A 57,671-nucleotide genomic window follows, 5' to 3' on the forward strand; every position below is an offset into this window, starting at 1 on the left:
GAACACTGGCACGCGCCGCCCCCTGCCCGCCCTGCCCCCGACCCAGCTTGTCGGCGGCGCGTGCCAGTGTTCGCAAGGGGTGCAGGATACGTCCGATCAGCGCACCGCTGAGCAGCATCAGCGCGATCGCCGGGATCAGCGCGAGCAGCACCCGCCCGAGCGCGAGATCGAGTGTCCGAACCCCTTCACGCATCCGGAAGCTGAGCAGCGATCCGTCATCCAATCGCAGATCACCCGAAACGACAGACGTCCGCCCCGGTGAGGTCAGCCGCAAATGGATATCGGTCGCCGCCAGCGACGGCTCCCAGTCGACGATCTGGCGCTGCATGCTGTCCATGGCAGGGGCGATCTTCGGCCGTGGCGGCGCAGAGGACGACCAGCTGACGATATAGCGATCGGTGGTCAGCTCCTCGGCCACCTCCGGTCGTTCGCCGGCGGGGCGTTCGTTGAGCACGCGACGGGCGACGATAAGATGTTCGGCCAGACGCCGGGCTTCGTCGTCGCGCACCGACACATGGCTGGCGCGTTCGTAGAGATAGGTGGAAATCGCGAACTCGATCGTAACCGCCAGCAGCAGGATCGCGACGATCCGGCCGAGCAGGCCGACCGAGGGGCGGATCACCGCCGTTCCACCGGCACGTTCAGCATATAGCCGACGCCGCGCACCGTGACGATCGGCGCAGCCCCGCCCGCCCCCGACAGCTTGCGGCGGAGGCGGCTGACCAGCACGTCGATGCTGCGGTCGGAGCTGTCCCCGATCCGCGCGCGCGACAACTCGATCAGTCGCTCCCGCGCGATGACACGCTGCGCATTGTCCAGAAAGGCGACGAGCAGGTCGAACTCCGCCCCCGTCAATTCCACCTGTGCACCCGAAGGCGACATCAGTTCGCGACGCGGCAGATTGGCGGTCCAGCCGTCAAAGCCCAGAATTCCCGCCTCGCGCTCGCCCGGCGTGTTTTCCAGTCCGCCGCGACGCAAAACGGCGCGGATGCGTGCGACCAACTCGCGGGTGCCGAAAGGCTTGGCGAGGTAATCGTCCGCACCCAGTTCCAGCCCGACCACCCGGTCGACCTCGCTTCCCTTGGCGCTGATGAAGATGATGGGAACCGTGCTTTTCTGGCGGACCTGGCGGCAGAGATCGATACCGCTCGTGCCCGGAAGCATGATGTCGAGCAGGATCAGATCGATCTGCCCCACCTCCAGCGCCTGCCACATCTCGGGCGCGGCATTGGCCAGCTTCACGGCGAAACCATTTTCCTGAAGCGCACGCGCTGTCAGGGTGCGGAGGGCGGGATCGTCCTCGACGATCAGGATGGTGGGCGGCGTCACCCCCTTTGGCTAGGCAGGTCCCGTCCGTCCGTCAACGTCTTCGCCCGGTTGATCCGCGTCCAGCCGCGTCAGCCCGGCGGCGTAAAGTCGGCCGCGTTCCGCATAGCCAAAGGCGGAGGTCCGCAGCCGCGCGATCTGCTCGGGCTCCAATGTCCGGACGGCGCGCGCGGGTGCCCCGACGATCAGGCTGCCGGGCGGAAACACCTTGCCCTCCGTAACCAGCGCGCCAGCGCCGACCAGCGACCCGGCCCCGATTACCGCGTCGTTCAGGACGGTTGCGCCCATGCCGATCAGGCATCCGTCCTCCACCGTGCAGCCATGCAGGATCGCGCGGTGCCCGACCGTGCAGTCCGCCCCGATGGTCAGCGGGCTTCCGGGATCGGAATGAAGGGCCGCGCCGTCCTGGATGTTGGTCCGCGCACCGATGTGCACGGGGCCGTTGTCGGCGCGGACCACCGCGCCGAACCAGAGGCTGACCTGTTCGCCCAGCACGACCTCGCCGATGACGTCCGCCGAGGGGGCGATCCAGGCGGTGTCATGAAGGACCGGCCGGCGTTCCTCCAGTGCGTAAAGCGGCATCAGGCCTTCTCCTTCGACTTGGCCTTCGCACGATAGCGGTGGAGCAGCGGCTCGGTATAGCCATTGGGTTGTGCCAGCCCCTCGAAGATCAGCGCACGGGCCGCCTGCATCGCCAGGCCGTCCTTCGTCATCGGCTGGTAGAGCGGATCGCCCGCATTCTGCGCATCCACCTTGGCCGCCATGCGCGCCAGTGCCTCCTCGACCTGATCGGCCGAGACGATGCCGTGATGCAGCCAGTTGGCGATATGCTGCGACGAGATGCGCAACGTTGCCCGATCCTCCATCAGGCCGATATCGTGAAGGTCGGGAACCTTGGAACAGCCCACCCCCTGATCGATCCACCGCACGACATAGCCGAGCAGCCCCTGCGCATTGTTGTCGAGTTCCGCCGCGATCTCCTCAGACGACCAGTCGGGCGCTTCGGCAATGGGCGGGGTGAGAAGCCGTTCCAGCGAGGCGACTGGTTCGGCGGCGCGCTGGGCTTGACGGGCGGCGGTGTCGATGCGGTGATAATGGGTGGCGTGCAGCGTGGCCGCAGTCGGTGACGGCACCCAGGCGGTGGAGGCGCCCGACAGCGGATGCGCCCCCTTTTGTGCAAGCATGTCGGCCATCCGGTCGGGGGCCGCCCACATGCCCTTGCCGATCTGTGCCCGACCGGCAAAGCCGCAGGCCAGCCCGATCTGGACGTTGCGATCCTCATAGGCCGCGATCCAGTCGCATTCCTTCATCGCCGCCTTGCGCACCACCGGACCGCCCAGCATCGCGCTATGGACCTCGTCCCCGGTACGGTCGAGGAAACCCGTATTGATGAAGACGATCCGGTCCTTCACCGCATGGATACAGGCGGCCAGATTGGCCGATGTCCGGCGCTCCTCGTCCATAACGCCGATCTTGATGCGATGCCGGTCGAGGCCCAGCATATCCTCGACAGCGTCGAACAGGCGGTCGGCGAAGGCGGCTTCCTCCGGCCCGTGCATCTTGGGTTTGACGATATAGATCGAGCCGCCGCCCCGCATCGCGATCAGACTAGTGACGATCGCATCGAGGAAACCCTCGGGCGCTTCGCGACCGTCCGCCAGCCTGACCGCGGGCGTGGTCATCAGATGGCCGACATTGCGCACGAAGAGCAGACTGCGTCCCGGCAATGCGAAGACGGTGCCGTCGGGGGCGCGATATTCGCGATCCGACGCCAGCGTTCGCGTGATGGAGCGGCCACCCTTCTCGATCCGCGCCGTCAGCGTGCCATCGATCAGGCCGAGCCAATTCGCGTAGCCCGCCACCTTGTCTTCCGCATCCACCGCCGCGACCGAATCCTCCAGATCGCAAATGGTGGTCAGTGCCGACTCCAGCACGACGTCCGCGATCCCGGCCTTGTCGGTACGACCGATCGGGTGGTTCGCATCAACCATGATCTCGATATGCAGGCCGTGATGGCTGAACAGCCAGCCCTTCTCGCTCCGCCCCCGGAACAGCGATGGGTCCTCCAGTCGCTCGATGGCGGTGGCAAGGTCGGGCACCTCATCCCAGCCCCCGGCAATCGGCAGGGCCTCGTCCAGAAATTCACGCGCCCAGCGGATCACCGCCGCCCCGCGCTCGGGGTCATAGCCCGTACCACCCGAAACAGGCGCGATGGCGTCGGTGCCGTATAGCGCGTCGTACAGGCTGCCCCAACGGGCATTGGCGGCATTGAGCAGGAAGCGCGCATTGAGCATCGGCACCACCAGCTGCGGCCCGGCCCGCGACGCGACTTCCTCGTCCACATGCTTTGGTGCGATGGTGAAGGGCGCGGGCTCGGGAACCAGATAGTCGATCTCGGTCAGGAACGCCCGCTGCGCCGCTCCGTCGCGTACTCCGCCCTGTCGATACCAGTCGTCGATCTCGGCTTGCAGAGCGTCACGACGACGCAACAGAGCGTCATTCTCCGGGCCGAAGCGGGTGATGATATCGGCTATACCGGCCCAGAAGCGATCCGGATCGACGCCGCTGCCGGGGAGCGCATGGTCCTCCAAAAAGCGGAAGAGAGCGGGGGCAATGGACAGGCCGTGGCGGTCGATCATGCGGCTTTCCTGAAGCATAAAACTCTCCTTTTGCCCGATGACCGGAATGATAGAGCATCGCCATTCGCGTCGGTAGTCGGCATAATCGAATAGCTGTCGATCGCCGGAGGAACGAATGGACCCCGATATCGCATTGTTCGTCGATGTCGTTCGTGAGGGCAGTCTGGCGGGCGCGGCGCGTCTTTGGCGCCTGTCGCCCGCCATGGTGTCGAAACGAATTGCCCGGCTGGAGGGTCGATTGGGGATACGGCTGCTCCACCGTACGACCCGCCGTCTGGCCCCGACCGCGGCCGGGGCCGCTTTCCATACGGACGTCGCGCCGCTGGTCGCCGGGCTTCGCGCGGCCGAGGCGCGGGTGGCGCAGAAGGGTGGCGGCCCCGCCGGTCCGCTTCGGATAAGTGCACCGACTTCGTTCGGGCGGATGTGGATCGCGCCGTATTTGACCCCGTTTCTCGATCGCTATCCGGCGATCCGGCTTCGGCTCGATCTGACCGACGATTTCGTCGACATGATCGACAGCGGCATCGATCTGGCGATCCGGATCACGGCGACGCCACCTTCCGGACTGGAAGCGCATCGATTGGCCGACAACCGCCGAATTCTTTGCGCAAGCCCCGCCTATCTCGCCCGAGCCGGAACTCCGCGAAGCATCACCGACCTCGCCGACCATGCACTGCTTGCCGCGCAGGGCCAGTTTCCCTGGCGCCTCACGGGGGCCATGGTGAACGGGGAAAGCCGTGTCGAAACCTCCTCCAGCGAGGTTGTTCGTGAACTGGTCCTCGGCGGCGCTGGGATCGCGCTTCGCTCGCTATGGGACGTGGGCGACGCGTTGGCGGACGGACGGCTGGTCCGTGTCCTTCCCGCGTATGAAGGATCGGCGGCGGTCGGCATCTGGGCGCTCCATGCGGCGGCGGGGGTGCCAGTGGCGGTAGGCGCCTTGCTCGAACATCTGCGCGAGGTCTGGCGCGACGCGGCATGGATGACATGACGTGCCCGTCATTTTTCCGTGCATCGTCTCCAAGGAGCCTCTAGGCACGGGGTAACAGGGCTTAGGGAGATACGGGTCGATGGCTGGTGGTCTGGTCGCATTGCTGGACGACGTGGCGGCGATCGCCAAGCTGGCGGCGGCATCGCTGGACGATGTCGCGGGCGCTTCGGCGCGGGCGGGTGCGAAGGCGGCGGGCGTGGTCATCGACGACACGGCCGTTACTCCGCGTTATGTCGTCGGGCTGGCGCCGCAGCGCGAACTGCCGATCATCGGCAAGATCGCGCTGGGCTCGCTGCGCAACAAGCTGATCTTTCTCCTGCCGGCCGCCCTCCTGCTCAGTGCCTTTGCGCCCTGGGCGATCACCCCGATCCTAATGGCAGGCGGCGCGTTCCTGTGTTTCGAGGCGAGCGAGAAAATCCTCGAAACGCTGACCGGCCATCATGCCGAGGCGGAGGATACCGCGCCGGTCGACGCCAGACAGTTGGAGGAACGGCAGGTATCCGGCGCGATCCGGACCGACCTGATCCTGTCGGCGGAAATCATGGCCATCGCTTTGTCGGAACTTCCCGACCTGTCGATCGCCACCCAGGCCATCGCCCTGGCGCTGGTCGGCATCGCGATCACCGTGGGCGTGTACGGCGTGGTCGCGGCCATCGTGAAGATGGACGATATCGGCCTGCACCTGGCCGGTCGCGAGAATGCGACCGCCCAGGCGATCGGGCGTGGCCTGGTCAAGGCGATGCCGGTGGTCCTTCGCGTGCTGGCGATCGTCGGCACCGCCGCGATGGTCTGGGTCGGGGGCGGGATCATCGTCCATGGCATGGAAGAGTTCGGGCTGACCACCCTGCCCCATCTGATCCACGGAACCGCGCATCATGCGGGCGAGGCGCTGCCCGTCGGCGGTTCGGCGGCGGAGTGGCTGGTCGGGGCGATCGGCTCCGCCATTGTCGGCCTCGTCATCGGCGCCATCATCGTGGGCGTGCTGCACCTGATCCCCGGCAAGAAAGCGCATTGATCCGGGTCAGGCGGCCCTGACGCCATCGACCTCCATCACGTCCGGACTCAGCAGGTGGCCGGTCACGGCGACCGATTTGCCGACATGATCGATGGGAACCCGCATCAGGCGCAATTCCAGATGCCTGCCGTCATCGCCTTCCAGCACGAAGGCACCGCCCCGGCGGACCAGACGACCGCTCCGGACCAGCGGCGGGGCGGTATCGGTGCTATCGTTCGTCGTCATGTCCATATAATACTGACGGGCGTGCGCAGGTTCCGGATCAGGCAGCCCGCGCCACCCGGTCCCGTCCGCTTCGCTTCGCTTCGTAGAGCGCCTCATCGGCACGACGGATCGTGGCCCCGACGTCTTCGCACGGACGCCATTCCGTCACGCCCGCACTGAAGGTGACGGTGATCGCTTGGCTGCCGACCAGCAGCGGGGTGCTGGCAATTTCCTGCCGTAAGCGTTCGACGATGCCCGTCGCGCTGTCGAGCGTCGCGCCGTGAAAGAGGATCGCGATTTCCTCGCCACCATAGCGGGCGACGATGTCGTTTAATCTCATGCCCTTCAGCAGGCGGTCCGCCATGCGCACGAGCACTTCGTCGCCAGCGCCGTGGCCATAGCCGTCATTGATCCGCTTGAAATGATCGATATCGAGCAGCGCGAAGGTAAAGCCGTTGTCCGTAGTGATCGCCTGGTCGCGCGCATCCTGAAGCGCCGCCATCAGGGTCCGGCGATTGGCAAGTCCGGTCAGGGGATCGGTGCTGGCCAGGCGGTCGAGTTGCTCGTTCGCGGCGCGTAATGCGCTCGTCCGCTCTTCGACCATGGCCTCCAGTATTCGCGCGCGACGGCGTACGACCGCGGTAACGGCCCAGAAGGTCGCCCCCAGCAACAACAGGAACAGAAGCGCCAGCCCGGCCCGGCCTGCCCAGCTTTCATACCATTGCGGGTCGACCGTGATCTCGACGCGACGCTCGACCATCCGTGCACCCAGGCCCGGGATATAGGCCCGGAGCTCCAGGCTATAAGTGCCGGAGGGAAGATTCGTATAGGTCGCGCTGGCAGGCGTGCCTGCAGGCACCGTCATCCATGTCCGGTCGAAACCGGTCAGCCGATAGCTGTAGCGGATCGTCTCCGGCGCGTCATAATCGGCGAGGGCAAAGCCGATCCGCAGGGTACGCTTGTCCGTACCCCAGCGCAGCGACAGCGACTTGACGGCCGAGTCCACGGCCAGCGCGTGACCGTCGATATCCGCCGAACTGACGATCAATGGCCCAGAACGAGCATGGCTCAGCCGCCCCAGCAGAACGTCGGGTTGCAAGACGATCAGCCCGTCGGGCGCACCGAACAGCAGCGACCCGTCCGCCATACGCGCCGCCGCGCGTTGATTGAAGGCGCTCGCGCTCAGTCCATCGCGCTGGCTCATGACCCGCACATGGCGGCTCACCGGGTCGATGACCGAGATGCCGCCGGCACTCGCGACCCAGGGACGTTGCTGGGCATCGAGGACGAGTGAGGCGACATTGTCGCCTGCCAGCCCCTGTGTTTCCGCGATCGCACGAAAGCGCCAGCCGCCTGCCACCGGCTGACCCAATGCTACGCCGCCATAGGTTCCCACCCATATCTTGCGCCCGGACGGGATGATCGAACCGGCATAATCCTGCGGCAAGCTTCCTGGCCCGGGTGACCGGCTGGAAAAATTGGTGAACTTCCCCGCCGCCACGTTGAGACGACCGACGCCGCCGGGCGTGGCGACCATTACGCTGCCATCGGGCAGCGTGACGATATTGATGACTTCATTGTTGGGCAGGCTGTGCGGATCGGCGGCATCATGTTCGAACACCCGCACCTGTCCGTCGCTGCGCCGTCGAATGAACAGCCCCTTATAGGTGCCGATCAACAGGGAATCGGGTGTCTCGGCCAAAGAGATGACCGGAAGGTCGCCGAGCCCGTCTACCGTCAGCGCACGCTGGGACAGGCTGCGCGGATCGATCGCGACGACGCCGCGCGCGCCGACCAGGATGGTGCCATCCGACGACTCCAGCAGCGCCTTGATATCCTGCCCGCCATGCTGGCCGTTCAGGGTCAGCCGACGCACCCGACCTGCCGTCCGGTCGAGTGCATCGACGGTCCCGTTACTCAGGCCCAGCCAGACCTGATCATGTCGGTCGACCATGATTCCACGAACATTGTCGTCCGACAGCGACATGCGCGGATCGGGCATCGCCGATCCGATACGCAACGTTCCGCCGCCCAGCCCCTGCGTCCGCGCTGCGCCCATTTCGGTCGCAGCCCAGACGCCACCCGACCCGTCCAGCGCCAGTGCGCGCACCGTATCACCCGCAAGGGACATCGGGTTGGCGCTCAGGTGTCGGATGGCGGTCACGGAAAAGCCGTTGCTGGGATCGATCAGCACGATTCCCATGCCGTCGGTACCGACCCAGAGCCGCCCGCGTTCGTCTTCGACGATCGCCCTGATCGTCCGGTGCCCGACCAGGGGGGCGGCCCCCCGCAAAGAGGGCGTTTGCGAAAAGCGTGCGTCGATGCCGCGATCGGTCGATGAATAGACGCCGTCTGAACCCGTCCCGACCCATAGCCGTCCGTGCCGATCGCGCAGAATCGACCAGACGTCACGGTTGTTCGCAGCATCGACAAGCGAAGTCCGCTGAAAACGTCCGGCCCCGGCCGGCCGAACCCACAACCCGCCTTCACAACCCGCCCAGAGCGTGCCGTCCGGATCGCGGTAAACCGCAAACGCGCCCTCGCGACGCCCATCGGCAGAGCGGATCGCCGATCCCGTCATGGAGTCGAGCTGGTCGGCCTTGGCGATGTAACGATGAACGCCGCCGTCCGACGCGATATAGGCTCCTCCCGAACCATCCGGCGTAAAACCGAAAATGCGGCTGCCGGTCGTTCCATTTCGAGCCTTCAACCGGATGAACCGGCCACTCGCCGGTTCATAACGCGCCAGTCCGCCGACATTGGTTCCGATCAGCAGCCCGCCATCGGGCAATGCCAAGAGCGAGCGGACATAATTGTCCGGCAGCGAAAAAGGATCGCTCGACAAGGCCTTGAAACTGCGGACACGCTGTCCGTCATAGCGGATCAGGCCGCCGCGCGTGCCGATCCACATGGTCCCGTCGCTGGCGCGGACGACGGCCGTCGCGGTGATGTGTGGCAGGCGCACCGCATCGCCGAGCTGTGTGAAGCTGGCCCATTGCCAAGCCGCCCATGGATCGCCGCGCGCCTCTGCCCGAACCATGACGGGCAGACACAGGAGCAACAAAAGGGCAGCGGCACCGAAGGATCGGAAGCGCATCAAATCATTATCCCGCGCCCCTTTTAGGCAAGGTTCGATAAGAGGATGTTAATTTCGATCAGTGCGGCTGCCGTGATCCCGACGAACCTGGGGCTTGACGTATCCGGACTGTTCCTGTTTCGTTTTCAAGCCCGTAGCGTGCGGGCGCAAGGATCATTCCGGGCTTTTGCGTGTCAACGCCAACACCTTCTTCCGCCGAGCATCCGCAGCCTGAAGGCCGCAAGATCATCCATGTGGATATGGACGCCTTCTATGCGTGGGCTCGACGATGCTGCGACGAACAAGCGTAAAACCGGGATTTTCGCGGGGTACTGCTGCCGCTTCGATGGCGCGGCACGATGTCAGGCAATCGCTTGGCAATCACCAGATCCAGTCTCCGGTGCGCGGAGGACTCCGAACGTCATTGGCTCATCCTGATGCCAGCCCATGCCTTCTCAGCTTCTCTCGATAGGCCGGATTGCACATGCGCTCGCTCGAGAGTCGGATGCCTTTGCGGAAGTAGAGGAAGAGGCGGAGCAGGCCGATCGCCAAGGCGGCCGCGATGATCGCGAACACGGCTTCTTCGGATCGGGTCACTTCCTTGACGAGCAGGAACGTGGCAAGCACGGTTCCGCCGATGCCGTAGAAGAAAAGCGTCGACCATCCTAGAGTGAGGAAGAGCCAGAACCTCCTGAATCCGCCCATCAGCTGCCATTCGGTGACCCGGTCGGCATGACTGTTGACGGTTTTGCAGCGTGGGCAATCGATGAGCGGCTCGCCTATCCCCGCGTAGGTGCGCACGTAGCCGCCCGTCAGGCTCTCGCCGCAGCCTCGGCATTTCAGATTGACGTAGACGCCCACTTCCTCTTTCCTTCCTTCACATCCGATCCTCGCGGCAGGAACCTCAGTAGTGCGATCAAATGCGCGCCGCTTCCAGTGGTAGCGCGCGCGCTCGACACCTCGGGTACTCCGAACATCCCAGGAAGGGGTCGTAGGGTCCCGAGTCCCTCAGGATCAGCGTGCCGGTCCCGCAGATCGGGCAACGGCAGCCGGCCTTCATGGGCGCCTCGATGCGATCGTTCCCGGCCGAAGGACTGCCGCTCCGAACGGCGACGTTCCGCTTGAATCGGCACGATGGTGACCCACTGCACGCCTGGAACGTGCCGTTCCTCCCATCGATCAGCTTCAGATGGCCTGACCGGCACGAGGGGCATGGTTCCAGGAGACCCCCGGTCGTTTTGATCCTGAGGTGTCCGCCGTTCGCGAGCTCCATCAAAAAACGCGAGGGTTCACCGATCGTCGTGTACATCCGGACCTGCCGCTTGGCGCGGGTCAGGGCGACGTAGAACAGCCGCCTCTCCTCGGACATCGGGAACGGGTCCGGTTCAGGCATGGCTAGATCCAACACGCTGTCGTCTGTCTGCTTGGCCGGAAACCCCATCAGGCCCTCGGTGAGGTTGACCAGCATGACGTAGTCCGCCTCCAGGCCTTTGGAGGCGTGGACCGTCCGGAATTGGAGATCGAATGCGCTGGCGTAGGAGCGCTGCCATCGTCCGATGTCGGCGGGTCGGTCCCGATTGTAGCGTCCGAGGACCATGACGCGAGGCCGGTGGCCGTTCGATCCATGCAGGGCGCCGGAAGCGACCTGCTTCCGCAGGGCGTCGAGATGATCGCGCAGCAGGGAGGTGGACGCCTCGCTCGTCTCCGATGCATACGCCACCAGCGCCGGACCATCATACTTATTGGTGGTGACGACCGTCTTCGAGATCTGTTGGGGGTTGGCCTGGACGAAGGCGCTGGCCGCTTCGGACAGTGCTGCCGGACAGCGGAAGGTGGTGCTCAGCATGACCCTGGTGGAGTGCTCGAACGACGCCTTGAAGTGGCTCATCACGGAGAGATCGGCGCCGGCGAACCGGTTGATGCCCTGCCAGTCGTCACCGACCACGCACAGACGCGCGTCGTGGCCGCGGCTCTTCAGCAGCGCCTTCAGGAGCCTGACGCGACCACGCGAGCTGTCCTGGAACTCGTCCGCTAGGATCAGGGTGTAAGGGCTTTCGTAGCCGGCCTCGAGATGCTCGGCCGCGGCTACGATCATGTCGTCGAAGTCGATGCACTCGATCGCCCGAAGCCTCTCCTCCCATTCCGCCGATATCCGCTCGTAGAGGTCGACGAACCGCGTGAGGCGCGCCGTGTAGGCGTCGTCGGACCCGACCGGGATCGCCGCGCGGATCTGAGCGATCGTCAATCCGCTGCCCTTCACGTGCTGCTGGAAGGTCCGCAGGGTCGATGCGAGCTGACTGATGGTGGGCGGTGGCGGCCCCTTTCCCGTACGATCCGGATCGTGATGCAGGGACAGGCCACGGGATTCGAGCTCGTGTCGGAGGCGGTCGAACGATCCGGGGCTGCGGATCTCATGCGACGTCGTCTCGAACAGATCGGTGCCCCGCTCCTCGTGGAGCCCCTGCTTCCAGCGGCGTTCTCCGAGATAGTCGCCCTCGAAGTGCGGCGGCGGCATGCCTTTACGGTTGAGTGCGAAGTGCTCGTGGTAGAGCCGGACGTCCGAGTAGTAGAAGTCGGGCTTGTACTGCCCGTACCGTGACGTGACGGTGTCGTATTCGTAGGGCCGTTCGTATTCGTACGACACGCCGTGGTGGAAGAGCCAGTTCGCGATGATCCGCTCCTCGTCGCTCTTCACCCGCTCGCCGTTGGTGGTGATGATGAACGGGTTCGCGCTGTCGCGAGGCGCGCTCCAGCGATCCAGGTCCCGTCCATAGACGGTGCGGAACACGTCCCAGTCCTCGCGGAACGTCGGATCCGATCGGCGCAGGTCCTCGACTATCTCGACGATCTTGGCGACTTCGTCCGTCTGGGACCCCACCCAGGGAGCGAGGGAGGGCCGTCTGCCGGTCGCTTCGCCGATCAGGCTTAGGCCGAACGCGCTGAAGGTGCGCGCCGTGATGCGATCGACGCCTTCGAACTGCGCCAGACGCGTCTGGATGCGTGCATCCAGTTCCTTGGCGGCATCCCTGTTGAACGCGAGGACCAGGATCTGCTCTGGCGCGACGAGCCCCTCGTGCAGTGCGTACCCGGCCTTCGCGACCATCGTCGACGTCTTGCCGGATCCTGCCGCAGCGACGATCTGCACGGCGTCGTCGAAGCAGATGCAGGCGTCCATCTGCTCGTCGGTGAGCGGGTTCTTCTCGACGCTGTCGAAGAACGGCTTCAGCGCCGCCTTCCGCTCGGCGAGATGCTGGAGGTTGTGGGCGGCGAACTCGGCGAGCAGTTCCTTCAGTTTGGCCGGCTTCTCGATCGAGGTCATGAAGTAGGTTCGGTCGGCGCCCGGCAGCGGGTACGTCTCGATGATGCGGTGTGCGACGCTTTGGGAAATCCACCGGGTCCGGTCGACCTCGTGCTCCCAGCCTGCCCGCCAAGCCGCTTCGTCGGCTGCCTTCTTGCGCCGATACTCGCCGGTGTCGAATGGGGCCGGCGATCGACTGCCTGAGGACGACGAGCGGCTTCCGGAACTCGAAGCGCCCCCGGCGAGAACCAAGGCGCCAAGGACGAGCCACTCGATCATGGAGCGGGCCAGGGAAAGTCGAAGCGGCCCACGTAGTGGACGCGCCTTAGGCCCTCCAGATCGTCCTCCCACTGGCGAACCGCCTCGGCGAGGTTCGGGTTCCTGCGGCGCTTCGCGTTCCGCGCGAACGAGGCGAGACCTTCGGCGATCTTCCTGAGGCGCGTGCCCGTATCGGGCGCGCCCCACTGTCGCATGTAGGCGATGCCGTTGAGCGGCGGCAGGCGCATGACGAAGACGTGCCCGAGAAGCCGGAGCCGCTGTGCCGCGGACAACGTGCTGGATAGACCGACATGGTAGCCAAGATAGGCCAGCATGCCGATCTCCTGCCAGGCACCAGCGGCCGCACGGCCATCACCATCACCGGCGGGAGCATCGGTTGAGGGCCACGGGAAGCAGTCGGGGCTGTTTGGATCGACAGCCTGGAGACGCTCCCATTCCCGCTCCACCTCTGCCATCCGGCGCCTCGCCTCCACGACGTCGGCCGCATCCGGGTTGGCTTCGGCGAACCGCTGGAGATAGCTGAAGGCCGCCTGCCAGCGACGTTGCAGCTCGGGGAACGGTGAAACGGTCTTCGGCGCTTCGGTGCTGGCCCCCGTCCTCATCCGGGCGTTGATAGCCAGTCGGGATGCCGCGTTCGAGGCGGCACCCTTCCGTCGCACGCTGGCGGTTTCGGGGGCGGCGGGACGGACGGCGATAGGTGCCATCCCGGTCCTGCGGGCCTTGACCTTCTTCGAAACCGTCGGCTGTCCGACCGGACCCGTCCTCTTCTTGGGCGTCTTCCGCTTTTTGGTCTGTTGGGTCCGCGTGGTGCCGGCGTCCGTTGGCGTCTTCGGCTTCTGCGCTGTGCTCGGCCCGGTTCGGGCCTGACGGCGAGCATCGATTGCTACCGTCGGATGAGCGGACTTGGCGGCATCGGGTTTCGCGGGAGTGTCAGGATTGGGCATGCCCAGCGCGCTTCGCACCGCCATCTCCATGGCGGGGTTGATGGGCGCAGCATCTGAAGCGCCGCAGGCGGGCGCCTTAGCGTACGGCTTCTTGGTCGTCGACGGATGGAAGAGGACCGGTCCGGCCTGCCCTGAGGTCCGTACGACCTGCTCCGCGTGCCTAATCGCAGCCTCGACCATCCGAAGGCGCGCTGGATCCTTCCTCGTCTTCGATGAACGACTGCCCTTCATCGGCAGGCACTCTGGCTCACCGTCGACCTCCCACTCTGGTCGAGACGAACCGCTCCGCTTCCGCGATGATGCCTTTGCAGTCGGAATCGAGCGCGTTGTGCATGGGCCCGAAGTCCATGCTCAGGAGACGGTCGTGGATGCGGTACAGCATGTACCGCCGCAGCTGGAGCATGTCCGGCATGTCGTACGAACACAGGAAGTTGTGCATCTTCGCCTGCGCGTCGGCATATGCGTCCCCTGACGGAGACTGAGCCACCTTCATGTCGATGAATTCGCCATCGTAGAGATCCAGGAGCTCCCGAGCCTCAGGATACAGGGCGAGGTCGTCGAACTTCCGGATGTCGTCGAGATCGTTGAACAGATGGTATTCGAGCAGTGTGCGATCGAACGAGTTCCAGTCCCACTGGGCCTGATGGATGTCGAAGGAGACGCAAATGATGCGTTCGGCGACATGGTCGCGCCCGGTCACCTTCAGATCGGCGACCAGCTTTTCTCGGGTGCCGTTCTCGTAGTTGCTGGCGAGCATCGACGCCCACTGGATCTCGCGGGACAGGATCAGGCCGAACTCGCGACCTTCGCGATCGTCGATCCTCTTTGCTTCCCGAAGGTCGAGGAGCGCCTCACGGCAGCGGACGCGCTTCATGAGGAGGTTGGCGCGGTTCATGTACGGTGAGGGATTGGGCCACGCGGCGATGGATCGGGTGTAGAGATCGATGGCCTCGTTCGATCGGAACGCGACGGCTGCCTCCATGCCGAGCTTGAACAGGCGTTCCCCTTCGGCTCGACCGGTCCCTGTCGGTGCGGGGGCAGGCGCGGGCTTCACGCCCAGATCGGCCAGCACCGCCTGCCAGCGGCCGGCCATCGCGACGCTGCCTTGGGCGATGCAGTTGTCGTGGAAGTGCTGAGCGTACTTGCGCCGTATGCCGTTCAAGGCGTCCTTGAAGCCGGAAGTGTACATGACGAAGACGTTGGCGAGCATCAGGTCGGTCAGGCTCGGCGAGACGTGCTGATCCATCTCCGCCTTGACGTCCTTCAGGAAGGACACGCCGGGGTTCGGTGACTTGACGTAGGAATCCTCCGAGCGACGACCCTCGTATTCGATCTGGTGCAGACGCAGGGGCGAAAGCCTGGCTGCGCTCGCTGCCGTGCCTGCCGCATCGATCAGTCGGTCGTACTGCTCAGCCAGAAACCACCAGTTGTCCTGTTCGGTCGGAAGGAGAGCCGGAAGAGCGCTGGCGACCTTGGCTGCGATGGCCTGGAACTCTCCCGGCGCCGAAGGCCTGTCGACGTGGCCGATGTGCGGCAGCGCGATCTTCGTCCTGCCACCTCCGAACAGACTTCCGAAAACCATGCTATCCCCCGACTTCACACATTGTCCTGACACGGTGGACTCTGCAGACCGATCCATCAACCACCCGCCTCCTTGAGACGCATCGATCGTGAGGCTGTGGTTTCCGCGCAACGATGTCCGCTTCTTCTCACATCTTCCGAAACGGAGATCTGGCCCATGTTTCCGGGCCCATTTGGATGGAAGGGCAGGTTCAGGATCGAGATCGAGATCGCCTGTCCTCGGAAAAACGTCCTCGTGAACGGGTCAGTCGTCACATAGCACTGGCCGGGAACCAAAAGCGAACGTTATGCTGAGCAGGAGGAGCCTGCATGAAGAAGATCGGTCGCAGCGACATCATCGGACAGCATGGCATGGCGCACATCCAAGGCGTCGTGAACGGCATGGGCTTCATGTTCTATCCGACCGGCGGCGTCGAGGCGGGCATCGATGGCTACATCGAACTCCGGGACACGGACACTGGAGAGGTCAGCAACCTGCTCCTTCAGGTCCAGGGAAAGGCCAGCCAGCGGGAGCGACTGCAGGGGGAGACGGACACCAGCTTCGAATTCCCGTGCTCGGAAGCGGACATCGCGTACTGGATGCAGGGTACCGCTCCCGTGCTGCTCATCTTCGTCTGGCTGAAGGAGGGGAAGGCCTACTGGAAGTCGCTCAAGGACTGGTTCTCGGACGCTGAACGGATGAAGGCGCGCAAGGTCGTCTTCGACAAGGTTGCCGACGAGTTCACGCCAGCGGCCAAGGCCGGGATCGTATCCGTGGCCGCTGCGGCCAGACCGGGAGCAGCTGGGCCGAGCGTCCGTATGGACGAGGAGCTGCTGATCAACCTGGTCGGTGTCGAATTCTCGAAGAGGATCTACTGGGCACCGACGAGACATGGTTCCGACAAGTCGTTCGGTGCGGCACTCCGGGATCTCGATCGGCGGGCCGGTGCGGAATGGATCGTCCGCGGTAAGTCGGTCCTATCCTTCCATGATCTGGACAAGTGGCCTTGGAACCAGCTCTGCGAAGCGGAGGCGATGGAGGAATTCGACGTCGACGAATGGTCAGACAGCGATGACGAGGAACGGCAGCGGGACTTCGTGGCGCTGCTGAACCGTGCGATCGGGGAGTTCGTGCGCCCGCACCTCTATCACGATCGCGATTCCGGTGCGTTCTTCTTCAGCAAGCCCCGTGATCGGGACAATCTGAACCACGCCTACCGAAGCCTGCTCAACATCACCAGCAGACGTGTCGTCGGGGGCTACGGGAAGAGCAAGGAAGATCCTCGACGACCGTCATACTGGCGGCACTCCGCCTTCCAGCATCATTTCGTCCGGCTTGGCGGTAGATGGTTCGTGGAGATCACGCCCACCTACCACTTCACGTACGACGGACGGCGGGCGGATCGTTTTGCGGGTGAACGGCTGAAGAAGATCAAGGAGAAGGAGAACAACGCCGCCGTCATGGGTCAGTTCGTGATGTGGCGCGAGTTTCTCATCGCCCAGGGACAGGGCGACCTCCTGAAGGGGGCGTATCCCTTCATCTCGTTCAAGGCGATTGACCAGCTCGGGCTCGAGGTGGGCGTGCCTGACGAATTGTGGAAGTCGCAGGAGGCCGACCCCTCCTCTCCACTGTTCGAATATGCCTTGGTGGGCGAAACGGTCGAGGACGTCGCGGAATGAAGCTGACCCATCTCAAGGAACCGCCGCTCGAGTTCGGCGGCACGATGCGTCATCCGGACATCAGGTTCGGTCTGATGGACTATGGCCCGCTCGATGCGGGTCTGGAAGGCGCCCCCAAGCGGATCAGGCTCGGCGTCGTCGGTAGCGGCGAAACCGTGGAAGGCGTCGCGAGATGGATCGAGACGTGCTCGACCGGGCTTCCGGCCAAGGAAAGCAGACAGCCCAACCTGTTTCCGCCATTCCCCGGAACCGGACTGGAGGAGACGTTCCGTTGCGAATTCGTCACCTCGACCGAACTGCAACGTGTAATACCGCCGCGGGAGATCGCCCGACTGGTGGCCATTCCCGGTCAGCGCGACATGACGCGCGCGGTGGTCGAGACGATCACCAACGAGATCGCCGTGCTGTCCGAGCGGAGCACGAAGCCCGACGTTGTTCTTGTTGCACTGCCGGTCGAGATCATCCAGCGGACCTACAATGCGAGGAACGCGGCCGGCGGCGAGGACGCCGACGAGCTCGAGGCGGGAGCCGATCTCGACTTCCGCGGCATGTTGAAGGCCGCATGCATGCGTCTTCACCTACCGATCCAGCTGCTCTGGCCGACCACGTTCGATCCGACCTTCAAGATCCCACGCAAGCTGAAGGAGTCTAGCGATCGCAGAACGCAGGACCAGGCGACGATCGCGTGGAACCTGATGACCGCGATCTATTACAAGGCCGGCGGTCTGCCTTGGCGCCTCGCTCGGGACGCACGTCAGCTCCGGACGTCGTTCGTGGGCCTGAGCTTCTATCGGTCTCTGGATGGCGAGCGCATACATACCAGCACGGCGCAGATGTTCGACGAACGGGGTGAAGGGCTGATTCTCCGGGGCGGGCGCATGGTCGAGAGCGAGGAGGACCGGAAGCCCCATCTGACTGCCGAGGACGCGTACGAGCTGCTGAGCAACTCGCTGCGCGTCTTCAAGGATCAGCACGGTCACTTCCCGGCGAGGGTCGTGCTGCACAAGACGTCCCGTTTCGACCGCAACGAGTTGAGCGGCTTCCACAAGGCCATCGACGAGCGCGACATCGACTATGCTGACTTCGTCTGGGTCCAGAAATCGATGACCCGCCTGTATCGGCTGGGGGTGTACCCGCCCCTTCGCGGATCCCTGGTGCGCTTCGACAAGGATCAGGCACTCCTCTATACTCGAGGAAGCGTCGAATTTTTCCGAACCTATCCCGGAATGTACGTACCTCGACCGCTGATGTTGCGGTGCCAGGCGCTAGGTCAGCCGCTTCAGCACATCGCGGAGGAGATGCTCGCCCTGACGAAGATGAATTGGAACAATACTCAGTTTGATAACGGCTTGCCGATCACGATCGCCGCGGCGAAGCATGTGGGTGAAGTGCTGAAGTACGTGGACGAGGGGCAGGTCATCGCCCCACGATACAGCTTCTATATGTAGGGAGACGGCCTTGAACGATGCAGTGGCGACGAAGCGCGGCCTTCGGGAGGAATTGGCCGCGGTGCTCGAAGACCCGTCGCGGGACAGCTTCCGCAATCTTCTCCGGGATCATACCGGTGAAGCTGCCAACCTGGACTTCAAGGCGGAGTGGCCGGCTGACGAGAAGCTGGCACGTCATGTCCTGGCGCTTGGCAACAGCGGTGGAGGCTGCATCGTCATCGGCGTGGCCGAGCGTGCGGACAAGTCGCTCGATCCCACCGGCCTGACCGAGTTCAAGGACAAGGTCGATGTCACGAAGAAGGTCAATCCGTTGATTCCGGACACGCTGATGCGGAATCTTCACATCGACGACTTCGCGTACGAGACATCGGACTATCAGGCCCTGCAGGGAAAACGCTTCCAGCTGGTCTCGGTACTGCCGAACCCCGAACATCTTCCGTACGTCGCGGAGCGCGCGAACGGCGACGCTCGAGCGGCCGCCATATACGTCCGCCGTGGCACCGAAAGCGTGGAGGCCAGCCACGAGGAACTCCAGCACATCATCAACGCGCGCATCGCCACCGGGCACTCGACGGCAGCGGCGATGAAGCTCGAGGATCATCTCGATCAGCTGCAGGTGCTGAACGATCGCATCCCGAAGACGCTGGTCGTTCGACGGATGGGCGTTGCAGATCTTGCGGCCCAGTTGCAAAACTTGTCGGCGCTGTCACTGTTCGGTGGCTCTAATCGTAGTCCCAACCCTGACTACCCGAAGGAGGACACCCAGGCTTTCATCCGAAGGATGTTCGAGGCGAAGAAGGCTAGGATCCAAAGGGATCTCGACGTCGAGTGACGTCAGGCTTGAAGGATCGTCGGGATGTCCTGTTAGTTCGGTGGGTTCGATCCCGTCGAATGGAAGGCGATTGCGGGAAAAGCCGGCGATCCAGGCGTCCAGAATTCGGCCGAGTCGGAATGCACTGCGTAGAAGGATCGATCCAAGGTCGCGCGAACGGGCTGCGAAAGCGTAACGGCCTCGACGGTCCATTCATGCTCGCTGAGCCGCTCCGTCCGGAAGCCGACCGGGAGCGCATCGCCGTCGGCGATGAGCCGTTCGAGATCACCCAGATCGAACGCCGCGGGTTCGATGTCCGGCATGTCGTCCAGTGCAGCTTCGTCGTCGTCAAGATCGACGGCCGGCGGTGGACGGTTCAGATCCGCGGCGATCATCGCTTCCACGTCGACGACGGCTCCTGACAGGGCGAGCTCGGCGATGCGCTTGCTGACCGAGGAGAGGATCGGCTGCAGGCCTCCCACCAGGGATTCGAAAAGGCTGATGCGCGACGAGAGGGACTGATAGACCTGGGTCTCGATCGTGTCCGCATAGTGCAGGTTGACGATCCTGATCTCGTCGAAGCGTTGTCCGAGCCGATCGACCCGGCCGATGCGCTGTTCGACGCGCATCGGATTCCACGGCATGTCGTAGTTGATCAGCGATCCGCAGAACTGAAAGTTGAGGCCTTCGGCTGCGGCATCAGTACAGAGCAGGATGTCTCCTTGGCCCTTGGCGAAGCGGCGCTTGATGTCCGCCCTTGAGACCCACCGCCAGCGTCCGTCGGCGCTGCGGATCTCGCCTCCTCGGCCGGAGAAGCAGATGACCTCACGGTTCGTGCGGTCGGCTACGAAGTCCCGTAGCGCGTCCATGGTGTCCGTGTAGCCCGTGAACACCATGGTCTGCTGGTAGCCCTCGGCTTCCAGTTTCGACAGTTCCTCGACGAGCGCCATCGCCTTGCTGTCCGGAGGAAGCTGCTTCACCGCGGTCAGCAGTTCCTCGATCGCCGCGGACTCGAGGAGCTGCCGCGCTTCCTGGTCGAGGACGGGAGTGTCGTCGACGTCGACCTCCTCACCTTCGTCCTCAAGACCGAGCATGTCGTCTTCGATGGCTTTCGATCGCTCAAGGCGTCCGCGCAGCGAGCAGGCCAGCGCCGCGAAGCTGGATGACAGCCGCTTGCGGTAGATCGTGAGGATGAAGCCGACCGCAGCACGCTTCTTCTCGTCCGCGTTCGCGTAGGCGTCGGTGATCAGCTTTTCGGTCGCCTCGTAGAGTTCTCGCTCCTCCGCCGACATGTCGACGAGGCGATCCCGGACATCGCGGGTAGCAATGCGCACGTCCAGCTTTCCTGCGGCCTTGTAGCGACGCAGCAGAGCGCGCGTGTGTCGCGAGAGAAGCGCGGCGATCGGTGTCCAGCCCTTCAGGATCCGGATTGCAGCGGTCCGCTCCGTCGGCGTCAGGCGCCGCCGTTTGATTGACGAGGCGCCCCGGAGGGCGGAGAGCACGGTCTTCACCGCCACGCGGGATAGGGGCGCATTTCGCCCGCCCGCGCCCATCCCCGCCGCGCGCGTCTCAGCGAGTTCGCCGTATGTGCGTTCAGTGGCTTGGAAAAGTGCAACGCACGCCTCGAACTCGTGCGTCGGAACGTTCGGCTGACGAAGCGCCTCGAAGTAGCGCTCGAAGTCGTCCGCGGTCCACTCGTCGGGCAGCCCCAGCAGCGACAGCAGGTCGTACAGCTCGAGTCCGTTGGTCTGCAGCGGCGTGGCGGTCAGCAGTACGAGACCCCGCGTACGGTGCTTCAGCTCGCGAAGAAGACGCATGAGCATGTTCGGCTCGGACTTCCGACCGGACCGTGAGACGCGAGCGTGGTGGGCTTCGTCCACCACGACCAGATCGTATTCCTCGGCACCGACCAGTTCCGGCCAACGCTCGCGCCGTCGGGCGAGATGGCTCGACATGATCACGAACGGCTCGCGCGACCAGTCCGATCGAGATACCGGCATGGCAACAATCTGCTTCGTTGCCGGATCATACCGGAGCATGTTCTGGCCGTCGTACATCGGCCAGTTCAGTGCGAACTTCTCACGCAGCTCGGCCTGCCACTGCGCGCAGACGTTGGCGGGTGCGAGGATGATGCCTCTGCGCATGCGGCCCGCGAGCCAGGACTGCCGTAGGATCAGGCCGGCCTGGATGGTCTTGCCCAATCCGACCTCGTCGGCGATCAGCAGCCTCGGAGCATGATCCCGATGATCGCCGTACATGCGCAGGAACGCCTTGCGCTGATGCGGCCATGCATCGACGGGGCTCGTGGCTTCACCGACCCAGATGCCACCCTCCGGATCGTTCGCAGCGACAGCGATGCGGTCCCACAGGGAGGTATGGCTGGCCGCTTGCTCCACCGCCGCTGGATTCTGCACGATCACGGCAGGTGTTGCGGGTTCGTTCGGCTGATCGTCCCGGTCGTCACGTCGCGCGTCGTCGATCCGGGCGGGTATCTGGTCGTCGGGCGGCAGGAACTTCAGCAGCGCGTCGCGGATCGCGGTCGGAACGTCGACAACCAGGATGCTTTCGGCTCGGTTGTTCCAATATCTCGCGAAGCAGGTGTCCTCGTCGTCGACGTACTCAGCAGCGGCGCCCCACGACGTGAACACGCTGATCGACTCGCCGTTGAGCTTCCAGCCCTGATAGGTCTCGTTGAGAGACCCGGTGAACGCCAGCCGGTTGCCGGTCTTGTCCTCGATGACGCCCGATTTCTCGTGAAAGATGACTGTGCCCGCGATTGGCTTGCGCGTCCCAGGCACGCATCGCACCGCGATGCGCACGTCGAGCAGTCCGTGCGCTACCAGCCAAGCGAGCAGTTCGAGCGCCTTGCGCTCGTCACCTTCCGGCGCGTCGGGCAACGCGTCGCCGACGCGATCGGCAACGAGTTCCGCCATCGCCAGACCGCTCTCAATTGCATGGACCTCGTCCTCGTTCAGGGTGCAGCCCACGATCAGGCGCATCCGTCCTTCGTTCATCGCCAGGTGCTCGATCCCGGCCGATGCGAGCGCCAGCCCGGCCGCCGTGAAGTAGCCGGTGATGCGATCGTATCGCGTCGCCGTGGAGAGCGCCGGGACGTAGAACTTCCGCACGAGGTCGCCGTCCTCGCGCGTGAACTTGCGTTTCCAGGTCCGGTCCGTGAGCAGCATCAGTGGGCCTTCGGTTCTGCGATCATCTGCTCGCGGGTGGAGCGGCCGGCGTTGGCGGAACGGGACTTGGCGGGGTCGGCGTTGGGGCCTGGTAGGCTGGCGCGCGGGGCGGCGGCGTCGAGCCCCGGCGATCGGTGTCCGGGAGCGACGGTGGCTGTGGTCGATGGTTTCTGTCGGTCATTGGTCTGCACCACGTTGGCTGTCGTGAAGGAGAACAAACATAGAAGACTGACGGGAAAGGTCCAAAGGGAAACGCCATTCAGTACGTCTACGCTTCGGGTTGATGGCGGGGTGTGATCGTTGAGCGCGGACCGCCGCTTGTTCGCGGCGTTGCGGGCGGCCTGGAAGCTGATCGTCAGTGCGAGAAGACCGACGAAGTTGAAGAACCAGGCCGCAAGCAGAGCCGGCTTGAGCACGGCATCCTTCAGCGGAGCGACGTCTCCGACGAACGCGATCGAAGCCGCGAAGAGCGCCGTATGGACGAGACCGACGAAAGCGTCGCGGCCGGCATCGTTCTGGGCGTGAGCCAGATCGATGCCGTCGCGTTCGTGATTGTAGTCGCTCTCCGACCGCATCGTGGATCAGGCGTCCAGCGGATCGTACAGGGACAGCTGCTTCGGCGCGCCGATCTCATCGCCGTAGACGATGCGGCGGAGCTTCTCCAGCGCATCGAAGTCGTCCGCAGCCGGCTTGATCGCATCGTCGGCTTCGATGCCGGAGAACGTCTTGGACGGCGGCAGGACCTCTAGCAGGACTTCGAGAGCCACCTTGAACTCGTCGTCGTCGAGCAGGCCGTTCGCTTCCAACATATCGCGAGCGGCTTCGACGCTGGTCTTCTGTGCCGTCTGAGCCGCGTGATGGAGCGCATCGATCATTCCACGCGAGCCGTTCGCTGGACCCAACGCACCCTTGGCGACGCGCGTGGCCGAGTCCCACAGCTTGAGATCCGACCCCTTCTTCTCCGCCAGTCGTCCAACGACTTGGGTCATGTCGAGACCGACGGCACGCGCCAGCCGCAGACCTTCGTCGTAGGCGAACTGCGGTGCGCGGAATGCGTCCCACGCCAATGCGACCCATGCGGTAGCGGGGTCCATGTCATTCGCTGCACGCCGGTCGGCGAGCTGAGCGAGACGCCATGCCTTCACTTCGCGACGTGCGGCGTTCAATGCGTCCTCGGGGCGCACGGCGTAGGGATCGAACTCCTCGAGCAGATCACCCTGAGATCCCCTCTTCGCCGGCGGTAGTGGCGCCGGGTTGCCGCGGGTAAGCGGCCAGTGGCGTGAAAACGCCTCCAGCGCAGGACCAAAGCTCGCTAGGTAGAGGTCGACGCCGGTGATGCCGGCGATCTGGAAATCCCCAATGCGTTCGCGAACCGCCTTCGCGACGAGCGGCTCGACGTCTTCCCAGTAATTTGCTTCATCGCCTTCATCAATACGGGGCCGGCAGACTAGAAAGATCGTGGAGTTTGCGGCAGCCTTATCCTTGATGTGTAGCGACCCTGAGGCTTCGGTGTTGACCGGCCAGGACGCCGTGATGACGAAGCCTGCGTGCATCAGCGACATCGCCAACGCATCCCACGCGCCTGTATCCTTATGCGTGAACATGACGGTCATGATGCCGTCGTCCTTCAGGACGCGACGACATTCGGCGAAAATGCCAGCCATCTTGTCCTGATAGTCGCGGTTGGCGAGCTTGGCAGCACCCTTCTGCCCTTGGAAATGAGTCTTATTGGCGACCGCCTCACTTTCTTTGTCGGCGAGACGGCGGGTGAACAACTCTGGCACGACCAGGCCGGCAGTGCGTTTGAGCCAGACGTAAAAGAAGTCGGACAGCTCGGCATACATTACGTTGGCGCCGTAGGGCGGATCCATCACGACTGCGTCGACCGATCGATCGGCGATGTGTGGCATTGATGCCCCAGAGCCGTTGGTCACCGCAATCGTTCCGGTGACTTTCTGTACGGCATCCAGCATATCACCACGCTTATTGGCTCCGACCATTCCAATAAGCTCTCGTAGGGACTTGCCGGTTGCCTCGATCGCCCAATCGAAGCCCATGCCTTCGATGAGGAGGGCCATCTCGGCATAGGACCACTTGAATGCAAAGTCGTGTCGATCAAAGGTGTTTGCCAACGTCTCACGATTGACGATCCAACGCGTCATCCGCGAATTATAATCGCGTAGCTTGTCCATACCGATGGCGACATATACATAGGCCATCGCGCGAACTTCTGTCAGCGAGCCGTTCGATCGATCAGCTTCCAACATTTCTTGAAAGACCTCGACGGCTACCCCATGCGCCAATAGCTGGCGCGGTGAGAACATATCCCTCCAAAGGGGCATACCGTACTGGCGGGGGCGATCGTCGTTAGTATTTTCGGGATACGCCTCGTTTGGCACGATATCCATCGCCTCCCACTCAGGAAGTTTGTCCGATAGTAAAGTAGCTACGAGCCCGCGATTGTCATCATTGGCGGTTGGCGCGCGATATCCGCGCACCCACTTCATCCGGTTCTTCCCGGTCTTGGTCTTGGTAATCACCTGTCTTTTGTAGACAACCGTGAACAGTTGCTCACCCATTCCGCCTGCTTGGGCTTGGCGTTTGATCTCGTCGCCATCAATCGGACGCCCACAATCAGGAAACGGACAAATTCCATCGCCACCAGCTATCGTGCTTGGAGCGTGATCCTTACTGCTATCGACGATCTTGAAAGTGCAATGGCGAGCCGTGTCTCCGACGCCTGATGCCAAGTGCGTGACGATCGCTACGCCGGTTCCGTCAGGCGCAAGGCGCCAGTTAGGTGACAACGGCACCTGACCGGCACAGTATGGGCAGGCGATCGTGCGTGCCCACAGGTAAGCGTCGGGGCGGCAGTCCTTTTCGGGTTCCGCTGGGAACACGGTGGTCAAACGTGCTCGCACCTCACTTGCCCAAGTTGGTCCGATTGCTTCGTATTCCTGCAGTAGTTGGGCACCAAACTTGGCAGGATATTCGATTGTAGCTTTCTCGATGAGGCTAGCGACGGGGTTCAGATCGTTCGCAGCTGCCGACAGCCCCAAGCGGTAGGCCTCGAAAGGTATCGCTCCACCGCCGGCAGTTGGATCAAGGACCACGAACTCCTTATCTCCCAGGAGGTCGCCGAGCTCTTCCTCAGTAGGGTTGTGCAGGAAAGCTCGCGGATACCCATAGGCGTTAGCGCCGAGCCGCTCGCCTTGACGATCGGCGCGAGCGATCCGAACCCGCGCAGCAATCGGATCGCCGTGAATGCCGAGCGCATGCTTGAATGCGTCGCGATCCGCGTCCTCGGGCAGGATCGAAGCTAAGACTGCCGCGCGCGAAGCCACCAGCGGCCTCCGCGCCCACCAAACATGCAGCCGATTGGGCGCCGGGAAAGGGGTCATCGGGGTGCGCTCGCGCACGCTCTCGATGCCGATCTCGGCGATGGGCAAATAACGCTCGATCAGGCGAGTTGTCATACGGTCGTCTTTCAATCAGCGAGCGGTTGAAGTGAGAAGGACTCGAAGCGCGGTCAGCACGCGGCGCGGGTTCTTGCGGTGTACGGCCATGCCCAGCCAGTAGGCGGCCTCCTCGCGCGGCATCTCCTCGATGCCTTCCGCTACCTGCACCATCGCGGAGCGCGATCGCATCGGCGCGAGCACGCGGAACATAAGCGCGAGGCGGAGGGCAGCCGCCTCGTCGATGGGAAGACGGAGGCCATCGATCGGCATCACGTCGAGCCGGATGCCCGCGTCCTTCAGGCGCTTGAAGATGCGGATCTGGTTGATCTCCAGATTACGACCCGCCAGTCCGGCCACGCGGATCGGCGTGACGATATGCGGACTTGCGGACGACGGCATCTGCCAGATGTCCACCTGCAGTTCGTTGCCGACGCGTCGCGCGCGCACCTCGTATGAAGGCTGGATCGCTGGCCGGTTCATGTAGTCGGCTTTCATTCTTGCATTCATCATGCTGCCACCTCCGCAGAGGCTTCCACGAACGCAGCGGCGGAGCCGAAGCGCGTGAGGCGCTCGGTGATCTTCTCCGCAGCGTCCGTCGTGAGATCCAGCCCGTCGGCGAAGGTCATTCGGATGACGACGTCGAACCGCTTCTCGCTGGCTGCGCGGAGCAGCGGCTCGACGTACTCCTTCAGGCTCTTCATCTCGCCGATCGTACCATCCGCCTTGATCGTGAGATCGCCGCCGGCAGCCGTGGACAGATCCCCGTCGATCTCGACGCGCTTGATAGCGTCGGGCACGGCATCGGCGACCGCCAGCAGCTTGAACGCATCTGCGTACTCGAAGGGAGAGATCGTCAGGGAGGCCAGGCGGCTGGCTTTGCTACTGCGTGCCTTCTGGAAGACGACCGTCAGCGCTTCCTTCAGGACGCCCTCGTGCGTGAAGACCGCACCCGCTCCGTAAGTGCTTCCAGGCTCCCTCACGGCCGATGCCGCGCCGGCGCCGCTCGGCGTTCCGATGACGGGCGTCGATCCGCCAACCTGCTGGAAGCCCTGATCCTGGGCGCCGTTCGTCGACGACCCGGCCGGACCGTCGCCACTGGTGGCAGTGCCACCGGACGGCGTGCTGACCACCACCCTCGGCCAGATGCCGTGCTCCTTGGCGTAGTCGGCGGTGAAGATGACCGACGACTCGTCGATGACGATGCTCGGCATCGGCTCGCCCTGACCGGCGACGAGATCCTCGCGCCTGTAGACGAAGAGGCCGTCCTCGATGCCCTTGCGGACCATCTTCTTGAACGGGTCGTCGCCGATGTGCATCGGCAGGCTGGCGTCCTTGCGGAACTCCTCGCGAAGCGCCGCCGTCGTGATCTGCCGCTTGAGCTTCAGTGGTGTCCGGTCACGGATGAACGCCGGCGCGTCGGGCGCGTCCTCCGGCGACTTCAGCTTTCCGCTGGCGGCGAGCTGCCGGACCACTTGGGTCTGCCCGATCCCAGGATTGGCTGCCGTCGCGGGATTGTCGATCGATGCGTACGCCAGACTGACCAGTCCCTCGCCAAGCGCCGCCTTCGACGGGTATAGGAGGTGGCGATAGCAACCTTGGATTGCGACGGCGACCGACGACTCCGCCCGGCTTTCCAAGCGAAGGATCTCTTGCTGCTGGTGTTCGGCGAGGTCGATCAGGCGTTCCGGACGCTTCAGCTCGGACAGCGCCAGGCGGCGGGCCATCGCCTCGCGCATCTGCGGGACCGTGCGTTCGTCCGCCAGCAGGAACACGAGGTTGTTCCGCAGCATCCGGAACTTGTCGCCTTCGCTGCCCTTGCGCGTGTACATGTTGGCGATGAACTCGGGAACCTCTTCGAGCTGCGACGAAACCTCTAGCGTCTCGTGCTTGACGACCACCAGCCGCGGCTTCCCTTCGCCTACGTCGTCCGGCACGTCGAACGCGCCGGCCGGGAATAGGATCGGGTCGAATGTCGGTCGGGATCCGCTGAAGATGTCCTTGATCCGGCTGTCGAGCTCGAGACGCACGCGCTCGGCATCGATGCCCTTCTCCTCTCTCGCGATGATCTGCGTCAGGTTCGCCTCCGCATTGAATCGCAGGGGCGCACCGGGGCGGTCGTCGAGATAGGCGCTGTCCGTCTGGAAGCGGACGAGGCTTGCCTCCAGCAGGTCGAGATCGGATGCCGGCGATGCGATCGAATAGCGCAGCTGCGCTGGCGTGATGCCACGCAGCTCGTTGTTGAAGGCCAGCGTGTGCACGAAGATCGTTCTGGCGGCATACGACGCGTAAGGCAGCAGGCCTGCGTTGACGTCGACATCTATCTGCTGCGCCAGCGCCGGCTTGCCAGAGGAGCCTGCGACGTCGTTGTTGATCGCAGGAACGAAGGCCGACTGTCCGAGCCTGGTCGTGAACTCCCGCTGGACGCTGTCCTGGCTGAGGTCGATGTGATGCGCGTGGATCGCGTAGGCGTCCGCGACGCGGCTCTGCCATATGCAGGAGATGGTCTTCGCGAGTATGCGTAGCATGCCGCGCACGCGCTGGAAGTCGGCCAGCGTCGACGTCTTGTCTGTGAGGGTGTCGATCAGATCCGGATGGAAAGGATAGGTGTCGATGAGCTTCGAGCCCCGAGCACCCTCCCGATTTTCGACGCGCTTGTCCGCCCAGATCGGGGCGAAGGCTGTTGCCACGTCAGCGGCACCCGACCGGACCTCTTCGAACAGGCGCCGCCTCAGCACCGCCACGGTCTCGTCGTCGCCCGTAGGGTTCAGGATGGTCGCCTTGCGGCCGGAGACGCTCTCCGCCTCCGAAATGAGTTTCGCCACGGCCTCGTTCTCCGCGGCGAAGGCGTCGGTCGCCTTGCCGTCGGAACGGACCGCCAGCGTGAAGACGATCGCGGCCCTCGGCGAGGACTCCACTGCGGAGAACAATGCCTTGATGAACCCGGCGAGCTGATCTCGGCCACCTGCGCCGGGGCTCTTGCGCAGGTACTCCCCGATCTCGTCCAGAACGATCAGCGACGGCTGGTCGCCGAGCAGTTCCGCCAAAGTCTCCGAGCCCGGCGCACGGCGTTCCACGTCGGACGCCCGGACCCGCTCATATCCCTCGCGACCGCGCAGCTGATAGGCGAGTTCGCCCCATGGCGTGTAGGCGAGAATGCCGTCTCCCATCGAGCGGCCATTGGTTGGGTCAGCCGCTTCGCCATCGAAGGCCGCGACTCGTGCACTGCCCGACATGATGACGTCGGTGAATTCGGACATGTTCGGAATGGCTGCCGCGTTGCGCGCCGCATGGATCAGCGCGATCAGACCGTGGGTCTTGCCGCCGCCGAAGCTCGTATCGAGGCGGAACACGGAGGAGACGGCGCCGGGTGTACCGGACAGCCGTCTCAGCACCTGATCGAGAAGCTCGCGGAGACCTGCCGTGGGATAGGTGTTCTCGAAGAACCGGACGGGATCGACGTAGTCGGGCTTACCTGTCCCGTTCACGACGGGTCCGAGCCTTGCGGCGAAGTCCGCATCCGCCATCGTACCGGACAGCACGTCCTGGCGAGGGACGCAGAGGTCGTAGATCGTTGGCGTGGTCACTTGTTGCTTTCCCCTATCCCGGACGTCCTCAGGCGGACGACCACATCGTGCATTCTTCCAACCCGCTCTTCGAGAAGCGTGGCCAATCTGTCGTTCAGGTCCGAAGGACGAGCGCTCGAACCCGACAACCAGTAGCGAACCATCCTGTCGCTGGTCCCGAGCGCCCTTGCCAGATCGCTCTGCCAGCGAAGGCCGAACAGCAGCTGTCCGACTTCGATCAGGACATCATCGGCTTCCTCAGGCATGTTTCCTAATTAGAGGAAATGGCATTCAGCCGCAATGGCTCATTGCTTCACCCGGCCACGCCGATTTGTGTGGAAAGCCTTATCTGCTCGCGTAGGTTCGATCGATTGTCCGAAGCGAGGTTTCGATGCGTCTCAATCCCCAGCACTTCACGGTCGCCAAGCTCATGCAGAGCAGGCTTTTCAGGATACCCGATTATCAGCGGGCATATTCCTGGCAGAAGCGGCAGCGAGCCGACCTGTTCGAGGACATCAGGGAGGTGCATCGGACTGGTCGCGATCACTTCATGGCTACCGTCGTCGGCCTCGCTCGGGATATACGGATGATAGACGCCGACGAGTTCGGCGTCGTCGAACTCGTCGATGGCCAGCAGCGCATCACGACGCTCGTCATCCTCATCAAGGCCATCGAGAAGGCGCTGAACGTCGACGATCAGACGGAGGGCAAAGTCCGGGAGGACCTGCGCAGGCTTCTGGTTAAGGGCGACGACCACAATCTCGTGCTTCTTCAGACCAACCACGACAGCAGCGACGTGTTCGCGAGCTACGTCAAGGATGGAGTCATCAGGCGGGATGCGGTCGTCACGGCTGCCGATGAGAATGTCGTCAACGCTGCGGTAGAGTGCGAGGCCTTCGTTGCCAGTTGGACCGGTCTCGGCACGCTCGTCGATCTCGTTGCCACCATCCGCCACAAGCTGTCGATGATCTACCACGAGCTCGACGATGAAGGCACCGTCTACCGTGTCTTCGAGGTTCTCAACAGTCGGGGCCTAGACGTCCGTTGGATCGACAAGACGAAGAGCCAGTTGATGGCGTCCATCTTCGAGTACGTAGAGAAGGGGTCGAGAGCGGATGGGCTGCACGAGATGCAGAACATCTGGAAGGACGTTTACCGCCGACTTGGCCTCGACGATGACCTCGGAGACGAGGCGCTTCGGTTCGCCGGCACGTGGTCGGACGAGGCTCGTCCCAACCGTGTCCTCAGCGAACAGGATGCGTCCGCGGCCTTGCTGAAGGCGGCCGGAACGAGGCTCGCTACGATTGTGAAGGCGGCGGCTTGGCTGAAGTTGGTGGTCGCGAAGGTCGTGGATCTGCACAACGACCAGCGTCGAGCTGCGGTGACGCGGATCGGGCAAGCCAGGTTTCTGGCGATCGCGATCATGCTCCGTGGCTTCGAGGAGAAGACCGAGGCGATGCTTCTCGGCGCGTGGGAACGGGTGACGTTCAGGATCTTCACGTTGGCCGGCAAGGACAGCCGGACCAAGGTCGGTGAGTATATCCGCTTGGGCTACGACGTGTTGAAGAACGACATGAGCGCCGACGATATACTGAAAGCGCTTGGCGAACTGGCGGAGGGGTTCGACATCGAAGACATCATCGACGAGAACACGTGGGACGACTGGTACGGCGGTTACAACGAGGAGGTCCGGTATCTGCTGTTCCGCTACGAGGAGCATCTGGCGTCCATCAGCGGCGTGAAGATCAACGAGTCTCAATGGGCGAAGGTCTGGGCGGCGGATCCGGCCAAGTCGATCGAGCACATCATGCCCCAGAGTTCCAACAAGGGGTATGTGCACGGGCTCGGAAATCTGGCGATGCTTCCGCCAGGCGTGAACTCGTCGCTGAAGGACAAGCCTCCCGAGGACAAGGCCTCACGCTACGTGGAATGCGGGATGAACGCGACGATGGCGGTCGGGCGGGCGATCGAGGAAGGTCTGAAGTGGAACAAGGATGCGGTACGAGATCGTGCTGCCAAGATCGAAGCATTCGTACGGACAGAGTGGGGAGGCTGATCAGCGGCACCTTCATCGATGACCCAATGAAATGAGCCCACCCCATGCGACGTTGAGCATGGGGTGGGCTGGGGATGACGGACTCGGTTCCAGCAGTTGGCTACGGCGACATCCCAATCTTTCAGTCAGGTGTTGTAGGCGATTCCCGGAATCTGCTTGCCCACTTCGTCGTCCGCCAGCGTCGCGACCACCGCTTCGAGCAGGTGATGCGTCAGGCGATCGGATCCGTAGCTGGTCGCCAGCTCCCCCCACGTCGGCCAACGATCCATTCGGATGCACAGCCATTCGTAGAAGCGGTCGCGCTGTTCGTCGGACTCCAGCCCCAGGGTCCACACCGTCTCGAAGATCGGCACCACGCCCTCTCCTCGCTTTGACAGGATGATCGAGGGCCGGCCCGCTTCATGGCGGCGCAGAAAGGCGACGTCCCAGCGCGCCGCCGCCTGTTCGACGCGCACCAGCCTGTCCTCCCGCATTTCGGGTCCGAGGCCCAGCTCGAAGAGCTGGGCGATGGTCGCGGCGGACGGCCGCTGCCTCCGCACGTCGTACGGTCGCGTGGCGAGCAGCATGTGGATCACCGCCATCCCCTCCGCCGTCACGGCCTTGGCACCGTGCCCGTTCTCCGCCAGTTCGATCAGGCCCTCCTTGGCGAGCCACAGGTGGAACAGACAGAGGTACAGCCTGCTGGACTCGAATAGATCGTGCGCCTGCTCGTAGAAGGTCGGCTTGCGCCGCACGGTTGCAACGAGAACGGCGTGCATGGTCTCCAACAGTTCGTGAGGCGGTTCGCGGTTGTAGTTCGACATTCCCAGCCGACCGTTCCAGAAGGCCGCGCGCAGTGAGGCCCAGCGTTCGCCGGTCTCCTCGTCGACGAAGACCGTCTCGCCATCGACGTGCTCGCCCCTCAGCCAGTTGCCCCAGGGCAGATCGGGATCGAAGACGCGCGCGGTCAACGCCTGTACTCCGTGTCGGAGGGAGCGATGATGGTGGAACCCGGGTCGGCGGATCGCGGATCGCGGCCCTCCTCGATCGCCTTCAGCTGTGCTGCGAGACGCACGCACTCGCCGTAGACGAAGGCCTCGGTCTTGTAGGTGGGGTCGTCGACGCCGAACGCTGGCGTCCGGGACCCCCGCGGGCGGCGGGCGTCCTCCGGCAGGAGGTCGGTCCGCTGATTGCAGCTGAAGCCGAACCACCAGGCGTCGTCGTCCGCGGCTTCGTTCCGATGGACGCCCTGCTGGAACCCCGGAGGGACGCCGTTGGGGTGGCACACGCTGCGATCCTCATCTTCCCAGTCCTCGCAGGCGGCGGAATAGTCGAGACCGCCGTGCACGCCGATCGTGATTCCCGTGAGGGTTCCGCTCTCGCGGCCGAAGAGCGGATGGCCGGGCGGGACGGAGACGTATCCCTGGAGGTGTCCGCCCTCCGGGTTGCGACGGATGATGCATCCGTATCCCGACATCGGATCGGTCCATGCGATCTTGTCGGCTTCCGTCGCCCACGGTCCATCGTTCGAGGGGTGCACGTCCGGCACGTGATAGACGGCATCGACGTGGACGAGGCCGCCACCGTCCTTCCACGGACGGTGCAGGTCGGTTGCGGTGTTCGCCACGACGGGCAGCGAGATGGTGGAGGGCTTCTTCCTGGGCATTTCGTTCTCCTCGGATGAAGTCCGCCGACGCGGCGGACCGGTGGTGGTGATCGACGATGTTCGGTGTCCGCTGCTCAGGCGTGGAGGAGCAGCCACTCCTCGTTGAAGTCCTTCCCGGCACGGGGGACGAGGTCCTCCGCGGCGAGGCCGGCAGCCGCGTACGCGGCGATCGCTGCCGCTGCGGCGGCTCTGCCCGGTGCGTCTGCGTCGCCGCAGACGATCACGCTCTTTACTTCCGCTGGGAAGCGGACGTGCGGCAGGTTGCCATCGCCCACCGCCGCCCAGACGCTGGCCCCGGGGAACATGAGTCTCACCGCCAGTCCGTCCTCGACGCTCGCCGCCAGCATCACCGTCTCCGCGACGGGACTGAAGCGGACTGCGCAGCCGCGCACCCGGCCGAGCGACAGCCTCGGCGTGCCACGGGTCGACTTGCGCCCCTCTTGGTCGAGGAAGGTGCGCTGGATGCCAGCGAGCCGGCCTTCGCGGTCTTGCAGCGCCGCGATCATCGCCGGCTCGCGTCGACCCTCGCGACCGTCCGCATCCCACCAGCGCGCGACGTGCGAGTGGCGGATCGATCCGGGTACGGCGTGGCCGATGCCCCGGTTCGTGAGGTACGTCTCGCTCAGCGACCAGCCGATCGGCGTCGCCTCCTGCCAGATCTGACGGGCCCGCCTCACCGACTCCGCGCGACGCATCGCGATGATGACCGGGTTCTCGAGCTTCGGCGGCACGATGGTCGCTGTGCCGACCAGATCGAGGCAGGCCTGGCGGAAGTCGACGTGATGGAGACGCCGATGGAGTTCGATCACGTCGCCGCCCGCTTCGCAGCCGTGGCAGTGGAAGACCTGCTTGCCCTCGTTGACGAAGAAGCTGGCGGTATCCTCCGGGTGGAAGGGACACAGCCCCTTCAGTTCGTCGCCGCTCTTCTTCAGGTCGGTCGCTTCCGCCGCGACCCTGGCGATCGAGGTCTCCGCCTTGATGCGGGCGACGTCGATGCGCCCCTTCTCGTCCATGTATCTGGCCGGGAGGCCGATGCTGTCCATGTGCATGCTCCTTCGCTGGTCAATCGCCACGTTCGCGGTGGTCTTGGGCCTCTTTCCTTCGGCCCCTGCCTCCACCGCCCGGCTCAAGCCGGCCGGCGCTTCCGCGCCGCAGTCACTTTCATCGGAGATCCGCCCGCGCGTTCGCGCGCGGGCGCAACCATCCCGATCCGGGCGCCGTTGGCGCCCGGCACCTTCCCGAACTCAGCTCGAGCGGCGGGAATGCAGGTCGATCGAACCACCACGATCGCCCAGGCTGATCCGGGTGACGGCATGGGCCAGCAGGAACGGCGATGGAGGACGCAGTCCCATGCGGTACGTCCACCAGTCGGCGGCCGCCCGCTGGTTCAGCAGCATGTCCTCGCGCTTCGTGCCTTCGGGCCACTCCGGGCCGATGCCCGCCTGCGCCGCCGCCACCAGCATCGGTGTTCCGAAGTCGACGAGCTGGCCGAAGATGGAGTCCCGGATGAGCGCCAGGCTCCAGTCGAAGGTGTTGGTTGCAGGCACGTTCGCCGCCAGGATCTCCTTCGCGTAGTCCTCGGTGTCCTCGTCGCAGGCCAGCACCTTGCCGTAGGTGTCGACGACGAGCGGCCCCCTGGTCCTCGTCCCTGCTGCGGCGACCACCGCCGCCGCAGCGGCATAGCCCACCGCGACCTCGGTCATCCTGCCGGACGGATCGGGCAGCTTCAGGAGACCCTGCTGCCGATCGATCATTTCGATCGGGGCCGCCGCGATGCTGGAGCCCGAGCATCCCAGGAGGGTGGCGAGACGCACCAGCAGCGCGGGCGGTTCGGAGTTGGTCTTCGATGCGCGGTGGATCAGCGCGATCTGGTCGGGCGAGAGGTTTCCGCTCGCGAGCGGAAGATGATGTACGTTGTCCATGACGATGTCCTCGTTGTTCGCCGGAAGCCGTGGGGCGGCCTCCGTCCTTGCTGACGGGCTGCATTCTGCCGACGTCGCGTCGGGACGCGGACCCACGGCCGAAGTCGTGGGCCAGCGCAGGCAGGCGGATCAGTTGGTGGGGTCGTATTCGCTGGTCGTGATGGCGCGGTTGCGGTCGATCCAGGCGTCGAGATCGTCCGGATGGTACCTCACCGCCGTCCCCAGCTTGATGAAGCGGGGCGAGTTGTCGCCCTTGCGGCCGTAGAGCCGCATCTTCTCCAAGGTGTTCTTGGCCAGTCCGCAGTACGTCGCGGCCTCGGTGGTGGTCAGCAGGGGGCGGCGGCCGTGCGGCGTGGCGGGTGCGGCGCTGGTGACGTGGGTCTGCATTCGACTTGCTCCTCGTATGCCGCCTTGGGATCAGGCGGCGGAGCACTTCTTGTATGCACGGCAATCGACGTGATCGTCGGCAAACATCCCCGGCGGGGGGTGGACATTGTTGGAGAGGTAATCCCAAGATATCGCCGCGGCTGACATGGCCGCGATGCCGATGGGGAGCGATGAATTGATCACCATGGGCCTACGGGCCGCTCCCAAGATCGTGACGTTCGCGATCTACGATTCGACGGAGCAGAACGTGCTCAACGTCGAGGACATCGTCGTTCCGGCCGCCTTCGAATGGCCTCAAGCGCTGAAGTACGTCAGAGGCAACGTGCTCGACATCATGCGCGAATACGGCGTGGTGCGTGCAGGGGTCAGAACCAGTGAGCCGGTGGCGCAGCGTCCCTCGGTTGATCGCATGCAGATCGAAGGCGTCTTGCAGGAGGCGTTCGCCAGCAGCACGCTCGAAGCCTATTTCGCCGGCCCCATCTCCGTCATGGCGGCGAAGCTCGGGATGGCGCGTACGGCAGTGCTTCCGATGATCAAGCAGGCGCGGAACGACTTGGACGTCGAGGGTTGGGATCAATTGTCAGAGGCCAGACGGGAAGCCGTCCTCTGTGCCATTGGAGCCGTGAATGCTTAGGCCACACCGTCGCGCGGAGCTCAATCTCCGCTTCCTCCGTGAGATCGGTCACGACGGCCAGAACAGTCGGACCTACGTTGCCCACGACGCTCAGCTCAATGCCGAGATCGTCATCAAGGAGATCGCGAAGGCACGTCTCGATGTCGGCCGCTTCTTCGCGGAAGCGCAGGCGCTGTATGCAAGCGCCCATTCGAACGTGGTCCAGGTTCACTATGCCTGCGAGGACGATGACAGCATCTATGTGGCGATGCCGTTCTATCGACGCGGTTCGCTGAAGGACGTCCTGTCGCAGCGCTTCCTGAGCGTACGGGAGATCGTCACGCTGGGCTGTCAGGTTCTGGCGGGCCTGCAGCACGTCCATTCCAACCGATTGGTCCACTTCGACATCAAGCCCGACAACGTGCTGCTGTCCGATCGGGGCGAGGCGCTGCTGTCGGACTTCGGCCTCGCGAGTCCGATCGGGGCGCGAGGCTTTGCCGAGCTCGATGTCCCTTATATCCGGATACTGCCGCCCGAGGGGTTCTCGGGATACGAGTTCCCAAGGACGTTCGACATCTATCAAGTCGGCGTCCTGCTCTACCGGATGTGCTGCGGAAACGAGGAGTTCGACCGTCAGTTCGGTCGCTTCGTGACGAGCACCGCTGCGGGCGATCGGTTCGATCGGAACGCCTTCCGGGTCGCCGTGGTGAATGGCCAGTTCCCCGACAAGCGGATGTTCCCCGCGCACATCCCGGAACGCATGCGCAGCGTGGTCCGGAAGTGCTTGGAGACGGATCCAGCAGCGCGGTTCGGTTCAGCCCTGGATGCTATGAACGCATTAGGGCTGGTCGAGGGCGCCCACCTGGACTGGGTGTATTCCAAGCCGCCGGGTTGCCAGAGGTGGGAAAAGAACGTAGAGGGAACGAAGTACGAGTTCGAGTTGTCCGACGCGGGCGGCACCACCTGCTACCGCATCTCGTCGACGGGAGCACGGAGAAGGGTCACGCCGGGTTGCACCGACGGCATGACCGATAGGCAGGTGCGGACATTCCTCGGAGACACCTGATGTCCAGAATCAGGAACGATCCCGGCAAGTATCAGACGCGATCCGATCGTCTTCCTCAGGTCGAAGGTCGTCCTTCCCCCTGCGCGCAGCGGAAGGCTGAACGCGAAGAGGGATGGAGATCGGCACCGATCGATGGTGGATGGTACATCGACTTCCGTGATCGGAAGCGGGACTGACGGCGCTTCAGGCTGCGAGGAGTATCCCTACCTGATTGGTGTCGTCGGACGTCGGCGCGACCGCGGCCCATGCCGCCTTCAGCTGCCGCTCCGTGAGCGTATCGCCTGAAATCTCACGACATGCCTGCCAGACGTGGCTCGGCCACCGCGGCACGACCCGAACGTCCGAGCCGTCCGGCTGCACCGGACCGTACAGCGTCGGGAACGTCTCGTTGTACCCGGTGATCTCGACGCCGCGGAAACGGGCCGGAACATGGAATGTGCCGTCCGCGTCACAGAACCTGTCGTAGGGGTGGGGCGACCTGAACGGCCCCTCGTCCTCGAGGCTGGCGACGTGGCATGGACTGGCGGTGGAGATCTCCACGTAGTCCGAGCCGATCAGTCGCAGGGAGATGTGGGAGACGCTTCCCTCCTCGTCGTCGAGAGGGATGACCCGACAGTCGACCAGATGGAACGGGTGATCGTCCCAGTCGCGCGGATCGTCCACGTCGTAGTCGGGCACCTTGTCACCTGGCACATCCGGTCCGTTCGTGGAGACGTAGGTGCATTCGGATGGGGACCAGACGATGCAGATCGAATTGAGCGGAAAGCGCGCGACGTTGCGTCTCACCACGTCGAGCAGCGCTTGGCGCTGGCTGGCGTTAATGGGGGTGTCCTGATGGAGGCCGCACGCCCGAGCCATGGCGCTGCCGTCGGTTCCGTCGATGGGCGCGATGGAGTCGAGGAACTGGTCGAGCCGGACCCGTCGATCCAGATCGCAGCGCTGTTCGACGATGAAGGGGAATGGTCCCGGAATCGGCCGCGTGGTCATATTTTTCATCCTGCGATGGAAGCTCCTCGCTGGATTTCCATGACGTTCTCAAGAGCCTCTCGGTCTCCCGCCATTGGCGATGTGCGGGAAGTCCTTCTTCACCCGCTCCCTGGCCTGATCGAAAACCGAATCCGAGAACGGACGATTGATCGTCTTCGCCACGATGTGCCGGAGGGTGTCCTTCCTCCAATCTGATGGCCTGGTGCTGAGGTAAGCGCGTAGTGCCTGCTCACATTGGACGATGAGGCGGTCCTGCGGGGTCATGCCGCCGACCGGACGATCGGCCGGTAGCGCTCGACCGCTGTTGAGGGCCAGCGGCTTCTCTCTTGCGTATGCCGTCAGCTTCTTGGTGAGACCTTCGGTCTCCAGGAAGATATGATGCGTGCCCGCAGCCGCCGATGGCGTGCCCGGCGTCATGCGGCAGGAGGCAAGTCGCCCGACGGGATCGTCCATCTCCCAGTCGGAAGGATCGATGTCCTCCAGCCGTCCTCCTCCGATCGGGCGCGCATAGGTGCGGATCGATCCCCGGGCGGCCAGCTTCGCAATCGCACCGGCTATTGCCCTGGCCGCCAACCGGGCATCGTGACGAATGCTGTTGTGCGTATCCGTTTCAAAGAGTCGGACCTCTTCCTCATCCGTCCATCCGACCGGGCGACTCATGCCTTCGTCGATCGAGAGCTCCTCCGTGACTGAGCCGGACCCATCATCGAATACTCGGCGATTGGGGGCGGACCAGTCCAGCCCACGGGGGAGCGGCAGATTGTGGTCACCAGCGTGCGACAGGAGATGGTCCTCCCAAGGATCGATCATCGCACGCCCGAGACGGATCGCGGCCTCGGCGAGGAATACATGTCGACTGGTCGGCCAAGTTGAAGGGTCGGAATACCATTCGGTCCAGTCAACGGAAGAGATGCGGTCCTGCTCGACTCCGTCTTCCATGATGCTCCATCGCCTTGACATGGACGACGGAGCATTTCCTCCCTCGGCCCTCCATCATATGATAGACGGACATACGGTGGTGTCCATCGTGATGGCGGGCTCGAACGGCTTACTACATTCCCTATTTGACCTTGCCCTCCTTCGCCTTCTTGACCCTCGCGTCGTCGTACTTCCGCTGCGGCCACGAGGACCGGAGCTTCTGCCACATCGGCTTGATCTCGAACCTGCCGAGAGGGGCGAGATCCTTCCCACCCGGCCAGGCGTCGGGCCTCTCCATGAGGGCGTCGAGGTGCGTGTTCCACGCGTCGACGGCCCGGCGGACGGCCGCACGGCGCTGGGCGCGGTTGTACTTGCTGCGCGGCACCTTGTGAGCGATCGCGAATTCGAGGTCGTCGCCGGGTAGGTTGAACGGCTCGTCCGCCATGATCGTGACGCCCGTGGTGCGGAAGTCGTGAGGCACCCAGTGCTCGAACTCGGCCATTGCGATGCCCTCCGCGTCGGCGAGGTCGATGCGGCGCTGGACGTGTGCATCGATGTTGGCCTTGTCCTGCGTGGAGACCTTGATCGATTTCGACCCGTCGAAGCTGAATACGAAGCCGCGCCGCTTCCTGGGATCGGGATGGAGCCGTTCCAGGATCGCGACCACCTGACGGGGCAGGTCCATCACGTGGATCTCCTTGGTCTTCATCCGCGACGCGGGGATCGTCCAAAGCCAGGTGGCCTGGTCGATCTCCTCCCAACGCATCGCGGCGACCTCCTCCTTGCGCTTGAGGGTGCGCATGATGCACTCGTAGACGAGGCCGTGGGTCGTGCCGTTGTCGCGGAAGGCTTCCAGCAGGCGCTGGATCTCCGCCTGGCGCAGTACGCGCTCCCTTACGACCTGTGCCGGCACATCGAAGGCGTCGGCGGGAGACTTGGCGATCGTGCCGCGCTTCCTGGCGTCGTTCAGGATCACCTTCAGGTAGATCAGCCCCCAGGTTCGCGCCGAGATCGATCGGAGCGCCAGTTCCTTGAGGAAGGTGTCGATGTCGCCGGAGGTGAGCCGGTCGATGCGCTTGTCGGGCATCAGTCCCGCGACGTCGCGGGACAGGATGCGTTCGTGCTGCAGGGTGAGCGGCTTGCGCTCGATCTTGCGGCGCTCGATGTAGTCGGCGACGTAGGTCTTGATGACGAGCGACTTGGAGGCGTCCGCCTCCCTCGCTTCTGCGCGGCGCTTGTCGACCGGATCCACGCCCCGGCTCTTCTGGAAGGCGTGCTCCTGCGCGATCTCCCGCGCCTGCGCCGGCGTGACGTCGCCGAGCCTGCCGATCGTGATGCGCCTGGCGGGCCGCATCGGCAGGCGGTACTGGTAGACGAACACGACGATGCCGTTCTGCTGACGGTACGCGCCGAAGCCCAGCAGGCGGTCGTCCCAGACGAACTCCTTCCGGCCGGGCGCGGACGGTGGGATCGACTTGATGGTGTCCTTGGTGAGGGTGCGGCGTTCTCGCGGCAAGGTCGATGCTCCTTCCATTGGTCGGAGTCACTGTTGCCGCCCTCGATCCTGGTCGCGCCCCATGGAGGCCAAGCACGTCAGCCTGTCGGCGCCGAGCGATCCATCATGCCTTGCCATGCGCTTCAGAAGGGCCATCTACCGTCTGTCGCTGGCACTGCCGTATGTCACCCGTCTTCGGCGTCCGTTCTTGTCATGTTCCAATATCCGCTGGTGTTCTGGGCAATCGCCGGGTAATCTCCACGAACTAAACCGTGGCCATTGGGGGCGAACGTGGGCAGACTCCCGAAAGGGCTAAGTCATTGAGCAGCCAAGACGATAAGCCTCCACCCATCCGCAAGATAATCCACGTCGATCAGGATGCCTTCTATGCCTCGGTAGAGCAGCGCGACGATCCGGCGTTGCGTGGGCGCCCGCTTGCCGTGGGCGGATCGCGCGCAAGGGGAGTCGTCGCGGCGGCGAGTTACGAGGCCCGAACGTTCGGCGTTCGCTCGGCCATGCCCTCAGTGACGGCATTACGAAAATGCCCGGACCTGGTGTTCGTGCCACCACGGTTCGACGTCTATCGCGAGGTCTCGCAACAGATCCGCGCGATCTTCGCGCGCTATACCGAACTGATCGAACCGCTGTCGCTCGACGAAGCCTATCTCGACGTCACGGAAGACCGTGCTTCCCTGGGGTCGGCCACCGCCATCGCCAATGCCATTCGCGAGGCGATCCGTGCCGAGACGGGGCTGACCGCCTCCGCAGGGGTCAGCTACAACAAATTCATCGCCAAGCTCGCATCGGACCAGAACAAGCCCGACGGCATATGCATCATCCCGCCGACGCACGGTGCGACCTTTGTCGCGGGATTGCCGGTGAAGCGATTCCATGGGGTCGGTCCGGTCACGGCCCGTAAAATGGAGGCGCTGGGTATCCTGACCGGACAGGATCTGCGCGACCGACCGTTGGATTTCCTGCAACGCCATTTCGGCAGTTACGCCGACTATCTCTATGGCGCCGCGCGCGGCATCGACCATCGACCGGTCCGTGCACATCGCATCGCCAAGTCGGTCGGGGCCGAGCGTACCTTCGAGTCCGACCTGTCTGATCGCGACGGCTTGCGAACCGCGCTGGAGCGGGTGCTCGACGCCGCCTGGACCCGGATCGAACGAAGCGGCGTCGCGGGTCGGACGGTGACCCTGAAGGTACGGCACAGTGACTTTCGGACCATCACACGGGCCCGCTCGGCCCATCGCCCGATCCGTGACCGCGCCGAGTTCCTTGCGGTCGGGCTCGATCTGTTGGACCAGCAATTGCCGGTGACGCTCGGGGTCCGTCTGCTCGGACTGACGCTGTCCGGCCTTTGCGGTGACGATGATGGCGTACCGTCCGGTCCGACCCAGGCGGAGTTGCCGCTGTGACGGACGATCAGGCCGCCCGTTCGACCCGACGCTCCCCCACCCCGTCCGCATCGAGCGTCAGGATCGCCACCGCGCCGGTGCCCCGACCCGCGCTGCGCAGTTCGAGTGTCCCGCCCATTCCCGCCATGGAATTTGCGCACCAGTGGAGGCCGAGCCCGCCGGACTTTTCGGTCCGTGTCGAATAGCCCGGCTGGAACAACCGCGTCGCCTGGGCGGGCTCGAACCCCTCGCCGTCATCGATGATGCGGACAGATTGCCGCCCGTCATGCGGCTTTGGAATGTCGACGGTGATCGCGCCATGATCGCGCCCCGTCGCGACGATCGCCTCGACCGCGTTGGAGAGAAGGTTGCCGATCACCTGGCTCAGGATCACCCGGTTCGCCATGACGCTGGCCGGATGCGCCGGGAAGGCAAAGCTGATCGATACGGCATGGGCATAACGTGCGATCGTCGCGTTGCGCGCCACGATCTCGCTGACGTCGCAGCTTTCGCGGGCGGGCCGCTCGTGCGCCCGGGCCTGTTGCGCGCCGATGATCTCGAGCGTCTGGCGCATGGCATCGCGTCCCACCTCCAATTGCCGCCGGACCTCGGTGCGGGCCAGCGCTTCCGCGTCGAATGCGGCGGACAGGAAGGTGACCAGCTTGGCGCGTCTTTCCGGCCCGACATCGCCTTGCGCCAGTTCGGCAAGCGCCCGATCGAGCAGGTCGCGCCGGGTGCTGTCGTGTTGCCCAACCCCGTGGCTGAGGATCGTCGCCAGGGGCGCCAGGGCGTTGCGGACATTGTGCAGGACCGCGACGGCGCTTTCCGAACGGCCGAGTGCGAAGCTCTGGATTGCGTTGCGTTCGCGCAAATCCTTCAACTGGCTGAGCATCGCGTTGAAGTTACGGCCGAGCGATCCGAATTCCTCGCACTGGCTTTGATCATCCTCGAACGGCAGCAGCGCGCCCGATGCCTGGACCCGCTGCATATGCCGCTCGACGCGGTCGAGCGGAACGAGGACGAACCGCCCAAGCGCACGGCGCAGCATGAGCAGGAGCAGCACCAGCAAAAGGATCGACGCCGCCGCCGCCAACAGCAGAACGCGGCGGCCGAGCAGCACGACCTCGCGTGAGACCCGGAACCGGGCCGAGGCGACGGGCCGCCCGTCAGGTCCATCGACCGGAACGGCGATATCGATGAATTGCGCACCGCGGGTGGTCGCCGCATTGCTGGAAAAAGTCCCGATGGAAAGGTCCACCGACCGCCCGAGCAGGCCAGACAGATTGCGCCCTGTCAAACGCCGCGCCACGGCGACATGGATATTGCCGCGCGGACTGTCCGCTATGCCGATGGCCAGAAGGTTTTTCCCGACGGGCAGATAGAAGCGCTTCGAGCGTCCCGCGTTCACGAGATGCTCGAAATCCAGGCGATCCAGCGCCGCTTCGACCTGACGTGCCTCCTTGGTCAAAGGTCCCTGAATGCTGCCGCTCTCACCGGCCACACGCCGGTACACGATGCCTTGGGCCGGCCCAGTCGACACGATGCCATGGGAGGCGATGGCACCGGACTGTTCGCGTGCGGCAATCTCGCTTATCGCCGCGAAGTCCGACAACACCGTCTGGGCGCGACTGCGATAGCCTTCCGTCGCCCGCGCCTCCAGTTCGGCAAAGCCCGGCGAGATGACCAGCGTCAGCAGGACGGCCAGCGCCAGGGCTCCGCCGATCCCGGTCAGGGTCAGAAGCGACACCATGGTCTCACGAAGCGACCGTGGCCGTCGTCCGCGTCCATTCCACCGGCGCATGACGGTTCGCCTTCTCAGCGCACCGCGCCTGCCATGACGGCAGCCGCCGTCTGAGCCTCGCCGGGAAGCGTCAGGAATTTCCGTTCGGCCAGTTTGCGCGCTTCCGTCGCCGCAACGGGTTTGGAGAAGAGATAACCCTGGAGATGGCTGGCCCCCGCGACACGTAGCGCCTGCGCCTGGGACTCCGTCTCGACGCCTTCAGCAATCACGCCCAGGCCCAGCGCCCGACCGAGATGGATGATGGAATGGACGATCGCCGCGGACTCGCGCTCGCGCCCCATGCCGTCTATGAAGCTGCGGTCGATCTTCAGGCAGTCCAGCGCAAATTTGCGGATATTGTAGAGGCTGGAATAGCCTGTGCCGAAATCGTCGAGCGCGATACGAAAGCCCAGTGCCCGCAGTTCGCAAAGGGTCTGCGCGGCATGTTCCGCATCGTCGAAGATGGCCGTTTCGGTAATCTCGATCTGGACCCGCTGGGGCTCCACGCCCGCCCGCCGGACGCTCTCCATCACATGCCCGACGAAATGCGAGCGGCGGAACTGGATCGGGCTGAAATTCACCGAAACATATTGCCCCGGCCAATGCTGCAGCTCGGCCAGAGCATGGTCGAGAATCCAGTCGCCCAGATCATGGATCAGGGTGCTTTCCTCAGCCAGCGGGATAAAGACGGCCGGGCTGATCGCCCCGCGTTCGGGCGTACTCCAGCGGACCAGCGCCTCGAATCCGACAATGTCCAGGCTGCTTCTGGCGACAATCGGCTGATAGGCCAGGCTCAGTTCGTCGCGGGCGATGGCCTGGCTCAGGCCCGCCTCGATCTCGCGGCGGACGCGAATGCCTTCGTCCATGCTGGCATCGAACACCCGGACCGTGCCGCGCCCCGAACGCTTGGCTTCGTTCAGCGCCATGTCGGCCTGCCGGACGAGATCGGTGGGGTCCCGTTCCCCGCCCGGCTGACACATCACCAATCCGCACGATGCGCCGCAGCGGACCGCATGGCCCAGCACGTTGAAGGTCGAGGCACAGGCCAAGACGATCCGGTCACACGCGACGACGGCTAGATCGATGTCTTCGGCGTCGAAGAAGATGCCGAACTCGTCGCCGCCCAGCCGGGCGAGCATCGCGCCCTCGGGCATGTTGGCCTGGATGGCCGTGCAAACCTCGCGGATCAATTCATCTCCGGCGAGATGACCGAGCGTGTCGTTGACCAGCTTGAAGCGATCGAGATCGAGCATGGCGGTAACGAACCGACCGTCCCGACGCCCCCGCTCGGTCAGGCCACGCAGGAAGGCGACCCGGTTGGGCGCATCGGTCAGGGCATCGTGCATGGCGATATGCATCGCCCGGCTTTCATTCGCCTCCAGTTCGGCGGTCTTTTCCTCCAGCGTCGCAACCTGTGTGGCCAGCAAGGCGCGGGCGGCGGCCAGTTCGCGATCATTGTCCCAGCGGTGGCACAGGGCATGCGCCATCTGCTGGACTTCGATTACCTCGAACGGTTTGGCGATGTAGAAGATCTTGTCGGCCGGACCCGCCACTTTGCCGATCTCGGCGGGGGTGAAATCGGAATAGCCCGTGACGATGACGATATGGATATCGGGGTCGAGGGCCCTAATACGCCGTGCGGTTTCGCGACCGTCGATCCCCGGCGGCATCCGTATGTCGATGAACGCGACCGCGAAAGGCGATCCGTCCGCCTTGGCTCGCTCGACCGCGGCAACCGCCTCCAGGCCTTGGTGGCAATGATGCCGATCGAGCAGGAGGTCGTCTTCATCCTCGCTGGCTACCTCTCCGAACAGTTCGGTCGCCATCGCGTCCAGCGTAACGTTCCGCCCCGAGAAGCACAGTTCATAGCTCTCGTGAACAGCCGGTTCGTCGTCGACGATCAGAATACGCATCCGGCTACCACCCGTCTTCATTACTCAGCACGACGACAGACGGTAACCGGATACGCTTAATGTGACGTAAATGGTCAGTTATTCGACCGTAACGCTCTTGGCCAGATTGCGGGGCTGGTCGACATCGGTACCCTTGGCGACGGCGACATGATAGGCGAGCAGCTGCACCGGCACCGCATAGACGATCGGCGCGATCAGCGGGTGGACCTTCGGCATGGTGATGGTGGCGATGCAGCCATCGCCCGCCGCTTCGATCCCGTCATAGTCGGAGATCAGGATCACCTTGCCGCCGCGCGCCTGAACCTCCTGCATGTTCGACACCGTCTTTTCGAACAGCGGGCCGGAGGGCGCGATGACGATGACGGGGACATGCTCGTCGATCAGCGCGATGGGGCCGTGCTTCATCTCGCCCGCCGCATAACCTTCGGCATGGATGTAGCTGATTTCCTTCAGCTTCAGTGCGCCTTCGAGCGCCAGCGGATAGTCGGTGCCACGTCCCAGGTAGAGGACGTCGCGTGCGCCAGCGACGGCACCCGCCATGCCCTCGATCGCTTCGTCATAGGCCAGCGCGCCGTTAATCGCGGCGGGCGCTTCGGCCAGGTGACGAACGATCTGCTTTTCCTCGTCGGCCGACAGCCGTCCCTTGGCCTTCGCCAGATTGGCGGCGAGGGCGGCCAGCACGCTCAGCTGGCAGGTGAAGGCCTTGGTCGAGGCGACACCGATCTCCGGCCCGGCATGGGTCGGCAGCAGCAGATCGGCCTCACGTGCCATCGAACTGGTGGGCACGTTGACCACCGCCGCGATCGTCTGGCCCTCGTTCTTGGCGTGGCGAAGGGCCGCCAGCGTATCGGCGGTCTCACCCGACTGGCTGATGACGATCATCAACCCGCCCGGCTCCATGACGGGCGCGCGGTAGCGGAATTCGGACGCGACATCCAGGTCGACCGGCACGCGGGCGAATTGCTCGAACCAGTATTTGGCGACCATGCCCGCATAGAAGCTGGTGCCGCAGGCGACGATGGTCACGCGCTTGATGCCCGACAGGTCGAAGTCCGGAATGGGCAGCGCGACCTTGCCTTCCAGCCGCTGGAGATACGAGCGCAGCGTCTGAGCGACGACGATCGGCTGCTCGTAGATTTCCTTCTGCATGAAGTGGCGATGATTGCCCTTGTCGATCAGCGCGCCGGTGACGCCCGACAGGGTAATGGGCCGGTCGACGGGGGTGTTGTCACGGTCATAGACCTGAGCGCCGTCGCGTGTGCAGACCACCCAGTCGCCCTCGTCGAGATAGGCGATACGCTGGGTCAGGGGCGCCAGCGCCAGCGCATCCGACCCCAGATAGGTCTCGTCATCGCCGTAACCGACCACCAGCGGCGAGCCGAGCCGCGCGCCGATCAGCATGTCGGGCTGGTCGCGGAACAGGATGGCGAGCGCGAAGGCCCCGTGCAGCCGCGGCAGCACCTCCCGAACGGCGGCAACGGGGTCGAGACCCTGCTCCACCTTTTCGCTGACCAGATGCGCCACGACCTCGGTGTCGGTTTCGCTGGTGAACACCCGGCCGCGCCCGATCAGTTCGTCGCGCAAGGCCTTGAAATTCTCGATGATACCGTTGTGTACGACCGCGACGTGATCGGTCGCATGGGGGTGCGCGTTGTTGGTCGTCGGGCCACCATGCGTCGCCCAACGGGTATGCGCGATGCCGATGGAGCCGGGCAGCGGATGCGCCGCCAGTTCCTTGGCCAGATTGACCAGCTTGCCCGACGCGCGGCGGCGCTCGATCTCGCCCTGGTCGATCGTCGCGATGCCCGCCGAGTCATAGCCCCGATATTCCAGGCGACGCAGCCCGTCGAGCAGCCGCTCGGCCACGTCGTCTCCGCCCAGAATTCCTACGATACCGCACATAAGCTACTTACTCCCCAGCCTATTTCGCGGCCTTTTTGGCCGTCATCATGTCTCTGAAACGTTTGGCCCAACCGGCCTTGGTCTGCCGCTCGGCCCGGATGAGGGCAAGGGCATCGGGCTCCACGTCGCTCGTCAGGACCGATCCCGCCCCGACGATCGCGCCCGCACCGATCGTGACGGGCGCGACCAATGACGAGTTCGAGCCGACAAAGGCCCCATCGCCGATCACGGTTTTATACTTCAGGAAGCCGTCATAATTGCAGGTGATGGTGCCCGCGCCGATATTGGCCCCCGCGCCCACTTCGGCATCGCCCAGATAGGTCAGATGATTGGCCTTGGCGCCAGGGCCGAGCACGGCCTTCTTCATCTCGACGAAATTGCCGACCCGAGCCCCCTCGCGCACATCGGCCCCGGGACGAAGGCGCGCATAGGGGCCGATATCCGCGCCGGTGGCGACGGTCGCGCCCTCCAGATGGCTGAAGGCGTGGATGGTCACGCCGTCTGCGACATGCACCCCGGGACCGAACACCACATGCGGCTCGATCACCACATCGCGACCCAGCCGGGTATCGTGCGAGAACCAGACCGTCTCGGGGGCGATGAGCGTCGCGCCGTCAGCCATCGCACGGGCACGACGACGGATCTGCCAGTCGCCCTCGACCACCGCCAATTCCGCACGGCTGTTGACGCCCGCGACCTCGCCCGCGCCCGTTTCAATGACGGCCGAGTAACGCCCATCGGCAGCGGCCAGCATGACGATATCGGGCAGGTAATATTCGCCCGCCGCATTGTCGTTGCCGACCCGGTCAAGCAGACCGAACAAGTCCGTCGAACGGACAGCCATCAACCCGGAATTGCAGAGGGTTACGGCGCGCTCTTCAGGATCGGCATCCTTGAACTCGACCATGCGCGCGATCCGGCCGCTCTGATCGGCAATCACCCGACCATACGCCGCAGGATCGTCAGGACGGAACCCCAGCACCACCGCCGCCGGCGCATCCGCTTCGCCCAGCCGGTCGATCATCGCGCGCATCGTCCGTGTCTCGACCAGCGGAACGTCGCCGTAGAGGATCAGCACATCGCCATCAAAACCGGCCAGCGCGTCGCGCGCCTTGGCGACCGCATGACCGGTGCCAAGCTGTTCGGCCTGCAGCGCGGTGGCGACGCCGAGCGGGGCAACCGCAGCCTCAACCTGCTCGCGCCCGGCCCCCGTCACCACGACCATGCGTTCGGGCGACAACGCCTTCACGCTATCGATCAGGTGAAGCAGCATCGGCCGCCCGGCAATGGGGTGGAGGACCTTGTGAAGGTCGGACTTCATGCGGGTGCCCTTGCCCGCGGCGAGGATGATGGCGGCGATCGGTCTCGTCATGACGGTTGCGCCTGCCATGGATTTTCGGTCAAGGCCAGTCGGAGACTGCACCGGGACCGAACATGGACGTCAATTCATCGCGTGGTTTTCCCTTCGCCATCGTCGGCTTCGACCTGGACGGCACGCTGCTGGATACCAGCGGCGATCTGACCGCCGCCGTCAACCACGCACTGGGCTCGATCGGCCGTGCGCCGCTGAGCGCCGAGGCCGTCAAGCCGATGATCGGCGGCGGCGCCCGCGCGATGCTGCAGCATGGGCTGGACGCGACCGGCGGCCATGATGCCGACACGCTCGATCGGCTGCACCGCCTGCTGCTCGAATATTATGAGGCCCATCTGGCGGTACATACCGTGCCTTTTCCCGGCGCGATCGAGGCGCTGGATGCACTGGCGGCGCGCGGCGTGACGCTGGGCATCATGACCAACAAGCTGGAGCGATTTGCTCGGGCGATCCTTGACGCCCTAGACCTGACCGGCCGCTTCGCCTCGATCATCGGCGGCGATACGCTGGGCATCGCGAAGCCCTCCCCCAGGCCGATCCTGGCGCTGGTCGAGCAATGCGGAGGCGGCAGGGCGGCGTTCGTCGGCGACTCCATCTTCGATGTTCAGGCGGCGCGTGCGGCAGGGCTGCCGGTCATCGCCTGCTCCTTCGGGTTCCTCAGCCAGCCGGTCGAAGCCCTGGGGGGCGACGCGATCATCGACAGCTATGCCGAGCTTATCCCAACCCTGACGCGGCTTTCCCTTTCCGCCATTTGATCCACAAATGCCGGATGAGCATCGGCAGCGGCATTCGAATGAGGTGGGAGCGGATGTAAAAGACCGCCCGCAACGTCTTGTGCCGCTCCCGTCCCCATTCGTCGCGCGCCATCATGCGGCGTCGGTAAAGGCGATCGATCATGGTCAACCTTTGCCACCGGGGAGGAACGGTCGTGCCATAAACCGCGTGCGTCAGACGCAGTGCACGATCGACGGCGGACGAAAGGCCATGACGCGCCGCCCGCGCCTTCAGCCCCTCCATGCCCCGCTCTTCGATCAGCGCATGGATATCCCACAGATTGCGGAGCCCACCGGCCAATTCGCCATCGGCGAACAGATGCGCCGCCGCATGAACGATCATGTCCGTATGGCACAGCACCGCCAACCCGCCCTCCAGCACCTCGGCATCGACGATCAGCGCCTGCGCATCCGGTGTGGGCCTCGCCGTCAGCGGCAGGATGGTGTGATGCACATCGACCATCCGCCCCCGCTCGCCATGGACCAGCGGAGGAAGTTCGTGCATCCATTGGCGATAATAGAGATCGTCATAGGGATCGGATTTCATCCACTCCCACCCGGCATCGACCAGCAGCTTCTCGGCATGGTCGAGCAGCTTGCGTGGAAGCAGGATATCGCAGTCGCCGATGCCCCGGCCTTGCCCCGCCGCCAGCCCCGCGGCGACGAGGGCGGTGCCTTTCAGCAGGATGACCGGATGCCCCAGGGGCCGGAGTGCCAGTGCGACCCGGTTCGCCTCCCAAAGCGCCGTCCGTCGCGCTTCGTCGGCATCGATCCGCGCCTCCGCCAGCGCGCCCGCGACCAAGTCGGGCAGGGCAAGTCCCGCCAGCCGATGGGCCAGCGTTCCCGCCAGCGTCTCGGCCCTCGCAACCGCCAGCACCTCGGTCCAATGCGCTGGATCGACCGCATCAGCCCGCTCGGGGTCCCGCAGCAGCGCGACCAGCGTCTGGACCGCGCTCACAGCGCCTCCCAAAGGGCTTCGACGGCGGCGACACCGGCTTCGCCGTCGGGATAGTCCAGCGCGACCGCCGGAACCTGCGCACGCAGACGGGTCAGCGCCTGGAACCCCGACTCCCCCATCGCGACATAATTGGTCGACGCCTGGGTCAGGCGCATAAAGGTTTCGGTCGGCGCAAGGCCAGTCAGGGCAGCGGGAAAACCGAAGCGCGGGAAGATAAGCAGCGCAGGCTTCGCAGGCTGATCCATCGCCGCGATCGCGGCGGCAGGGGGCGCGACGTGGCGCACGTCACCCTTGGGCGTGCCCGTCAGCAGCGGGCCGACGCGATAGCCTTCGGGAATGAGCGATAGGCTCTCATTCTTCAGGCTGACCGGACGAGGAAAGGGATGCGCCAGGCCCGTGTCCGGATCGATCATGGCGAACTCGTCACCCAGGAAGCGCCAGCCCCGTTGCGACAGCATCAGCGCCAGCGTCGACTTGCCCGCCCCCGATACGCCGCTCATCAGGATCGCCCGATCGCCACGCGCGACCACCGCAGCATGGAGCAGCAGATGACGGCGATGGCCGAGCGCAACCTGCAGGTTCATGCCCATCTCGGCCGCCAGCAACCCCTGCGCGAGCGGCAAGGGCGACGCGTCGGCCAGCCAATAATCCCCCGCCACCCGAACGGACGGCCGCACCCAGCGCCGCCAGGGCGATATAGCCTCCAACCGAACGCTGTAATCGGCGAATGCGGGGCGCGGATAGTCGCGATACAGCGCATCCAGCGCCGCGATCAGCGCATGCCAGTCCGATCCGATCCGGAAACCGACCGGCCCGACCCGCAAGGTGATCCGATGCCTCACACCCGCTCGACCAACCCGGCCGCCTCCAGTTCGGCCAGACGAGCCTGCAGCACCGCCGAACCGTCTGCGTCAGCCAGGTCGTAAGTCTGCGCCAGTCGCGCGAGCAACGCGCCCATATCCAATGCTTCATCCGCCAGCGCCTCCAGTATCTGCGGCGCCGGTTCGTTCAGCAAATGGGTCACGCCGGAGGGGCGATGGAAAACGGCCGTGAACATATCCAGCGGCTCGACGATCAAGAGCGACGCCGCCGCCGCGCGGTAGCGCGGACCGGCCACCGGATCAGGTCCTGGGGTTCTGGACGGACAGGAAACAGGTATAGCCGCTCTGGCCGCCGCTCAGCTTCTTGATATATTTGAGATAGGCGTCGTTGGAATAATAGGTGGTGCCGGGTAGCGACATGCCCCTGTAGAGGGCATTGCGCACTTCCTCGCCGGTAAAGGGGCGTGGCGGCGGGGGATAAGGCCCGCCGAACAGCGCCCCCGCCGCGCCCAGCGGACCGGGATTGACGACATTGCCATTCCTGTCGATGTACTTCCCCGCATCGCCCGGACCGGGCACCGGAATCTGACAGTTCAGCACCGATGCCGTCGTCTGGGCCAGCGCCGGGCGGACGGCGATGACCGTGCTCGCCCCGACCGCACCCAGCATCAGCGTCCGGCGGCTGGTCACGCTGGAGGCAGGCGCATCGCCCTGCGCGTCGGGCGCAAAGGCCGATGCGGGAGCGGGATCGGAGGGCGTGTCGTCCATGACGAAGCGATCTCCCATATTCGTCGGTCCGCGACAAGAACCTGCGCAAGTGCAGTCGCTTCCCAAAACTGGAAGCCGGGTCCGTGCCGGTCCGCCGTTCAGCGGTGGAGACAGGGCGCGCGTGCGCCGCTACATCGACACGTCATGGGATTCGGCATTCGCACCTTATGGGCCATCGTCGTTGTCGTGGTGGCCGCCGCCGTCGTATTCCTGACGGCAGGCCCCGCTCCCGCCATCATCGCGCTGGTCGGCGGAATCGCGGCCGCCCTGGTCGCCAGTGAGGGCGTACCGATCGAAGCCGAGGACGACCCCGCTGCCGAGGAGGGGCATACCGGCCTTTCCCCGCTGCTCGAAGAGGCGCTGGACGCGATCGTCGAGCCGGTGCTGCTGATTGAGGGCGGACGTGTGATCCTGGCCAATCGCTCGGCACGTGGGTTGCTCGGCAAGCATATCGTCGGCGAGGATGCCCGCATCGCGATTCGCCACCCCGCCGCCGCCGAACGCCTGCTGGCCAAGGAAGGCGTGACCGACCCAGGTCATCCGATCTCGCTTGTCGGTCTCGGCTCGCTGGAACAGCGTTGGGAAATGCGCGTCGCCGATACCACCAGCGGCCAGCGTATCGTCCACCTGATCGAGCAGACGGCGCATGACGCCGCCGAGCGGATGCGCGTCGATTTCGTGGCCAATGCCAGCCACGAACTGCGCACCCCCCTCGCCTCCATCCTGGGGTTCATCGAAACCCTGGGCGATGAAGCGGGCGAGGACGCTGAAATCCGCGCACGCTTCCTGAAGGTGATGTTCGACGAGGCACGGCGGATGCAGCGGCTGGTCGAGGACCTGATCTCGCTCAGCCGGATCGAGGCGGACAAATATCGCCAGCCCGCCCAGCCCGTCGACATGGCCGAACTGGTCGACCATGTCTGGGAGGAATTCCTCGACTCCGGCGCGCCACGCGCCGACGACATCGCTTGCGAACTTGGTGAAGACCTGCCGCCGATCGCCGGGGACCGGGCGCAATTGTCGCAAATGCTGCACAATCTGATCGGCAATGCGATGAAATATGGAAAGGCGGAGACGCCGGTGCGCGTCAGACTGGATCGCGACGGCGCCATGCTGCGCCTGAGCGTAGCCGACCGGGGCGAAGGCATCGCCGCCAGCCATCTACCGCGCCTGACCGAACGTTTCTACCGCGTCGACTCGGGGCGTAGCCGCAGCATCGGCGGTACGGGCTTGGGCCTCGCCATCGTGAAGCACATCGTCGAGCGGCATCGCGGCAAGCTGGAAATCGCCAGCGAGGTCGGCGTGGGCACGACCGTAACCGTGCGCCTGCCCGTGCTGAAGGCACCGGAAAAGAACGCTTTCGAGGGCGCTGTCACAAAACCACAATAAAAATGTCACACGGGAGTATGGCGAGCGTGGCAGCGCCGGTTCGCACCCGTTCCGGTGTTTCCAAGGATCTCGATGCGTCTGCCCTGCCTTCTCGCCGCGATGTTCGCGCTGGCGGCCTGCCACGATCAGGCCAATGGCGGCGGCGCGGGCGTGCGGGAGCAGATCACCGCTGTCGGCTCGTCGACCGTCTATCCCTTCACCACGATCATCGCCGAGCGTTTCGTCGCGGCCGATCCCGATGCCAAGGCGCCGGTCATCGAGTCGACGGGTACGGGCGCGGGCATGAAGCTGTTCTGTGCGGGGATCGGGGCGGGTCATCCTGATCTGGAAGACGCGTCACGCCGCATGAAGGTCAGCGAATTTCGCGACTGCGCGGCGCACGGCGCGGGCGAACTGCTGGAAATCCAGGTCGGGATCGACGGCATCGCCTTTGCCGAATCCAAGCGCGGGCCTCACATGGCACTGACCACGGTCGACATCTACCGTGCACTGGCGGCGCATCCCGGTGGCAGGCCCAACGCCGCGCGCACCTGGGCCGACGTCAATCCGGCGCTGCCTGCCATTCCGATCCAGGTCTATGGCCCGCCCGCGACCAGCGGCACGCGCGACGCTCTCGCCGAACTGATCCTGGCCAAGGGCTGCGATGCGGTCGAACCGGGCGCCCCTGCGCTGGCGGCCCGTGATCCCGAGGCGCATCGCCTGTTCTGCGAGCGCGTCCGCGAGGACGGCGCCTATATCGATGCGGGCGAGAACGACAATCTCATCGTCCAGAAGCTCCAGGCCAATCCCGACGCGCTGGGTGTCTTCGGCTATTCCTATCTCGAGGAGAATCGCCAGACGGTCGACGGGGTGACGATCAATGGCGTCAAGCCGACCTATGACGCCATCGCCGCGGACCGTTACCCGGGATCGCGCCCCCTCTATGTCTATGCCAAGAAGGCGCATCTCGACGCCATTCCGGGGCTTCGCGCTTTCCTGCGGCTTTATGCCGACAACTGGGGCAAGGGTGGGCCACTGGTGCGCCGGGGTCTGATCGCCTCGCCGGAGGCTGTCCAGGCCCGGTCGCGCGCCATCATCGCCCGCGAGATCACGCTCGATCCGGCGAGCCTGCCGTCGTGAACGGCGTCGTTCTTCTGATCCTGACGGTCGGGCTGGGCATCATCGCCTGGGCCTCGACACGGATGCATGCGCTCGGCTTCCGACGCCGCGTGGGAACGCGTGCCAGTTCGCTGCCCCATCATTATGGATGGTATGTCGCGCTGTGGACGGCAGCGCCGCCGCTGATCTTCCTCGCCATCTGGGCCGCGACGTCCCCCGCGCTCGTCACCGACATGGTGGTCCACACGCCAGCCGCCGTGCAGCTTCCCCCGCCCGGTTTCGAGCGGGCGGCCATCCTCTCGGAGGCACGATCGCTCGCGGCGGGACAGGCGCATGGCGCCTTCCATGCGCTGTCACGAACGCTTGCCCCCGCCTATGACGCCGCCCAGACCCGGATCGACTGGATCGCCACGGCGATCGTCCTGCTGCTGGCACTGGCGGGCGGCGCCTATGCCTATCTCCACATTCGTCCGGACTTCTCGGCACGCACCCGGATCGAGCGCGTCGTGCTCGGGCTTCTGCTGGGCGCGTCGCTGATCGCGATCCTGACCACCGCCGGGATCGTCGCCTCCCTGCTATATGAGGCCGGGCGCTTTTTCTCGGTGGTGCCGGTCACCGATTTCCTGCTTGGGACGCATTGGAGCCCCCAGTCGATCGACCCGCGCAATCCGGGCGCGTCGCTGGGTGCGGTGCCTTTGTTCTGGGGCACCTTCTTCATCGGGGCGGTGATCGCCATGGCGGTCGCCATCCCGTTCGGGCTCATGAGCGCCATCTATCTGACCCAATATGCCGCGCCGCGCGCGCGCCGGATCATGAAGCCGGTCCTGGAGGTGCTCGCGGGTATCCCGACCGTCGTCTATGGCTATTTCGCCGCGCTGACCGTCGCCCCCGCCGTCCGCCAATTCGCGGTTTCGATCGGCATCCATTGGGCGTCGTCCGAGAGCGCCCTGGCGGCGGGGCTGGTCATGGGAGTGATGATCATCCCCTTCGTCTCGTCCATGGCCGATGACAGCCTGGCCGCCGTGCCCAGCTCGATGCGGGACGGCAGCCTGGCGATGGGGGCCACGCCGTCCGAGACGATCACCCGCGTCATGCTGCCCGCCGCGCTGCCCGGCGTGGTCGGCGGCGTCCTGCTGGCGGTCAGCCGCGCGATCGGCGAGACGATGATCGTCGTCATGGCCGCCAGCGGCGTCGCCACGCTGACCGCCAACCCCTTTGCCAGCACGACGACGGTCACACGCCAGATCGTCGACCTCCTGACCGGAGAGGCCGAGTTCGACAGCCCCAAGACGCTGGCGGCCTTTGCCCTCGGCCTGACGCTCTTCCTCATCACGCTGCTGCTCAACATCGTCGCGCTGAACGTGGTGAAGCGGTATCGGGAAACCTATGAATAATCCGCCCTCCCAGCCTCTGGCCACGGGGTGGAGCAGCCCCGCCATGGCCCGTCGCCTGCGTCGGCGCTATGCCGCCGAGCGTCGCTTCCGGCGGCTGGGCGCGGCGGCCGTCGCCTTGTCCGCAGCGTTCCTCGCATTCCTGCTGATCACCATGTTGGCGCAGGGGATACGCGGCTTCACCGAGACGCGGGTGGCCATGCCGGTGAACCTCGCCGCTGCCGAATTGCCGATCGAACCTGCCCGCCTGAAGGCGCGCGGGGCCGATCTGGCGCTGGCCGGAGCCGGGCTGGAGGATGCGGTGAATAGTGCCGCGACGACCACCTTCGGCTCGATGGGGACGGACCTTCTGTCGCCCGGCGCCTGGATCGTCGTGCGCGACGCGATCAAGGCCGACCCTGGCCTGCTTCATCGCACCACCCGCTTCGAACTGCCGATCGCCAGCCGCTACGACGTGGCCGCCAAGGGTGTCGGGACACCCGAGGCCGAGCGCGTCGTCGCAGGGTTGCAGGCGCGCGGTGTCCTGTCGACGGGTTGGGACATGGGCTTCCTGTCCGACGCCGATGCCACCGACCCGACGCGGGTCGGTATCTGGGGCGCGGCGAAGGGCTCTCTGCTGACGATGGTCGTCACGCTGGCGCTGGCCTTCCCCATCGGCGTTCTGGCCGCCCTCTATCTCGAAGAAATCGCACCCAAGAACCGCTGGACCGACATGATCGAGGTTTCGATCAACAATCTGGCGGCGGTCCCCTCGATCATCTTCGGGCTTTTGGGATTGGCGGTGTTCCTCGGTACTTTCGGCCTGCCGCGCTCCGCCCCGCTGGTCGGCGGCCTGACGCTCGCGCTGATGACCATGCCGGTCATCGTCATCGCGGGGCGCAACGCGATCAAGGCGGTTCCGCCGTCGATCCGCGATGCGGCACTGGCGGTGGGTGCTTCGCGGGTGCAGGTGATCTTTCACCATGTCCTGCCACTCGCCTTGCCCGGCATCCTGACCGGCACGATCATCGGCATGGCACGTGCGCTAGGCGAGACCGCGCCGCTGCTGATGATCGGCATGCGCGCCTTCATCGCCGCGCCGCCACGCGGGCTGACCGATCCGGCGACTGTCCTACCGGTCCAGATTTTCCTGTGGTCGGATCAGGTCGACCGGGGCTTCATCGAAAAGACGTCGGCCGCGATCATTGTCCTGCTCGTCTTCCTGCTCGCGATGAACGGGCTGGCTATCTATCTCCGCAATCGGTTCGAGACACGCTGGTGAATACCCCGAAGATAACCGCGCGCAACGTCAGCGTGTCCTATGCCGAAAAGCAGGCGATCCATGACATCTCGATCGATGTCGACATGGATCACGTCATCGCGTTCATCGGCCCGTCGGGCTGCGGGAAATCGACCTTCCTGCGGACGCTCAACCGCATGAACGACACCATCCCCTCGGCGCTGGTCTCGGGTGACGTGCGCTTGGACGGGCAGGACATCTATGCGCCCGAAATGGACGTGGTGCAGCTGCGCGCGCGCGTCGGCATGGTGTTCCAGAAGC

The 57,671-nt window shown here is 64.8% G+C and carries 46 protein-coding genes and 1 pseudogene (1 of these 47 running past the window's edge); 15 read left to right on the plus strand and 32 right to left on the minus strand.

Annotated features, from left to right (window positions below; all coding sequences use genetic code 11):
* From NS355_RS08005 to NS355_RS08020, 4 genes and pseudogenes are all read right to left on the minus strand, one after another.
* Nucleotides 1–622 (minus strand): annotated as a pseudogene (locus NS355_RS08005) (ATP-binding protein); the annotation flags it as partial.
* A complete protein-coding gene (locus NS355_RS08010; protein WP_058745228.1) occupies nt 619–1,329 on the minus strand; it encodes a response regulator in 711 nt (236 codons plus the stop codon). The gene NS355_RS08010 and the pseudogene NS355_RS08005, both read right to left, overlap by 4 nt.
* A gap of 9 nt (nt 1,330–1,338) precedes the next feature.
* A complete protein-coding gene (locus NS355_RS08015; protein WP_058745229.1) occupies nt 1,339–1,908 on the minus strand; it encodes a gamma carbonic anhydrase family protein in 570 nt (189 codons plus the stop codon).
* The gene (locus NS355_RS08020; RefSeq protein WP_058745230.1) at nt 1,908–3,983 is read right to left on the minus strand and encodes a malate synthase G; all 2,076 of its coding nucleotides are present in this window, start codon (nt 3,981–3,983) and stop codon (nt 1,908–1,910) included. The genes NS355_RS08015 and NS355_RS08020 overlap by 1 nt, the downstream gene beginning before the upstream one ends.
* Nucleotides 3,984–4,080: 97 nt before the next feature.
* Between NS355_RS08020 and NS355_RS08025 the strand changes: the two genes are divergently transcribed.
* Both NS355_RS08025 and NS355_RS08030 read left to right on the plus strand, forming a co-directional pair.
* Entirely contained in the window at nt 4,081–4,953 is an 873-nt protein-coding gene (locus tag NS355_RS08025; protein ID WP_058745231.1) for a LysR family transcriptional regulator, read from the plus strand.
* Between the two features lie 79 nt (nt 4,954–5,032).
* Nucleotides 5,033–5,968: a DUF808 domain-containing protein gene (locus tag NS355_RS08030; protein ID WP_058745232.1), complete on the plus strand. Its 936-nt coding sequence runs from the start codon at nt 5,033–5,035 to the stop codon at nt 5,966–5,968.
* Between the two features lie 6 nt (nt 5,969–5,974).
* Here NS355_RS08030 and NS355_RS08035 read toward each other — a convergent pair whose 3' ends face one another.
* From NS355_RS08035 to NS355_RS08060, 6 genes are all read right to left on the minus strand, one after another.
* Nucleotides 5,975–6,193, minus strand: a complete 219-nt coding sequence (locus tag NS355_RS08035; protein ID WP_058745284.1) for a DUF5818 domain-containing protein — start codon at nt 6,191–6,193, stop codon at nt 5,975–5,977.
* 37 nt (nt 6,194–6,230) lie between these two features.
* Nucleotides 6,231–9,269 carry a ligand-binding sensor domain-containing diguanylate cyclase gene (locus NS355_RS08040; protein ID WP_058745233.1) on the minus strand — a complete coding sequence of 1,013 codons (3,039 nt, stop codon included), beginning with the start codon at nt 9,267–9,269 and terminating at the stop codon, nt 6,231–6,233.
* 408 nt (nt 9,270–9,677) lie between these two features.
* Nucleotides 9,678–10,109 (minus strand): hypothetical protein, encoded by a 432-nt coding sequence (locus tag NS355_RS08045; RefSeq protein ID WP_058745234.1) that lies wholly within the window; start codon nt 10,107–10,109, stop codon nt 9,678–9,680.
* A gap of 55 nt (nt 10,110–10,164) precedes the next feature.
* Nucleotides 10,165–12,825 (minus strand): UvrD-helicase domain-containing protein, encoded by a 2,661-nt coding sequence (locus tag NS355_RS08050; protein WP_058745235.1) that lies wholly within the window; start codon nt 12,823–12,825, stop codon nt 10,165–10,167.
* A complete protein-coding gene (locus NS355_RS08055; protein WP_153008132.1) occupies nt 12,822–14,000 on the minus strand; it encodes a hypothetical protein in 1,179 nt (392 codons plus the stop codon). The genes NS355_RS08050 and NS355_RS08055 overlap by 4 nt, the downstream gene beginning before the upstream one ends.
* Before the next feature lie 16 nt (nt 14,001–14,016).
* Nucleotides 14,017–15,351, minus strand: coding sequence for a hypothetical protein (locus NS355_RS08060; RefSeq protein WP_153008133.1), 1,335 nt, complete (start codon nt 15,349–15,351; stop codon nt 14,017–14,019).
* A gap of 308 nt (nt 15,352–15,659) precedes the next feature.
* Between NS355_RS08060 and NS355_RS08065 the strand changes: the two genes are divergently transcribed.
* Genes NS355_RS08065 through NS355_RS08075 form a run of 3 tightly spaced genes read left to right on the plus strand, consistent with a single transcriptional unit; the run spans nt 15,660 to nt 19,289 of the window.
* Nucleotides 15,660–17,009 (plus strand): DUF4365 domain-containing protein, encoded by a 1,350-nt coding sequence (locus NS355_RS08065; RefSeq protein ID WP_058745238.1) that lies wholly within the window; start codon nt 15,660–15,662, stop codon nt 17,007–17,009.
* Nucleotides 17,006–18,457, plus strand: a complete 1,452-nt coding sequence (locus tag NS355_RS08070; RefSeq protein ID WP_058745239.1) for an argonaute/piwi family protein — start codon at nt 17,006–17,008, stop codon at nt 18,455–18,457. The genes NS355_RS08065 and NS355_RS08070 overlap by 4 nt, the downstream gene beginning before the upstream one ends.
* A 10-nt stretch (nt 18,458–18,467) precedes the next feature.
* Nucleotides 18,468–19,289: an AlbA family DNA-binding domain-containing protein gene (locus NS355_RS08075; protein WP_058745240.1), complete on the plus strand. Its 822-nt coding sequence runs from the start codon at nt 18,468–18,470 to the stop codon at nt 19,287–19,289.
* 32 nt (nt 19,290–19,321) lie between these two features.
* Here NS355_RS08075 and NS355_RS08080 read toward each other — a convergent pair whose 3' ends face one another.
* Genes NS355_RS08080 through NS355_RS08105 form a run of 6 tightly spaced genes read right to left on the minus strand, consistent with a single transcriptional unit; the run spans nt 19,322 to nt 29,740 of the window.
* Nucleotides 19,322–22,453 (minus strand): SNF2-related protein, encoded by a 3,132-nt coding sequence (locus NS355_RS08080; protein ID WP_209445043.1) that lies wholly within the window; start codon nt 22,451–22,453, stop codon nt 19,322–19,324.
* The gene (locus NS355_RS18970; RefSeq protein ID WP_058745241.1) at nt 22,453–23,028 is read right to left on the minus strand and encodes a hypothetical protein; all 576 of its coding nucleotides are present in this window, start codon (nt 23,026–23,028) and stop codon (nt 22,453–22,455) included. The genes NS355_RS08080 and NS355_RS18970 overlap by 1 nt, the downstream gene beginning before the upstream one ends.
* A gap of 6 nt (nt 23,029–23,034) precedes the next feature.
* The gene (locus tag NS355_RS08090) at nt 23,035–25,929 is read right to left on the minus strand and encodes a DUF1156 domain-containing protein (protein ID WP_058745285.1); all 2,895 of its coding nucleotides are present in this window, start codon (nt 25,927–25,929) and stop codon (nt 23,035–23,037) included.
* A gap of 15 nt (nt 25,930–25,944) precedes the next feature.
* On the minus strand, nt 25,945–26,406 hold the full coding sequence (locus NS355_RS08095; protein WP_209445044.1) for a DUF7680 family protein: 462 nt from the start codon (nt 26,404–26,406) through the stop codon (nt 25,945–25,947).
* Between the two features lie 11 nt (nt 26,407–26,417).
* The gene (locus NS355_RS08100; RefSeq protein WP_209445045.1) at nt 26,418–29,495 is read right to left on the minus strand and encodes an ATP-binding protein; all 3,078 of its coding nucleotides are present in this window, start codon (nt 29,493–29,495) and stop codon (nt 26,418–26,420) included.
* The gene (locus tag NS355_RS08105; RefSeq protein WP_058745244.1) at nt 29,492–29,740 is read right to left on the minus strand and encodes a hypothetical protein; all 249 of its coding nucleotides are present in this window, start codon (nt 29,738–29,740) and stop codon (nt 29,492–29,494) included. Before NS355_RS08105 ends, NS355_RS08100 begins: the two co-directional genes overlap by 4 nt.
* A gap of 125 nt (nt 29,741–29,865) precedes the next feature.
* Here NS355_RS08105 and NS355_RS08110 point away from each other — a divergent pair, with 125 nt between their 5' ends.
* Complete coding sequence (locus tag NS355_RS08110; protein ID WP_058745245.1) at nt 29,866–31,530, plus strand: DUF262 domain-containing protein; 1,665 nt, start codon at nt 29,866–29,868, stop codon at nt 31,528–31,530.
* A gap of 125 nt (nt 31,531–31,655) precedes the next feature.
* Here NS355_RS08110 and NS355_RS08115 read toward each other — a convergent pair whose 3' ends face one another.
* The 5 genes from NS355_RS08115 to NS355_RS08135 all read right to left on the minus strand — a co-directional run bounded on the left by NS355_RS08115 (nt 31,656) and on the right by NS355_RS08135 (nt 35,484).
* Nucleotides 31,656–32,480: a hypothetical protein gene (locus NS355_RS08115; RefSeq protein WP_058745246.1), complete on the minus strand. Its 825-nt coding sequence runs from the start codon at nt 32,478–32,480 to the stop codon at nt 31,656–31,658.
* Nucleotides 32,477–33,175: a hypothetical protein gene (locus NS355_RS08120; protein WP_058745247.1), complete on the minus strand. Its 699-nt coding sequence runs from the start codon at nt 33,173–33,175 to the stop codon at nt 32,477–32,479. Before NS355_RS08120 ends, NS355_RS08115 begins: the two co-directional genes overlap by 4 nt.
* A gap of 74 nt (nt 33,176–33,249) precedes the next feature.
* Nucleotides 33,250–34,218 (minus strand): DUF7146 domain-containing protein, encoded by a 969-nt coding sequence (locus NS355_RS08125; protein WP_058745248.1) that lies wholly within the window; start codon nt 34,216–34,218, stop codon nt 33,250–33,252.
* A gap of 201 nt (nt 34,219–34,419) precedes the next feature.
* A complete protein-coding gene (locus NS355_RS08130) occupies nt 34,420–35,097 on the minus strand; it encodes a hypothetical protein (RefSeq protein WP_058745249.1) in 678 nt (225 codons plus the stop codon).
* 129 nt (nt 35,098–35,226) lie between these two features.
* On the minus strand, nt 35,227–35,484 hold the full coding sequence (locus NS355_RS08135) for a helix-turn-helix transcriptional regulator (protein WP_058745250.1): 258 nt from the start codon (nt 35,482–35,484) through the stop codon (nt 35,227–35,229).
* 145 nt (nt 35,485–35,629) lie between these two features.
* On the opposite strand from NS355_RS08135, the gene NS355_RS08140 reads away from it, so the two are divergent.
* Nucleotides 35,630–36,118: a hypothetical protein gene (locus NS355_RS08140; RefSeq protein WP_244489600.1), complete on the plus strand. Its 489-nt coding sequence runs from the start codon at nt 35,630–35,632 to the stop codon at nt 36,116–36,118.
* Complete coding sequence (locus NS355_RS08145; protein ID WP_058745251.1) at nt 36,111–37,163, plus strand: serine/threonine-protein kinase; 1,053 nt, start codon at nt 36,111–36,113, stop codon at nt 37,161–37,163. Before NS355_RS08140 ends, NS355_RS08145 begins: the two co-directional genes overlap by 8 nt.
* Before the next feature lie 183 nt (nt 37,164–37,346).
* Here NS355_RS08145 and NS355_RS08150 read toward each other — a convergent pair whose 3' ends face one another.
* From NS355_RS08150 to NS355_RS08160, 3 genes are all read right to left on the minus strand, one after another.
* Nucleotides 37,347–38,150: a hypothetical protein gene (locus NS355_RS08150; protein WP_153008134.1), complete on the minus strand. Its 804-nt coding sequence runs from the start codon at nt 38,148–38,150 to the stop codon at nt 37,347–37,349.
* Nucleotides 38,151–38,198: 48 nt separating this feature from the next.
* Nucleotides 38,199–39,089, minus strand: coding sequence for a hypothetical protein (locus NS355_RS08155; protein WP_058745253.1), 891 nt, complete (start codon nt 39,087–39,089; stop codon nt 38,199–38,201).
* Nucleotides 39,090–39,210: 121 nt separating this feature from the next.
* Nucleotides 39,211–40,584 carry a tyrosine-type recombinase/integrase gene (locus NS355_RS08160; protein WP_167345428.1) on the minus strand — a complete coding sequence of 458 codons (1,374 nt, stop codon included), beginning with the start codon at nt 40,582–40,584 and terminating at the stop codon, nt 39,211–39,213.
* A 299-nt stretch (nt 40,585–40,883) separates the two neighbouring features.
* On the opposite strand from NS355_RS08160, the gene dinB reads away from it, so the two are divergent.
* Nucleotides 40,884–41,987 carry a DNA polymerase IV gene (dinB, locus tag NS355_RS08165; protein WP_058745255.1) on the plus strand — a complete coding sequence of 368 codons (1,104 nt, stop codon included), beginning with the start codon at nt 40,884–40,886 and terminating at the stop codon, nt 41,985–41,987.
* 7 nt (nt 41,988–41,994) lie between these two features.
* Here the strand turns inward: dinB and NS355_RS08170 are convergent, their stop codons facing one another.
* The 4 genes from NS355_RS08170 to glmU all read right to left on the minus strand — a co-directional run bounded on the left by NS355_RS08170 (nt 41,995) and on the right by glmU (nt 48,933).
* Nucleotides 41,995–43,713 (minus strand): ATP-binding protein, encoded by a 1,719-nt coding sequence (locus NS355_RS08170; RefSeq protein ID WP_430727001.1) that lies wholly within the window; start codon nt 43,711–43,713, stop codon nt 41,995–41,997.
* Nucleotides 43,714–43,781: 68 nt separating this feature from the next.
* On the minus strand, nt 43,782–45,659 hold the full coding sequence (locus NS355_RS08175; RefSeq protein WP_058745287.1) for a putative bifunctional diguanylate cyclase/phosphodiesterase: 1,878 nt from the start codon (nt 45,657–45,659) through the stop codon (nt 43,782–43,784).
* Between the two features lie 78 nt (nt 45,660–45,737).
* A complete protein-coding gene (gene glmS / locus NS355_RS08180; protein ID WP_058745257.1) occupies nt 45,738–47,561 on the minus strand; it encodes a glutamine--fructose-6-phosphate transaminase (isomerizing) in 1,824 nt (607 codons plus the stop codon).
* 19 nt (nt 47,562–47,580) lie between these two features.
* Complete coding sequence (gene glmU / locus NS355_RS08185) at nt 47,581–48,933, minus strand: bifunctional UDP-N-acetylglucosamine diphosphorylase/glucosamine-1-phosphate N-acetyltransferase GlmU (protein WP_058745258.1); 1,353 nt, start codon at nt 48,931–48,933, stop codon at nt 47,581–47,583.
* 62 nt (nt 48,934–48,995) lie between these two features.
* Between glmU and NS355_RS08190 the strand changes: the two genes are divergently transcribed.
* Nucleotides 48,996–49,688, plus strand: a complete 693-nt coding sequence (locus tag NS355_RS08190) for an HAD-IA family hydrolase (RefSeq protein WP_058745288.1) — start codon at nt 48,996–48,998, stop codon at nt 49,686–49,688.
* Here the strand turns inward: NS355_RS08190 and NS355_RS08195 are convergent.
* From NS355_RS08195 to NS355_RS08210, 4 genes are read right to left on the minus strand one after another with little or no spacing between them, the layout of a single operon-like run.
* On the minus strand, nt 49,648–50,664 hold the full coding sequence (locus NS355_RS08195) for a nucleotidyltransferase domain-containing protein (protein WP_244489601.1): 1,017 nt from the start codon (nt 50,662–50,664) through the stop codon (nt 49,648–49,650). The genes NS355_RS08190 and NS355_RS08195 overlap by 41 nt on opposite strands.
* Nucleotides 50,661–51,506 carry an HprK-related kinase A gene (locus NS355_RS08200; RefSeq protein WP_058745259.1) on the minus strand — a complete coding sequence of 282 codons (846 nt, stop codon included), beginning with the start codon at nt 51,504–51,506 and terminating at the stop codon, nt 50,661–50,663. Before NS355_RS08200 ends, NS355_RS08195 begins: the two co-directional genes overlap by 4 nt.
* Nucleotides 51,503–51,781, minus strand: coding sequence for an HPr-rel-A system PqqD family peptide chaperone (locus NS355_RS08205; protein ID WP_058745260.1), 279 nt, complete (start codon nt 51,779–51,781; stop codon nt 51,503–51,505). The genes NS355_RS08200 and NS355_RS08205 overlap by 4 nt, the downstream gene beginning before the upstream one ends.
* 4 nt (nt 51,782–51,785) lie before the next feature.
* Nucleotides 51,786–52,253, minus strand: a complete 468-nt coding sequence (locus NS355_RS08210) for a hypothetical protein (RefSeq protein ID WP_058745290.1) — start codon at nt 52,251–52,253, stop codon at nt 51,786–51,788.
* Nucleotides 52,254–52,397: 144 nt separating this feature from the next.
* On the opposite strand from NS355_RS08210, the gene NS355_RS08215 reads away from it, so the two are divergent.
* The 5 genes from NS355_RS08215 to pstB all read left to right on the plus strand — a co-directional run.
* Nucleotides 52,398–53,642 carry a sensor histidine kinase gene (locus NS355_RS08215; RefSeq protein WP_058745261.1) on the plus strand — a complete coding sequence of 415 codons (1,245 nt, stop codon included), beginning with the start codon at nt 52,398–52,400 and terminating at the stop codon, nt 53,640–53,642.
* Nucleotides 53,643–53,714: 72 nt separating this feature from the next.
* Entirely contained in the window at nt 53,715–54,761 is a 1,047-nt protein-coding gene (locus NS355_RS08220; RefSeq protein ID WP_058745262.1) for a substrate-binding domain-containing protein, read from the plus strand.
* Nucleotides 54,758–56,134, plus strand: a complete 1,377-nt coding sequence (gene pstC / locus NS355_RS08225) for a phosphate ABC transporter permease subunit PstC (RefSeq protein WP_058745263.1) — start codon at nt 54,758–54,760, stop codon at nt 56,132–56,134. Before NS355_RS08220 ends, pstC begins: the two co-directional genes overlap by 4 nt.
* A gap of 43 nt (nt 56,135–56,177) precedes the next feature.
* On the plus strand, nt 56,178–57,392 hold the full coding sequence (pstA, locus tag NS355_RS19300) for a phosphate ABC transporter permease PstA (RefSeq protein ID WP_244489602.1): 1,215 nt from the start codon (nt 56,178–56,180) through the stop codon (nt 57,390–57,392).
* Nucleotides 57,386–57,671, plus strand: partial view of a phosphate ABC transporter ATP-binding protein PstB gene (pstB, locus tag NS355_RS08235; protein WP_058745291.1) — the 5' portion only. Its footprint extends 479 nt past the window's final position; 286 of the gene's 765 nt are visible here — the first part of the coding sequence; it begins with the start codon at nt 57,386–57,388; the stop codon falls past the right edge of the window. The genes pstA and pstB overlap by 7 nt, the downstream gene beginning before the upstream one ends.

Source organism: Sphingomonas yabuuchiae (genome assembly GCF_001477495.1).
GTDB classification, from domain to species: Bacteria; Pseudomonadota; Alphaproteobacteria; order Sphingomonadales; family Sphingomonadaceae; genus Sphingomonas; species Sphingomonas yabuuchiae_A.

Coding starts and splice junctions, on each gene's coding strand:
- NS355_RS08095 (WP_209445044.1), bottom strand. CDS start 26,406: ATGAAAGCCGACTACATGAACCGGCCAGCGATCCAGCCTTCATACGAG.
- NS355_RS08220 (WP_058745262.1), top strand. CDS start 53,715: ATGCGTCTGCCCTGCCTTCTCGCCGCGATGTTCGCGCTGGCGGCCTGC.
- NS355_RS08065 (WP_058745238.1), top strand. CDS start 15,660: ATGAAGAAGATCGGTCGCAGCGACATCATCGGACAGCATGGCATGGCG.
- NS355_RS08040 (WP_058745233.1), bottom strand. CDS start 9,269: ATGCGCTTCCGATCCTTCGGTGCCGCTGCCCTTTTGTTGCTCCTGTGT.
- NS355_RS08025 (WP_058745231.1), top strand. CDS start 4,081: ATGGACCCCGATATCGCATTGTTCGTCGATGTCGTTCGTGAGGGCAGT.
- NS355_RS08190 (WP_058745288.1), top strand. CDS start 48,996: ATGGACGTCAATTCATCGCGTGGTTTTCCCTTCGCCATCGTCGGCTTC.
- NS355_RS08060 (WP_153008133.1), bottom strand. CDS start 15,351: ATGGTTTTCGGAAGTCTGTTCGGAGGTGGCAGGACGAAGATCGCGCTG.
- NS355_RS08050 (WP_058745235.1), bottom strand. CDS start 12,825: ATGATCGAGTGGCTCGTCCTTGGCGCCTTGGTTCTCGCCGGGGGCGCT.
- NS355_RS08145 (WP_058745251.1), top strand. CDS start 36,111: ATGCTTAGGCCACACCGTCGCGCGGAGCTCAATCTCCGCTTCCTCCGT.
- glmS (WP_058745257.1), bottom strand. CDS start 47,561: ATGTGCGGTATCGTAGGAATTCTGGGCGGAGACGACGTGGCCGAGCGG.
- NS355_RS08080 (WP_209445043.1), bottom strand. CDS start 22,453: ATGCTGCTCACGGACCGGACCTGGAAACGCAAGTTCACGCGCGAGGAC.
- NS355_RS08020 (WP_058745230.1), bottom strand. CDS start 3,983: ATGCTTCAGGAAAGCCGCATGATCGACCGCCACGGCCTGTCCATTGCC.
- NS355_RS08215 (WP_058745261.1), top strand. CDS start 52,398: ATGGGATTCGGCATTCGCACCTTATGGGCCATCGTCGTTGTCGTGGTG.
- NS355_RS08110 (WP_058745245.1), top strand. CDS start 29,866: ATGCGTCTCAATCCCCAGCACTTCACGGTCGCCAAGCTCATGCAGAGC.
- NS355_RS18970 (WP_058745241.1), bottom strand. CDS start 23,028: ATGCGGTCGGAGAGCGACTACAATCACGAACGCGACGGCATCGATCTG.
- NS355_RS08055 (WP_153008132.1), bottom strand. CDS start 14,000: ATGAAGGGCAGTCGTTCATCGAAGACGAGGAAGGATCCAGCGCGCCTT.
- NS355_RS08130 (WP_058745249.1), bottom strand. CDS start 35,097: ATGGACAACGTACATCATCTTCCGCTCGCGAGCGGAAACCTCTCGCCC.
- NS355_RS08035 (WP_058745284.1), bottom strand. CDS start 6,193: ATGACGACGAACGATAGCACCGATACCGCCCCGCCGCTGGTCCGGAGC.
- NS355_RS08120 (WP_058745247.1), bottom strand. CDS start 33,175: ATGCCCAGGAAGAAGCCCTCCACCATCTCGCTGCCCGTCGTGGCGAAC.
- NS355_RS08135 (WP_058745250.1), bottom strand. CDS start 35,484: ATGCAGACCCACGTCACCAGCGCCGCACCCGCCACGCCGCACGGCCGC.
- NS355_RS08015 (WP_058745229.1), bottom strand. CDS start 1,908: ATGCCGCTTTACGCACTGGAGGAACGCCGGCCGGTCCTTCATGACACC.
- NS355_RS08210 (WP_058745290.1), bottom strand. CDS start 52,253: ATGGACGACACGCCCTCCGATCCCGCTCCCGCATCGGCCTTTGCGCCC.
- glmU (WP_058745258.1), bottom strand. CDS start 48,933: ATGACGAGACCGATCGCCGCCATCATCCTCGCCGCGGGCAAGGGCACC.
- NS355_RS08090 (WP_058745285.1), bottom strand. CDS start 25,929: ATGACAACTCGCCTGATCGAGCGTTATTTGCCCATCGCCGAGATCGGC.
- NS355_RS08175 (WP_058745287.1), bottom strand. CDS start 45,659: ATGCGTATTCTGATCGTCGACGACGAACCGGCTGTTCACGAGAGCTAT.
- NS355_RS08030 (WP_058745232.1), top strand. CDS start 5,033: ATGGCTGGTGGTCTGGTCGCATTGCTGGACGACGTGGCGGCGATCGCC.
- pstA (WP_244489602.1), top strand. CDS start 56,178: ATGGCCCGTCGCCTGCGTCGGCGCTATGCCGCCGAGCGTCGCTTCCGG.
- NS355_RS08140 (WP_244489600.1), top strand. CDS start 35,630: ATGGCCGCGATGCCGATGGGGAGCGATGAATTGATCACCATGGGCCTA.
- NS355_RS08125 (WP_058745248.1), bottom strand. CDS start 34,218: ATGGACAGCATCGGCCTCCCGGCCAGATACATGGACGAGAAGGGGCGC.
- NS355_RS08105 (WP_058745244.1), bottom strand. CDS start 29,740: ATGCCTGAGGAAGCCGATGATGTCCTGATCGAAGTCGGACAGCTGCTG.
- NS355_RS08070 (WP_058745239.1), top strand. CDS start 17,006: ATGAAGCTGACCCATCTCAAGGAACCGCCGCTCGAGTTCGGCGGCACG.
- NS355_RS08155 (WP_058745253.1), bottom strand. CDS start 39,089: ATGGAAGACGGAGTCGAGCAGGACCGCATCTCTTCCGTTGACTGGACC.
- NS355_RS08150 (WP_153008134.1), bottom strand. CDS start 38,150: ATGACCACGCGGCCGATTCCGGGACCATTCCCCTTCATCGTCGAACAG.